General features: G+C 70.7%; 54 protein-coding genes and 2 tRNA genes (1 of these 56 running past the window's edge). 31 read left to right on the top strand and 25 right to left on the bottom strand.

Going from position 1 to position 56000, the window contains the following annotated elements; genetic code table 11:
• On the top strand, nucleotides 1-265 hold the 3' end of the coding sequence (locus HQ603_RS14585; RefSeq protein WP_261773870.1) for a BCCT family transporter. It extends 1403 nt beyond the left edge of the window; only the last 265 of its 1668 coding nucleotides appear in the window; its start codon lies off the left edge, out of view; its stop codon occupies nucleotides 263-265.
• A gap of 10 nt (nucleotides 266-275) precedes the next feature.
• On the opposite strand, the gene HQ603_RS14580 is transcribed toward HQ603_RS14585, so the two are convergent.
• The gene (locus HQ603_RS14580) at nucleotides 276-1730 is read right to left on the bottom strand and encodes a dolichyl-phosphate-mannose--protein mannosyltransferase (RefSeq protein WP_222685340.1); all 1455 of its coding nucleotides are present in this window, start codon (nucleotides 1728-1730) and stop codon (nucleotides 276-278) included.
• Between the two features lie 180 nt (nucleotides 1731-1910).
• Between HQ603_RS14580 and rsmI the strand changes: the two genes are divergently transcribed.
• A complete protein-coding gene (gene rsmI / locus HQ603_RS14575; protein WP_308126545.1) occupies nucleotides 1911-2741 on the top strand; it encodes a 16S rRNA (cytidine(1402)-2'-O)-methyltransferase in 831 nt (276 codons plus the stop codon).
• Nucleotides 2742-2768: 27 nt separating this feature from the next.
• On the opposite strand, the gene HQ603_RS14570 is transcribed toward rsmI, so the two are convergent.
• Both HQ603_RS14570 and HQ603_RS14565 read right to left on the bottom strand, forming a co-directional pair.
• Complete coding sequence (locus tag HQ603_RS14570) at nucleotides 2769-3197, bottom strand: SRPBCC family protein (protein ID WP_222685301.1); 429 nt, start codon at nucleotides 3195-3197, stop codon at nucleotides 2769-2771.
• A 39-nt stretch (nucleotides 3198-3236) separates the two neighbouring features.
• Nucleotides 3237-4325, bottom strand: coding sequence for an alpha/beta hydrolase (locus HQ603_RS14565; RefSeq protein WP_222685337.1), 1089 nt, complete (start codon nucleotides 4323-4325; stop codon nucleotides 3237-3239).
• Nucleotides 4326-4597: 272 nt separating this feature from the next.
• Here HQ603_RS14565 and HQ603_RS14560 point away from each other — a divergent pair, with 272 nt between their 5' ends.
• Nucleotides 4598-5974 (top strand): WS/DGAT/MGAT family O-acyltransferase, encoded by a 1377-nt coding sequence (locus HQ603_RS14560; protein WP_222685299.1) that lies wholly within the window; start codon nucleotides 4598-4600, stop codon nucleotides 5972-5974.
• 28 nt (nucleotides 5975-6002) lie between these two features.
• On the opposite strand, the gene metG is transcribed toward HQ603_RS14560, so the two are convergent.
• Nucleotides 6003-7577 carry a methionine--tRNA ligase gene (gene metG / locus HQ603_RS14555; RefSeq protein ID WP_222685297.1) on the bottom strand — a complete coding sequence of 525 codons (1575 nt, stop codon included), beginning with the start codon at nucleotides 7575-7577 and terminating at the stop codon, nucleotides 6003-6005.
• A gap of 21 nt (nucleotides 7578-7598) precedes the next feature.
• Between metG and HQ603_RS14550 the strand changes: the two genes are divergently transcribed.
• Nucleotides 7599-8429, top strand: a complete 831-nt coding sequence (locus HQ603_RS14550; protein WP_222685295.1) for a TatD family hydrolase — start codon at nucleotides 7599-7601, stop codon at nucleotides 8427-8429.
• A gap of 135 nt (nucleotides 8430-8564) precedes the next feature.
• Nucleotides 8565-9689 carry a hypothetical protein gene (locus HQ603_RS14545; RefSeq protein WP_222685293.1) on the top strand — a complete coding sequence of 375 codons (1125 nt, stop codon included), beginning with the start codon at nucleotides 8565-8567 and terminating at the stop codon, nucleotides 9687-9689.
• Between the two features lie 31 nt (nucleotides 9690-9720).
• On the opposite strand, the gene HQ603_RS14540 is transcribed toward HQ603_RS14545, so the two are convergent.
• The 4 genes from HQ603_RS14540 to HQ603_RS14525 are packed head-to-tail and all read right to left on the bottom strand — an operon-like array spanning nucleotide 9721 to nucleotide 12982.
• On the bottom strand, nucleotides 9721-10395 hold the full coding sequence (locus tag HQ603_RS14540) for an LppP/LprE family lipoprotein (RefSeq protein WP_308126544.1): 675 nt from the start codon (nucleotides 10393-10395) through the stop codon (nucleotides 9721-9723).
• Between the two features lie 47 nt (nucleotides 10396-10442).
• Nucleotides 10443-10706, bottom strand: a complete 264-nt coding sequence (locus HQ603_RS14535; RefSeq protein WP_222685291.1) for a modification methylase HgiDII — start codon at nucleotides 10704-10706, stop codon at nucleotides 10443-10445.
• Nucleotides 10707-10766: 60 nt separating this feature from the next.
• Nucleotides 10767-11525 (bottom strand): amino acid ABC transporter ATP-binding protein, encoded by a 759-nt coding sequence (locus tag HQ603_RS14530; protein WP_308126543.1) that lies wholly within the window; start codon nucleotides 11523-11525, stop codon nucleotides 10767-10769.
• Complete coding sequence (locus tag HQ603_RS14525) at nucleotides 11522-12982, bottom strand: amino acid ABC transporter substrate-binding protein/permease (protein ID WP_371831060.1); 1461 nt, start codon at nucleotides 12980-12982, stop codon at nucleotides 11522-11524. The genes HQ603_RS14530 and HQ603_RS14525 overlap by 4 nt, the downstream gene beginning before the upstream one ends.
• A gap of 221 nt (nucleotides 12983-13203) precedes the next feature.
• Between HQ603_RS14525 and HQ603_RS14520 the strand changes: the two genes are divergently transcribed.
• From HQ603_RS14520 to HQ603_RS14495, 6 genes are all read left to right on the top strand, one after another.
• Nucleotides 13204-14331 carry a resuscitation-promoting factor gene (locus tag HQ603_RS14520; RefSeq protein ID WP_222685288.1) on the top strand — a complete coding sequence of 376 codons (1128 nt, stop codon included), beginning with the start codon at nucleotides 13204-13206 and terminating at the stop codon, nucleotides 14329-14331.
• Nucleotides 14332-14365: 34 nt separating this feature from the next.
• Complete coding sequence (gene rsmA / locus HQ603_RS14515) at nucleotides 14366-15232, top strand: 16S rRNA (adenine(1518)-N(6)/adenine(1519)-N(6))-dimethyltransferase RsmA (protein WP_371831059.1); 867 nt, start codon at nucleotides 14366-14368, stop codon at nucleotides 15230-15232.
• Nucleotides 15233-15264: 32 nt separating this feature from the next.
• Nucleotides 15265-16197, top strand: coding sequence for a 4-(cytidine 5'-diphospho)-2-C-methyl-D-erythritol kinase (locus HQ603_RS14510; RefSeq protein WP_222685284.1), 933 nt, complete (start codon nucleotides 15265-15267; stop codon nucleotides 16195-16197).
• Nucleotides 16197-17984 (top strand): ABC-F family ATP-binding cassette domain-containing protein, encoded by a 1788-nt coding sequence (locus HQ603_RS14505; protein WP_222685283.1) that lies wholly within the window; start codon nucleotides 16197-16199, stop codon nucleotides 17982-17984. Before HQ603_RS14510 ends, HQ603_RS14505 begins: the two co-directional genes overlap by 1 nt.
• Before the next feature lie 84 nt (nucleotides 17985-18068).
• Nucleotides 18069-18746 (top strand): DUF4166 domain-containing protein, encoded by a 678-nt coding sequence (locus HQ603_RS14500; protein WP_222685282.1) that lies wholly within the window; start codon nucleotides 18069-18071, stop codon nucleotides 18744-18746.
• Between the two features lie 201 nt (nucleotides 18747-18947).
• Nucleotides 18948-19631 (top strand): fasciclin domain-containing protein, encoded by a 684-nt coding sequence (locus HQ603_RS14495; RefSeq protein WP_222685280.1) that lies wholly within the window; start codon nucleotides 18948-18950, stop codon nucleotides 19629-19631.
• Nucleotides 19632-19731: 100 nt separating this feature from the next.
• On the opposite strand, the gene HQ603_RS14490 is transcribed toward HQ603_RS14495, so the two are convergent.
• From HQ603_RS14490 to HQ603_RS14470, 5 genes are all read right to left on the bottom strand, one after another.
• On the bottom strand, nucleotides 19732-20196 hold the full coding sequence (locus tag HQ603_RS14490; protein ID WP_222685279.1) for a hypothetical protein: 465 nt from the start codon (nucleotides 20194-20196) through the stop codon (nucleotides 19732-19734).
• Between the two features lie 261 nt (nucleotides 20197-20457).
• Nucleotides 20458-22116: a peptide chain release factor 3 gene (locus tag HQ603_RS14485; RefSeq protein ID WP_222685277.1), complete on the bottom strand. Its 1659-nt coding sequence runs from the start codon at nucleotides 22114-22116 to the stop codon at nucleotides 20458-20460.
• A 26-nt stretch (nucleotides 22117-22142) separates the two neighbouring features.
• Nucleotides 22143-22730 (bottom strand): aminoacyl-tRNA hydrolase, encoded by a 588-nt coding sequence (gene pth, locus HQ603_RS14480; RefSeq protein ID WP_222685275.1) that lies wholly within the window; start codon nucleotides 22728-22730, stop codon nucleotides 22143-22145.
• Between the two features lie 79 nt (nucleotides 22731-22809).
• Nucleotides 22810-23478, bottom strand: a complete 669-nt coding sequence (locus HQ603_RS14475) for a 50S ribosomal protein L25/general stress protein Ctc (protein WP_222685274.1) — start codon at nucleotides 23476-23478, stop codon at nucleotides 22810-22812.
• 159 nt (nucleotides 23479-23637) lie between these two features.
• Nucleotides 23638-24252 carry a TetR/AcrR family transcriptional regulator gene (locus tag HQ603_RS14470; RefSeq protein ID WP_222685272.1) on the bottom strand — a complete coding sequence of 205 codons (615 nt, stop codon included), beginning with the start codon at nucleotides 24250-24252 and terminating at the stop codon, nucleotides 23638-23640.
• A 71-nt stretch (nucleotides 24253-24323) separates the two neighbouring features.
• Between HQ603_RS14470 and HQ603_RS14465 the strand changes: the two genes are divergently transcribed.
• Nucleotides 24324-25259, top strand: coding sequence for a DMT family transporter (locus HQ603_RS14465; RefSeq protein WP_222685270.1), 936 nt, complete (start codon nucleotides 24324-24326; stop codon nucleotides 25257-25259).
• Here HQ603_RS14465 and HQ603_RS14460 read toward each other — a convergent pair.
• Nucleotides 25217-26419 carry an aminotransferase class V-fold PLP-dependent enzyme gene (locus HQ603_RS14460; RefSeq protein ID WP_222685269.1) on the bottom strand — a complete coding sequence of 401 codons (1203 nt, stop codon included), beginning with the start codon at nucleotides 26417-26419 and terminating at the stop codon, nucleotides 25217-25219. The genes HQ603_RS14465 and HQ603_RS14460 overlap by 43 nt on opposite strands.
• Nucleotides 26420-26461: 42 nt before the next feature.
• On the opposite strand from HQ603_RS14460, the gene egtA reads away from it, so the two are divergent.
• From egtA to egtD, 4 genes are all read left to right on the top strand, one after another.
• Nucleotides 26462-27709, top strand: coding sequence for an ergothioneine biosynthesis glutamate--cysteine ligase EgtA (gene egtA / locus HQ603_RS14455; protein ID WP_222685268.1), 1248 nt, complete (start codon nucleotides 26462-26464; stop codon nucleotides 27707-27709).
• 110 nt (nucleotides 27710-27819) lie between these two features.
• On the top strand, nucleotides 27820-29094 hold the full coding sequence (gene egtB / locus HQ603_RS14450; RefSeq protein WP_222685331.1) for an ergothioneine biosynthesis protein EgtB: 1275 nt from the start codon (nucleotides 27820-27822) through the stop codon (nucleotides 29092-29094).
• Nucleotides 29095-29835 carry an ergothioneine biosynthesis protein EgtC gene (egtC, locus tag HQ603_RS14445; protein WP_222685266.1) on the top strand — a complete coding sequence of 247 codons (741 nt, stop codon included), beginning with the start codon at nucleotides 29095-29097 and terminating at the stop codon, nucleotides 29833-29835.
• 58 nt (nucleotides 29836-29893) lie between these two features.
• Entirely contained in the window at nucleotides 29894-30868 is a 975-nt protein-coding gene (gene egtD / locus HQ603_RS14440; protein WP_222685264.1) for an L-histidine N(alpha)-methyltransferase, read from the top strand.
• A 68-nt stretch (nucleotides 30869-30936) separates the two neighbouring features.
• Here the strand turns inward: egtD and HQ603_RS14435 are convergent, their stop codons facing one another.
• The 3 genes from HQ603_RS14435 to HQ603_RS14425 all read right to left on the bottom strand — a co-directional run bounded on the left by HQ603_RS14435 (nucleotide 30937) and on the right by HQ603_RS14425 (nucleotide 33503).
• Nucleotides 30937-31920, bottom strand: a complete 984-nt coding sequence (locus tag HQ603_RS14435; RefSeq protein ID WP_222685262.1) for a ribose-phosphate diphosphokinase — start codon at nucleotides 31918-31920, stop codon at nucleotides 30937-30939.
• A gap of 4 nt (nucleotides 31921-31924) precedes the next feature.
• On the bottom strand, nucleotides 31925-33403 hold the full coding sequence (gene glmU / locus HQ603_RS14430; protein WP_222685260.1) for a bifunctional UDP-N-acetylglucosamine diphosphorylase/glucosamine-1-phosphate N-acetyltransferase GlmU: 1479 nt from the start codon (nucleotides 33401-33403) through the stop codon (nucleotides 31925-31927).
• A 29-nt stretch (nucleotides 33404-33432) separates the two neighbouring features.
• Nucleotides 33433-33503 (bottom strand) — tRNA-Gln (locus tag HQ603_RS14425).
• A gap of 121 nt (nucleotides 33504-33624) precedes the next feature.
• Between HQ603_RS14425 and HQ603_RS14420 the strand changes: the two genes are divergently transcribed.
• The 4 genes from HQ603_RS14420 to HQ603_RS14405 all read left to right on the top strand — a co-directional run bounded on the left by HQ603_RS14420 (nucleotide 33625) and on the right by HQ603_RS14405 (nucleotide 39929).
• Complete coding sequence (locus HQ603_RS14420) at nucleotides 33625-34266, top strand: TetR/AcrR family transcriptional regulator (RefSeq protein WP_261773869.1); 642 nt, start codon at nucleotides 33625-33627, stop codon at nucleotides 34264-34266.
• A 212-nt stretch (nucleotides 34267-34478) separates the two neighbouring features.
• On the top strand, nucleotides 34479-35123 hold the full coding sequence (locus HQ603_RS14415) for a ScbR family autoregulator-binding transcription factor (protein WP_222685258.1): 645 nt from the start codon (nucleotides 34479-34481) through the stop codon (nucleotides 35121-35123).
• 114 nt (nucleotides 35124-35237) lie between these two features.
• On the top strand, nucleotides 35238-38963 hold the full coding sequence (gene mfd / locus HQ603_RS14410) for a transcription-repair coupling factor (RefSeq protein ID WP_222685257.1): 3726 nt from the start codon (nucleotides 35238-35240) through the stop codon (nucleotides 38961-38963).
• A gap of 6 nt (nucleotides 38964-38969) precedes the next feature.
• Nucleotides 38970-39929, top strand: coding sequence for a MazG family protein (locus tag HQ603_RS14405; RefSeq protein WP_222685256.1), 960 nt, complete (start codon nucleotides 38970-38972; stop codon nucleotides 39927-39929).
• On the opposite strand, the gene efeB is transcribed toward HQ603_RS14405, so the two are convergent.
• The 3 genes from efeB to efeU are packed head-to-tail and all read right to left on the bottom strand — an operon-like array spanning nucleotide 39918 to nucleotide 43225.
• Nucleotides 39918-41144 carry an iron uptake transporter deferrochelatase/peroxidase subunit gene (efeB, locus tag HQ603_RS14400; protein ID WP_222685254.1) on the bottom strand — a complete coding sequence of 409 codons (1227 nt, stop codon included), beginning with the start codon at nucleotides 41142-41144 and terminating at the stop codon, nucleotides 39918-39920. The two genes, HQ603_RS14405 and efeB, sit on opposite strands and share 12 nt — an antisense overlap.
• Nucleotides 41137-42282, bottom strand: coding sequence for an iron uptake system protein EfeO (gene efeO, locus HQ603_RS14395; RefSeq protein WP_222685251.1), 1146 nt, complete (start codon nucleotides 42280-42282; stop codon nucleotides 41137-41139). The genes efeB and efeO overlap by 8 nt, the downstream gene beginning before the upstream one ends.
• Nucleotides 42283-42337: 55 nt before the next feature.
• Nucleotides 42338-43225, bottom strand: a complete 888-nt coding sequence (gene efeU / locus HQ603_RS14390) for an iron uptake transporter permease EfeU (protein WP_222685249.1) — start codon at nucleotides 43223-43225, stop codon at nucleotides 42338-42340.
• 211 nt (nucleotides 43226-43436) lie between these two features.
• Between efeU and HQ603_RS14385 the strand changes: the two genes are divergently transcribed.
• The 5 genes from HQ603_RS14385 to HQ603_RS14365 all read left to right on the top strand — a co-directional run bounded on the left by HQ603_RS14385 (nucleotide 43437) and on the right by HQ603_RS14365 (nucleotide 47613).
• Complete coding sequence (locus HQ603_RS14385) at nucleotides 43437-44129, top strand: lytic transglycosylase domain-containing protein (protein WP_222685329.1); 693 nt, start codon at nucleotides 43437-43439, stop codon at nucleotides 44127-44129.
• 106 nt (nucleotides 44130-44235) lie between these two features.
• Nucleotides 44236-45525, top strand: coding sequence for a phosphopyruvate hydratase (gene eno / locus HQ603_RS14380; protein ID WP_222685247.1), 1290 nt, complete (start codon nucleotides 44236-44238; stop codon nucleotides 45523-45525).
• Between the two features lie 4 nt (nucleotides 45526-45529).
• Nucleotides 45530-46108 carry an FtsB family cell division protein gene (locus HQ603_RS19140; RefSeq protein WP_222685246.1) on the top strand — a complete coding sequence of 193 codons (579 nt, stop codon included), beginning with the start codon at nucleotides 45530-45532 and terminating at the stop codon, nucleotides 46106-46108.
• A 42-nt stretch (nucleotides 46109-46150) separates the two neighbouring features.
• Nucleotides 46151-46666, top strand: coding sequence for a DUF501 domain-containing protein (locus tag HQ603_RS14370; protein WP_222685244.1), 516 nt, complete (start codon nucleotides 46151-46153; stop codon nucleotides 46664-46666).
• Complete coding sequence (locus HQ603_RS14365; RefSeq protein WP_222685242.1) at nucleotides 46663-47613, top strand: Ppx/GppA phosphatase family protein; 951 nt, start codon at nucleotides 46663-46665, stop codon at nucleotides 47611-47613. Before HQ603_RS14370 ends, HQ603_RS14365 begins: the two co-directional genes overlap by 4 nt.
• On the opposite strand, the gene HQ603_RS14360 is transcribed toward HQ603_RS14365, so the two are convergent.
• On the bottom strand, nucleotides 47610-47924 hold the full coding sequence (locus HQ603_RS14360; protein WP_222685240.1) for a transcriptional regulator: 315 nt from the start codon (nucleotides 47922-47924) through the stop codon (nucleotides 47610-47612). The genes HQ603_RS14365 and HQ603_RS14360 overlap by 4 nt on opposite strands.
• On the bottom strand, nucleotides 47921-48370 hold the full coding sequence (locus HQ603_RS14355; protein WP_222685239.1) for a hypothetical protein: 450 nt from the start codon (nucleotides 48368-48370) through the stop codon (nucleotides 47921-47923). The genes HQ603_RS14360 and HQ603_RS14355 overlap by 4 nt, the downstream gene beginning before the upstream one ends.
• A gap of 112 nt (nucleotides 48371-48482) precedes the next feature.
• On the opposite strand from HQ603_RS14355, the gene HQ603_RS14350 reads away from it, so the two are divergent.
• Nucleotides 48483-49313 carry a sulfurtransferase gene (locus HQ603_RS14350; RefSeq protein ID WP_222685238.1) on the top strand — a complete coding sequence of 277 codons (831 nt, stop codon included), beginning with the start codon at nucleotides 48483-48485 and terminating at the stop codon, nucleotides 49311-49313.
• Between the two features lie 61 nt (nucleotides 49314-49374).
• Nucleotides 49375-49509, top strand: coding sequence for a hypothetical protein (locus HQ603_RS18980; protein ID WP_256365857.1), 135 nt, complete (start codon nucleotides 49375-49377; stop codon nucleotides 49507-49509).
• Nucleotides 49510-49566: 57 nt separating this feature from the next.
• On the opposite strand, the gene HQ603_RS14345 is transcribed toward HQ603_RS18980, so the two are convergent.
• Both HQ603_RS14345 and HQ603_RS14340 read right to left on the bottom strand, forming a co-directional pair.
• Nucleotides 49567-50925: an LLM class flavin-dependent oxidoreductase gene (locus tag HQ603_RS14345; protein ID WP_222685236.1), complete on the bottom strand. Its 1359-nt coding sequence runs from the start codon at nucleotides 50923-50925 to the stop codon at nucleotides 49567-49569.
• Between the two features lie 89 nt (nucleotides 50926-51014).
• Nucleotides 51015-52400 (bottom strand): cytochrome P450, encoded by a 1386-nt coding sequence (locus HQ603_RS14340; protein WP_222685234.1) that lies wholly within the window; start codon nucleotides 52398-52400, stop codon nucleotides 51015-51017.
• A gap of 135 nt (nucleotides 52401-52535) precedes the next feature.
• On the opposite strand from HQ603_RS14340, the gene HQ603_RS14335 reads away from it, so the two are divergent.
• From HQ603_RS14335 to HQ603_RS14320, 4 genes are all read left to right on the top strand, one after another.
• Entirely contained in the window at nucleotides 52536-53123 is a 588-nt protein-coding gene (locus HQ603_RS14335; RefSeq protein WP_222685232.1) for a TetR/AcrR family transcriptional regulator, read from the top strand.
• A gap of 36 nt (nucleotides 53124-53159) precedes the next feature.
• Nucleotides 53160-53236, top strand: a tRNA-Leu gene (locus tag HQ603_RS14330).
• A gap of 362 nt (nucleotides 53237-53598) precedes the next feature.
• On the top strand, nucleotides 53599-53787 hold the full coding sequence (locus HQ603_RS14325; protein WP_222685231.1) for a hypothetical protein: 189 nt from the start codon (nucleotides 53599-53601) through the stop codon (nucleotides 53785-53787).
• A 158-nt stretch (nucleotides 53788-53945) separates the two neighbouring features.
• Entirely contained in the window at nucleotides 53946-55025 is a 1080-nt protein-coding gene (locus tag HQ603_RS14320) for an alkene reductase (RefSeq protein ID WP_222685230.1), read from the top strand.
• A 3-nt stretch (nucleotides 55026-55028) separates the two neighbouring features.
• Here the strand turns inward: HQ603_RS14320 and HQ603_RS14315 are convergent, their stop codons facing one another.
• Nucleotides 55029-55760 carry an SGNH/GDSL hydrolase family protein gene (locus HQ603_RS14315; RefSeq protein ID WP_222685228.1) on the bottom strand — a complete coding sequence of 244 codons (732 nt, stop codon included), beginning with the start codon at nucleotides 55758-55760 and terminating at the stop codon, nucleotides 55029-55031.
• Between the last annotated feature and the right edge of the window lie 240 nt (nucleotides 55761-56000).

Here is a 56000-nt window from a genome sequence, read left to right as displayed (position 1 = left end):
GCGCGGCACCCTCGAACCCAGCCGCTGGGTGGTCGTCTTCTGGGGCGCCATCACCGGAGCCACCGCCGCGATCATCCTGTGGACGGGTGGTTCGGACGCGCTGAACGGCCTGCAGACCATGACGATCATCGCGGCAGCGCCGTTCGTGGTGGTCATGATCGGCCTGTCGGTCTCGCTCTACCGCGACCTCTCGCACGACCCCGCCGTGCTCACCCACGTGCGCCGTCGACGGCGCAAGGAGAAGAACGGCGTGCTCGAGCTCTGACGGGCGGGTCTCACCGCCAGCTGGGCAGCCACAACTGCTGCTGCCACAGCGTCTCGGTGATCGGCAGGCCGGTGAGAATCGGCCACAGCCACACGAAGTTCGCGATCGCGACGGCGACGTACCCGGCGGCCAGAGCCAGGCCGAGGGTGCGTCGCCGTCCCGTTCGGGCACGACCGATCACGTCGCCGACGACCAGCGTCAGTCCCATGACGAGGAACGGCGAGAGCGCGGTCGCGTAGAAGAAGTACATCTGCCGGTCCAGCGACAGGAACCAGGGCAGGATGCCGGCGCCGTAGCCGACCAGCACGGCCGCGTACCGCCAGTCGCGCCGGGCGACGGTGCTCCACGCCGCCCACGCCAGCATGGGCAACGCGAGCCACCACAGAGCCGGTGTGCCGATGAGCATCACGGCCTTCACACAGCCACCCGCCTCGGCGCAGCCGGTGACGGACTCGCCGTCGGCGTAGTAGTAGAGCATGGGCCGCAGGCCCATCGGCCACGTCCACGGCTTGGATTCCCACGGGTGGCGATTGCCGGCCGAATTGGTCAGCCCCGCATGGAAGTCCAGGACGTTGCCGCTGTAGTACCAGAGCGAGCGCAGCGCGTCGGGAACGAAGGAGAACGTCCCGCCCGAGCCGACGTCCGTCCCGACGGCGTGGCGGTCCACTCCGGTCTCGCTGGCGAACCACCCGGCGTACGTGGCCAGGTAGACCACGACGGGGACGGCCACGAGGGCGTACAGCGCCGGGCCGACGTCGCGCGCCGCCGTGCCCACCCACGGTCGCCGGACGCCGTAGCGTCGCCGCGCAGCCACGTCGAACGCGACGCTCAGCAGACCGAAGAAGGCGACGAAGTACAGACCGGACCACTTGGTGCCGCACGCGAGGCCGAGAAGGACCCCGGCCCCGAAACGCCACCACCGCACGCCGAGTCGCGGCCCGAGTGCGGTGACCTCGATGCGGCCCTGCGCGGCGACGCGCGCCAACCGCTCGCGCACGTCGTCGCGGTCGCGGACGAGCGCGCCGAACGCCGCGACGACGAACAGCGTCATGAAGATGTCGAGCATCCCCACGCGCGAGGAGACGAACGCGACGCCGTCGACGATCAGCAGCAGCCCCGCGATCGCGCCGAGCAGCGTCGAGCGGGTCAGCCGACGGACGATGCGGACCACCAGCAGGACGAGCAGGACCCCGAACACGGCGGACGACAGACGCCAGCCCCACCCCGTGTAGCCGAACACCGCCTCGCCGACGGCGATCAGCTGCTTGCCGACGGGTGGATGCACCACCAGGCCGTAGGCAGGGTTGTCCTCGATGCCGTTCCCGGTGAGGACCTGGTACCCCTGGGGCGCGTAGTGCTTCTCGTCGAAGACGGGCGTGCCGGCGTCGGTGGGGTAGCCCAGCATGACGAAGCGCGTCACCGCGGCGATGGCCGTGACCACGGCGGTGACCACCCATCCGCGCATCCGGTCGGTGGGGCCGAACGTCTCCGTCGGGATCAGGGGGCCGGGCGCGACCGTCTCCGGTGCCGACGGGCGCGGCAGGTCGGTGCGCGCGGTCAGCAGAGTCACCGTTCGATCGTAGGCTAGGGGGATCGAGCGTCGCCGGGTCCGACCGGTCGACCCGGGACGTGAGGAAGGGCGGCCGTGCTGATTCTCGGTGCCACCCCGATGGGCGACCCCGGCGACGCGTCGCCGCGGCTGCGCGACGCACTCGCCACCGCGGACGTCGTCGCCGCCGAGGACACCCGACGGACCAAGGCGCTGGCGTCGGCGTTGGACGTGCAGATCACCGGACGGGTGATCAGCTTCTACGACCAGGTCGAGACCGATCGCATTCCGGGTCTGCTCGACGAGATCCGCGCCGGGCAGCGGGTGCTGCTGGTGACGGACGCCGGGATGCCGTCCGTCAGCGATCCCGGGTACCGCCTGGTGGCGGCCTGCGCGCAGGCCGACCTCCCGGTGACGTGCCTGCCCGGGCCGTCGGCGGTCACCACCGCACTGGCACTGTCCGGTCTGCCCGTCGAGCGGTTCTGCTTCGACGGGTTCCCGCCCCGCAAACGCGGACCGCGCCGGGCGTGGCTGCAGACCCTGGTGCGGGAGTCGCGGGCGATCGCGTTCTTCGAAGCGCCCCACCGGCTGGCCGACACGCTGGCCGACGCCGTGGAGGTGCTCGGTCCGGAGCGCCCCGCCGCCGTCTGCCGCGAACTGACCAAGACGTACGAGGAAGTCCGACGCGGCCCTCTCGGCGACCTGGCCGAGTGGGCCGCGGACGGGGTGCGCGGCGAGATCACCGTGGTGATCGCCGGCGCGGCCCCGGCCGCCGCCGATCCCGAGGACCTCGTCACCGCGGTGGAGGAGTGGGTCCAGGGCGGTCTGGGCCTGAAGGACGCATGTGCGCGCGTGGCCGCCGACTCGGATGCGTCGGTGTCGAAACGCGCTCTCTACGAAGCGGTTCTGACCGCCCGGTCGCAGTAGCCGGCGCGGCCCGGGTTGCGCGTCGGCTCAGCCGACGACCTGCTGGCGCAGTCCGTCCGTCGCGGTCTCGAGCACCGTCTTGGTGCCGCGCTTGACGATGAAGCCGGGCACCGGAATCTTCGGGTCGAGGGTGATCTCGAAGGTGAGGTGGGTGCCGCGGTCGGTCTCGGTGAGGTCGTAGCGCGCGGACTGGGACTTCTGCTGGGTCGACTCGACGACCTCCCACGCCACGGAGGTGTCGGTCCAGGTGAACTCCAGCACCTGCTCGTCCGTGATGCCCATGACGGCCACCGTCATCTCCGCGACGAGGGGACGACCGGCGTCGTCACGCTCACGGACGGAGACCTTCTTGTGGATGGACGACCACGCGGGCAGCCCCTCCAGATCGGCGATCACGGCGAGAACGTCCGCCGGGGGTGCCTCGATGTCGACTTCTCTGCTGCCACTGACTGCCATGGACGTGAATGTTACCGGCGGTGACCGATACCGGGGTGCTTACGCGCCCGGCCGGACGGCGGACACCGGTCGCCGAGACGCGACGTGCTCGTCGACGAAGGCGGCGATCTCCCGGATGGCGCGGCCGCTCTCGGGAACGAAGTCGGCGGCCTGGAACACGTGAACCTGGTTCTCCCACACCTGCAGTCGGCACTCGACGCCGGCTTCGGAGAGGCGCTCGGCCATGAGTTCGGAGTCGGCGTAGACCATCTCGTTGGAGCCGACCTGCAGCAGGACCGGGGGCATGTCGCTCAGGTCCGCGTCCACCGGGCACACGCGCGGTCCGCGTTGTCCCTCGACGACGATGCGGGCCTCGACGCTGTCCGCCAGCGCGGTCAGCGCGGGCACGGCGCCGGCCGGGAACACCGGACACCGGGAGGCGTTGGGGTGCGCCATCTTCCGGCTCGGGTCCAGATCGGTGAGGGGGGAGAGGGCCATGATGCCGGCGGCCTGCGGGAGACCCAGCGAGGTGATCGCCAGCGCGACCATGAAGGACAGGTACCCGCCGGCGGAGTCGCCGGCGATGAAGATCTGCTCGGGCCGATATCCCGCGTCGAGCAGGTAGCGGTACCCGTCGACCCCGTCCTCGACGGCGTGCGAGATGGGGTTGCGCGGCATCATGCGGTAGTCGATCGCGAGGACGTCGGCGCCGGTGGTGTGCGCGATCCGCGAGGTGAGGCGTCGGTGGCTGTTCAGCCCGCAGACGACGAACGCGCCGCCGTGGAGATAGAGCACGACGCGGTCACGGTCCGCGCGCCGACGGGGCGTCTCCGACCGGCCGGACGCGTCGAGGCGCCGGGGCCGATCGCTGTGGATCCACTCGGCACGGCAGTTGTCCAGCCGTACGGGCGTGCACCGCGTGGTGCCGACCGGGGGGAGCAGGCGACCGGCCGCGTCGACCAGGCCGGTGGGCCACGGAAGCGAGTGCGTCCGGGCCCAGACGCCGAGGAACGGGCGGACGGTGGTGCGGAGGTAGGCCGCGAGAGCCTTGCCCTGGACGCTGGTTCCCGCGAAGTCCTGGCGATCGACGGGGGTGGTCCCGTAGCGATGCGACGGCGTCGGCGCACGCAGCGCGCCGCCCCGTCGCATGGACGACGTGGTCATCTCGGCCGAGGCGATGCTCATCTAGCGGCCCTCCGTCTCTCTCTCACCCGGATTCTTCCGACCCGAATCTCTTCACAGTGGGGATCGCACCGGGACGTTGACATGAAACACGGTTCGAGACATCCGTTGTAATCGGGGTCACACCGTGACCGGGCAGTGCCTGATCCGATGCGCGTTCGTTACCTGTGGGTAGCATGGTGAAGAGTGCGGTGAGCCGGGCGAACACGCCCGGCTGCCGGGTGAGAGAGGGTGCGTCGATGCCGTTCATGCCGGTCACCGAATCCATGTTCCTGGTGGCGGAGACGCGCGAGCACCCCATGCACGTGGGTGGTCTGCAACTGTTCGTGCCGCCGGAGGGCGAGGAGGACACCTTCGGTCAGAAGGTCTACGAGACCTTCGAGGCGGCGACGGACGTCTACAAGCTGTTCCGCAAGCGGCCCGCTCCGCCCGTCAACGTCATGGGCACCGTGCGGTGGGTGTACGACGACGATCTCGATTTCGAACACCACGTGCGCCGCATCATGCTGCCACGCCCGGGGCGCGTGCGTGAGCTGCTGCGCTACGTCTCCGCCGAGCACGGCGCACCGCTCGACCGGCACCGCCCCATGTGGGAGCTGCACATCATCGAGGGGCTGGCCGACGGCCGCCTGGCGCTCTACAGCAAGATCCACCACTCGCTGGTCGACGGTGTCTCCGCGCTCAAGCTGTTCGAGAAGACGTTGACCCCGGATCCCGACCGTCGGGACTGCGGGCCCATCTGGGACCCGGCGCTCTTCCGGCGCAGGAAGAGCGCCGAGGTCGCCACCACCGGCAGCGGTGCCCTCTCCCTGCTGTCGACCGGCGTCAAGGCCGCCGGCGAGTTCGCCGGCATGGGTCCCGCCGCGGCGCGGATCGGCTGGAACAAGGTGCGGGGCAACGACATGGTGCTGCCGCTGACCGCGCCGCACACCATGCTCAACGTGCCCATCGGCGGTGCCCGGCGCTTCGCCTCGCAGCAGTGGTCGAAGTCGCGGATGACGGACGTCGCCTCCGGGCTCGGAGTGACCCTGAACGACGTCGTTCTCACCATGTGCGCGGGCGCCCTGCGGTCCTACCTCGTCGACCGCAACGCGCTGCCCGATCAGCCGCTCGTCGCGATGGTCCCCGTGTCCATGCGGGAGGCCGGCGCGGACGCCGACGGCGGCAACGCCGTCACCACCGTGTTGTGCAATCTGGGCACCGACCAGCCGGACCCGGAACGTCGCCTCGCCGCCGTCGTGCGGTCGATGAACGACTCGAAGGCCATGATGCGGGGGCTCTCACCCCTGCAGGCGCTGGGTTACGGAGCGGCGGTCATGGCGCCGCTGCTGCTGACCCCGGTGCCGGGTTTCGTGCGCAACACCCCGCCGCCGTTCAACGTGATCATCTCCAACGTGCCCGGTCCGAAGACCGAGATGTACTGGAACGGAGCACGTCTCGACGGCGTCTACCCGGCCTCGATCGTGCTCGACGGTCAGGCGCTCAACATCACGCTCGCCACCAACGCCGACAACGTGAACTTCGGGCTGGTCGGCGACCGTCGCAGCGTTCCGTCGTTGCAGCGCATGCTCACTCACCTCGACACCGCCCTCGAGGAACTCGAGAAGCTGGTGTGACCGACGGCCCCGGACCGGCTCGCGGAGCTCAGTCGGTCTCGGGCTCGACGTAGCGCGGGAAGACGCCCGTCGGCTTCGGGAGTTCGACGCCCGGCGTGAGACGGGTGGGGAGAGAAGCGAACTCGCGCTCGTCGACACCCAGCAGATCGAGCAGCCGCGCGCACGAGTCGGGCATGAACGGCTGGGTGAGGATCACCGCGACCCGCAGCACCTCGAGCGTCACGTACAGGACGGTGGCCATGCGCTCGGGATCGGTCTTGCGCAGCACCCACGGCTCCTGCGCCGAGAAGTAGCGGTTGGTCTCGCCCAGGACGGACCAGATGGCCTCCAGCGCGAGGTGCAGTTCCTGCCGATCGATGTGCGCCCGAACGGAATCGGCGAGACCGTCGACGTGCCCCAGCATGGCCCGGTCCGCGTCGGTGAACTCGCCCGGCGTCGGGACGCGGGCGTCGCAGTTCTTCGCGACCATCGACAGCGACCGCTGCGCGAGATTGCCCAGCTCGTTGGCCAGGTCGGCGTTGATGCGCGTGACGATGGCCTCGTGGCTGTAACTGCCGTCCTGCCCGAAGGAGACCTCGCGCAGCAGGAAGAAGCGCACCGCGTCCAACCCGTACTCGCCGATCAGGGCGGCGGGATCGACCACGTTGCCCACCGACTTGGACATCTTCTCGCCCTTGTTGGTCAGAAAGCCGTGCACGAACACGCGTTTCGGCAGTTCCACACCGGCGGACATGAGGAACGCGGGCCAGAACACCGCGTGGAATCGCACGATGTCCTTGCCGATCATGTGCACGTCGGCCGGCCAGAACTTCTCGAACGCCTCCCCGTCGACGTCCGGATACCCCACGCCCGTCAGGTAATTGGTGAGCGCGTCGACCCACACGTACATCACGTGGGTCTCGTCGCCGGGCACCGGCACACCCCAGTCGAACGTCGACCGCGAGATGGACAGGTCCTTCAGCCCGCTCGCGACGAAACTCGCCACCTCGTTGCGCCGGGTGGCGGGGAGCACGAAGTCGGGACGCTCTTCGTAGAGGGCGAGCAACTTGTCCTGGTACGCCGAGAGGCGGAAGAAGTACGTCGACTCCTCCGTCCACTCCACCGGTGTGCCGGTCTCGGTCGCGACGCGCGATCCGTCGTCCCGCACCGTGGTCTCGCCCTCGGCGTAGTAGGCCTCGTCGCGTACCGAGTACCAGCCGCTGTAGGTGTCGAGGTAGATGTCCCCGCGGTCGGCCATCCGTTGCCACAGAGCGCGGCTGGCCTCGAGGTGATCGGCGTCGGTGGTGCGGATGAAGCGATCGAAGGTGATCCCCAGCGACTCCTGCATCGCCTGGAAGGCGTCGGAGTTGCGGCGCGCGAGATCGGCGGTGCTCAGGCCCTCCTTCGCGGCGGTCTGGGCCATCTTCAGACCGTGCTCGTCGGTGCCGGTGAGGAAGCGGACGTCGAAGCCGTCGAGCCGCTTGAAGCGCGCCAACACGTCCGTCGCGATGTACTCGTAGGCGTGCCCGATGTGCGGGGTGCCGTTGGGGTACGCGATCGCGGTGGTGACGTAGAACGGCGGGCGGCCGGCGGCGTCCACCGGAGCATCGGGAGTAGCAGTCATGGTGCGCTTACTCTATCTTTCGTGCCGAGAGACCGTCCCGCCCCGGATGCCCCCGCCCCGCTGATCCCCCTCGTCGACGCGCACACCCATCTCGACGCGTGCGGAGCGACCGACGCCGCGGGCGTGGCCGCGGTCCTCGACCGCGCCGAGGCGGTCGGCGTCGCCCGGGTGGTCACGGTGGCCGACGACCTCGCCGCCGCACGCTTCGCCGTCGACGCCGCGCACTGGGACGCGCGGGTGTGGGCCGCCGTCGCCATCCATCCCACGCGCGCGAACGTCCTCACCGACGAGGTGAAGGCGGAGATCGAGGCGCTCGCCCGTGATCGTCGCGTCGTCGCTGTGGGGGAGACGGGACTGGACTACTACTGGCCCGGCAAGCTCGACGGCTGCGCGACCGTGGAGGAGCAGATCGAGGGCTTCCGCTGGCACATCGATCTGGCGAAGCGGCTGAACAAGCCGTTGATGATCCACAACCGCGAGGCCGATCACGACCTGCTGGCGGTCCTGCTCGACGAGGGTGCGCCGGAGACGGTGATCTTCCACTGCTTCAGCTCCGGCCCGGCGATGGCCGAGGCCTGTGTCGAGGCCGGGTACGTGCTGAGCTTCTCCGGCACCGTCAGCTTCCGGAACGCCCGCGAGCTCCGGGAGGCGGCGCAGCTGGTCCCCGATGGGCAGTTCCTCTTCGAGACCGATGCGCCGTTCCTCACCCCGCATCCGTTCCGCGGTGCCCCCAACGAGCCGTACTGCCTGCCGTACACGGCGCGGGCGTTCGCGGCATTCACCGGCCGCGACCCGGAGGCCGCGGCGGCGTCGGCCACGGCGACCGCGGAGCGGGTATACCGACTGTCCTGACGGTCGGAGCGGACGATGACGATCCCGCGCGGTCCGTCGTGACAGAACACCGCGCGGTCTCTAGTAATAGAACACCGCACGGTCTGTCGTGATAGAACACAGCGCGTGATCCCCCTACGACGGCCTCGCCGACCGATGACCGCCACCGTCCTGACGCGCGACGCCCACACCACCGCGGTGCGTCTGGACACCGGGCGCGGGCAGTTCACCGCCGAGACCTCGGCGTCGGTCCCGATCGACACCGGCGCCGCACCGTGGGTCCCCGCCACCTACGCGCTGGCGATGCGCATCGCGTCGTCCCTCGAGATCCGCACGGAGGACGGCGTGCCCGCGAACGTCGACCGCGAGCAGCGGGCCGGCGCGGCGGCCGCGGGCGCGATCTTCGCGTCCTGGTTTCCCGAGGTGGACGCGGTGTCGATGGATGCGGGACTCGCCGGCAACGACGTCGTCCGCGTGCCCGGCGAGGGTCGCGGAGTGGGGTGCTTCTTCAGCCTCGGCGTCGACTCCTTCCACGCGGTGCGCAAGCACCTCGACGAGATCACGCACCTGATCTTCGTGCTGGGCATGGACATCGACGATCACGACGGATCGGCGGCGGACCTGGCGGTGGAGCGGGCGCAGGCCGCCGCGACGGACCTCGGCAAGGAGTTGATCGTCGTGCGCACCACCGTGCGCCGGGTCAGCGATCCGTTGCGCGTGCCGTGGCCGCGGCTGTACTTCGGCCCGGCGTTGGCCCATGTCGCGCTGTGCCTCGCGCCCACGCTGTCCGCGGTGATCGTGCCCAGCAGCCCGCCCGTCACCACGCGCCACGGATCGCACCCCTACGTCGATCCCCACTGGTCGTCGTCGCGGGTGCGCCTGGTGCACGACGACGACGACGCCTGGCGGCCCACCAAGATCGCCGAGATCTCGGACTGGGCTCCCGCGATGCGCTACGTCCGGGTCTGCTTCCAGCAGCACGCGGAGACCTACAACTGCGAGCGATGCTTCAAGTGCGTGAGCACGGCCCTGTGCATCCGCGTCGCGGGCGGGTCCAGCGAGGCCCTCTCGCCCGACGTGGACCCCGACACCATCCGCGCCATGCCGCTCGCTCCGCAGCACCTGCACCGCATGGAGTGGATTCGGGATCGCCTGCGGGAGCAGGACGACGATCCGTCCGTGCTCGCCGCCCTCGACGACGCGATCGCCGGCGCCCACCGGCGCAGCCGATTGCAGGGCATTGCCGACCGGGTCAACGAGGAAATCTACCTGCGGCTCTGACGGGCTACGCAGGCTCGGGCCCACCGGCCCGTCACGGCCTCGGCGGGAACTGCCCGTCGGGCACGATGGTGTTTCCGCCGACCAGGGTGAACGTCACGTACGACTCGTTGGACGGGCAGCAGTTGGCGTCGTCGGGGGAGAGCCACCGGTATCGCACGGTGACCGAGTCGTCGGAGGCCCCGACCACCGAGGTGTAGCTGTACGCATCCGACGTCGCCGTGCCCAGGTAGGACCCGGTGTTCGTGAAGAACAGGACGTGGGACTGCACGGTGCCGTTCTGGATGCCGGTGCCCGTGGCGTGCGCCCATTCCAGTGACGGGCACCCGTCGGAACTGATGCCCATCGTGTGATCGTCGATCACGAAACGCCCGCCCTGCGAATCGGTTCCGAGGTTGGCCACTGCGGCCCGGACGTTCGACGACGACGGGTCCACGCACGGCACCGGACCGGCGGGAGCCGGGGCCGGAACGGTGACCGTCTCGGTGAACGTGGGCCCCGGCGAAGGGACGTCCGACGCCGACGGCGCGGCGGCGGGGGTCGACGAGGGGGCCGGTGCGACGACGGACGTCGTCGAATCGGCCGGGGCCGGTAGGGCGGTTCCGCCCGTCTGGCCGCCGCAGGCCGCGGCGACGGCCGCGCAGGCCGCGAGCACGACGACTCGAACGGCACCGGTGGTGAGAGTCATGACCGATGTGTCGTCGGTCACGGCCCGATCGTTAGCAGTCCGAAGGTCACGATCGGGCCACGAGCGGGCTACTTCGCGTCGTCGCCGTACGTCTCGACGAGCCGGTCGAATTCCGCCCGGTCGATCACCTGTGGTTCGCCGATCGCGAGGGCCTGGGCGTACTTGCCCGCGAGGTGGTAGTCCCGGCCGAGCGGCCCACGCTCGCCGTCCTCGTCGTCCGACTGCGCGCTGGCGCCGGGCGGAACCTCGTTCTGCAGGCCCGACGTCTCCTGTCCGAGACGGGCGTCGATCGTCGCGACGATCTTCTGCATGAGTTCCTGCTCGTCGGTCATGGCGCGCCTTTCGTGGTGGCCGCCGGACGCGGATCGGGTCCGGCGGCACCGGGGTTGTCGTCAGAGAACCTTGTTCAGGAAGTCCCTGGTGCGGTCGTTCTGCGGGTCACCGAACAGCTGCTCCGGTGTGCCCTCCTCGACGATGTACCCGTCGGCCATGAAGATCACACGGTCGGCGACCTCGCGGGCGAAACCCATCTCGTGCGTCACCACGACCATGGTCATGCCGCCCTTCGCGAGATCGCGCAGCACCTGCAGCACCTCGCCGACCATCTCGGGGTCCAGGGCGGACGTGGCCTCGTCGAACAGCATGATGTCGGGGTTCATGGCGAGCGCACGCGCGATCGCGACGCGCTGCTTCTGACCACCCGAGAGCTGCGCCGGCTTGGCGTTCTCCTTGTCGGCCAGGCCGACCTGGTCGAGCAGGCGCACGGCGTTCTCCCGCGCGGCCTTCTTGTCGGCCCGCTTGGTCTCGACGGGCGCGAGCATGACGTTCTCCACCACCGACATGTGGGGGAAGAGATTGAAGTGCTGGAACACCATGCCGATGTGCTGACGGACCTCGTCGAGGTCCACCTTGGGATCGGTCAGGTCGAACCCGTCGACCACCACGGTGCCGCCGGTGATGTCCTCGAGCTTGTTCAGGCACCGCAGGAAGGTGCTCTTGCCCGAGCCCGACGGCCCGATCACGCAGACCACTTCGCCCGAGTGGATGTCGACGTCGAGACCCTTGAGCACCTCGAGGTCGCCGAACGCCTTCTTCAGGCCGGTGGCGCGAACCTTGACCTCGGCCGCCGTCGTCTTCTCGGTGCTGGTCACTTGTTGATCCTCTTCTCGAGACGGTTCGACAGCATCGTCAGCGCCATGATGATGACGAAGTACATGACGGCGATGATCAGCCACATGTTGAAGGACTGGAAGTTGCGGGCGATGATGATCCGCCCGGACTGCGTGAGCTCGGCCAGGCCGATCACGGAGAGGATCGAGGTGTCCTTCAGCGTGATGACGAACTGGTTGATGTACGACGGGATCATGGTCCGGATGGCCTGCGGCATCACGACCTTGCGCATCGACGTCAGGTAGGAGATGCCGAGGCTGCGCGAGGCCTCCATCTGCCCCTTGTCCACGGACAGGATGCCGCCGCGCACGATCTCCGCCATGTACGCGCCGGCGTTGAGCGAGAGGGTGATGATGCCGGCGGTGAAGGCCGTCATGGTGAACCCGAGGGCGGCGGGGATGCCGAAGTAGATGAAGAACGCCTGCACCAGCAGCGGGGTACCGCGGAAGATCGCGACGTACGTGGCACCGATGGCACGCAGCCACGCCTTGGTGCTGACGCGGAAGAGGCCGAAGATCGCGCCGAGGATCAATGCGACGACGATGGAGATCACCGTCAGCACGACGGTGAGCCAGAGACCCTTCAGCAGCTCCTTGTACTCGGTCTTGATCAGACCCGGAATCGAGTTGTCGGTCTCCTCGGCGCCGGCGCCGATGTAGGTGTTCAGGATCTCGTCGTACTGGCCGGAGGAGCGCAGGTTGGCCAGGCCGGTGTCGAACGCCGCGAGCAGATCGGCGTTGGCGCCCTTGTTGACCGCGAAGCCGTAGTTGCTGGGCGATTCCTTCTCGGTGACCGTCTTCAGCCCGTTGCCCTGGGTGATGCCGTACTGCAGCACCGGGTAGTCGTCGAAGACGGCGACGGAGTTCCCGGTGCGGACCTCGTCGTACATGCTCGCCGAGTCGGCGAAGTACCGCGTGGTGAACCCGTACTGCCCCTTGATGGACTCGGCGAAGTCGGCGCCCTCGGTGCCGTTCTTCACCGCCACCTGCTGGCCCGCGAGGTCCTCGTACGACGTGATCGACGAGTTCTCGAGGACCGCCATCTGCACGCCGGACTCGAAGTAGGGCTCGGAGAAGTCGAAGACCGCTTCGCGGGCGGGGGTGATGGTCATGCCGGCGATCACACCGTCGGCCTGCCCGGCCTGGACGGCCTGCAGCGCCGCGTCGAAACCGAGCGGCCGGATGTCGACCGAGAACCCCTGGTCCTCGGCGATCGCGCGGATCAGGTCCATGTCGATGCCGACGAACTGGCCGTCGGCGTTCTGGAACTCGAACGGCGCGAACGTGATGTCGGTGGCGATCGTGAACGTGCGTCCCTCGACGGGATTCGGCGGCGCCGGCTGCGCCTGCGCGGCGGCCGGGCCCAGCACGAGCGCGAGGAGGGCGACGAGGGCGGCGACCAGGGACAGTCGACGCACGGGTGGGATGGTCGAGTTCACGGCTCGGACACTAACCCCCGTGCGGCCCGCGACCGACATTACTGCCGGGTAGGGCGCGGGGAAGGCTACGCGAGGTGCCCGAAGTTGCCGGGGCGACGCACGTCCGTTACCGTATCGTGACCGCAAAACCCCGAATCGCGCCCGTCGTGGCGCCGCGGGGACTCGCTTCACCGGCAAGGACCTCTCGTGCGTGATCTCTCCGTGACCGACTCCGTGAGCGCATGTCTCACGTAGCCCGCCTCAACTCGGCCCGTTCCCGTCTGCTCTACGCCACGGTCGCCGCCCTGCTCCTCACCCTCGTCGTGGGTGCCTCGGTGGCCGTCGTCCGGCACAAGACCGTGACCGTGGACGTCGACGGTCAGCGGATCTCGCTGTCGACGATGAGCACCGATGCCCGGGGCGTGCTCGCCGCAGCCGGGTACGTCCCGGCCGAGCGCGACGTCGTCGAGCCCGCCGTGGACGCGACCGTCGCGGACGGCGACACCGTCACGCTGAAGCGGGCTCGTGAGGTCACGCTGCTGGTCGACGGCGCACCGTCGACGGTGTGGACCACCGCGAGCACGGTCGCCGAGGCCAAGGGCCAGCTCGGCATCGCGCCCGACGTGCACATCGACCAGCCCGAGGACCAGACGATTCCGCTCGAGGGCGGCACCGTCGAGGTCGTCCTGCCGAAGTCGGTCACCCTCGTCGACGGCGCCGCTCAGCCCGCGGCCCTGCGGCTCGCGGCTCCCACCGTCGGCGAGTTCCTCGCCGCCGCGGGCGCACCGCTCGAGCAGCAGGACACGGTCGAGCCCGCCGCCGACACCCCGCTCGGCGACGGCCAGCAGATCACCGTGACCCGTCAGCGGACCGAGACCCGCACGCTGACCGAGGCGATCCCGCCGCCGGACCAGCGGATCGAGGACCCGACGATGAACATGTCGCGGACCGTGCAGGAGTCCGCCGGTACGCCCGGCGAGCAGAACGCGACCTACGAGGTCACGCTGGTCAACGGCGTCGAGACCGGCCGCACCCTCGTCGACGCGGACGTCCTCACCCCGGCCGTGCCCAAGGTCGTCCGGGTCGGCGCCAAGCCCGGCACCGAGGTGCCGCCCGTGGAGAACGGCGCCACCTGGGACGCCCTCGCCCAGTGCGAGGCGACCGGCAACTGGGCCATCAACACCGGCAACGGCTTCTACGGCGGCGTGCAGTTCGACCAGAACACCTGGGAGCGTCAGGGCGGTCTGAAGTACGCACCCCGCGCCGACCTCGCCACCCGCGAGGAGCAGATCGCCATCGCCTCCCGGACGCAGCAGACGCAGGGGTGGGGCGCCTGGCCGTCCTGCACCAGCAAGCTCGGTCTGCGCTGACCCGGTGGTACCGAGCCCAGTAGGCTCGGTACCCGTGTCGTCGAGCGAAGTGCGCCTGCTGGGTCCGGCCGAGGTGCGGACCCTGGCTGCCGAACTCGGCGTGCGTCCGACCAAGACCCTCGGGCAGAACTTCGTGCACGACGCCAACACCGTCCGGCGTATCGTGTCCTCGGCCGGTGTCGGCCCGACCGACACGGTGCTCGAGGTGGGGCCGGGACTGGGGTCGCTCACCCTGGCGTTGATGGACGTCGTCGACCGCGTCGTGGCGGTGGAGATCGACCCCCCGCTGGCCGCCCGGTTGCCCGTCACGGCGGCCGACCGCGCCGGGTCACGCGCCGATCGTCTGACCGTGATCGAGGCGGACGCCCTGCGGGTGCGACCCACCGACATCCCGGGCGAGCCCACGGCGCTCGTGGCCAACCTGCCCTACAACGTGGCGGTCCCGGTGCTCCTGCACCTGCTCTCGACGCTGCCGAGCCTGCGCACCGCCCTGGTGATGGTCCAGGCGGAGGTGGCCGACCGTCTTGCCGCCGACCCCGGGTCGAAGATCTACGGCGTGCCGTCGGTGAAGGCGTCGTACTTCGGCACCGTGCGCCGAGCCGGTGCCGTCGGACGCAGCGTCTTCTGGCCGGTCCCGCAGGTGGAATCCGGACTGGTGCGCGTCGACCGGTACGAGACCCCGCCGTGGCCGCAGGACGAGCAGACCCGACGCGCGGTCTTCGCCGTCGTCGACGCCGCCTTCGCGCAGCGCCGCAAGACGCTGCGGGCCGCGTTGGCCGGCTGGGCCGGCGGTGCCGCGGTGGCCGAGCGACGTCTCGTCGACGCCGGGATCGACCCGTCGGCGCGGGGCGAGACGCTCGACGCCGCCGCCTTCGTGCGGCTCGCGGCCACCGCGTCCTGACCGATGCCGGGGTCGCGATAGAGTCGGACGTCGTGCTCACCGTCGTCACGCGGCCCGTTCGGGTGCGCGCCCCCGCCAAGGTCAATCTGCACCTGGCCGTCGGTGACCTGCGTCCGGACGGGTACCACGATCTGACCACCGTCTTCCACGCTCTGTCGCTGGTGGACGACGTGTCGGTGGTGTCCGCTCCGACCATCTCGGTCACCGTGCGCGGTGAGGACGCCGCCGCCGTGCCGCTCGACGGCAGCAACCTCGCGTGGCGCGCGGCCGTCATGGTCGCCGAGGCGTCGGGTCGCGCGCCCGGCGTCGCCATCACGATCGACAAGGGCATCCCGGTGGCCGGCGGCATGGCCGGGGGGAGCGCCGACGCGGCGGCGACCCTGATCGCGCTCGACGAGCTGTGGGGTCTCGGACTCTCCCGCGCCGAGATCATGAAGTACGCGGCCCGGCTCGGCAGCGACGTCCCGTTCTCGGTCGCGGGCGGCACGGCCGTCGGAACCGGGCGCGGCGAGAAGCTGCTGCCGGTGCTTTCTCGCAACACCTTCCACTGGGTGCTGGCTCTGTCGAAGGAGGGACTCTCGACCCCCGCGGTGTACCGCGAACTGGATCGACTGCGCGAGCGCGGCACGCCGCCGCGGGCCGGCGATCCCGACGAGTTGATGCAGGCTCTCGCCTCCGGCGATCCGACCCGCGTGGGCCCGCTGCTGACCAACGACCTGCAGGCGGCCGCGCTGTCGTTGCGGCCCGACCTGCGCCGCACGCTGCGCGCCGGGCTGGACGCGGGCGCGATCGCCGGCATCGTCTCCGGGTCCGGCCCCACCTGCGCTTTTCTCTGTGCCTCGGCCGACGACGCCGTGGAGGTCGGCGCCGAACTGTCCGGCGCCGGCGTGTGCCGCACCGTGCGGGTCGCGAGCGGCCCCGTACCCGGGGCACGGGTCACCCGCGACGAACGAGGACGCTCCTGATGGCCAATCTCATCAATCTCGAACAGGTCTCGAAGTCCTTCGGGGTCAAGCCGCTGCTCGAGCGGGTCTCACTGGGCGTGCAGGAGAACGAGCGCATCGGAGTCGTCGGCCTCAACGGCGGCGGCAAGACCACCATGCTCGAGGTGCTGGCCGGCATCGAGGAACCGGATTCCGGCCGCGTCAGCCGCGTGGGCGGTCTGCGCATGGCCGTCGTCACCCAGCGTGGCGTCCTGCCACCCGGCTCCACCGTGGGTGACGTGGTGCTCGCCCCGCTCGGCGTCGCCGAGCACGAATGGGCCGGCGACGCCCGCATCCGCAGCGTGCTCGACGGAATCGGCATCACCGGTCTGGGGTTGGACGCGCCGGTCGAGCAGCTGTCCGGCGGTGAGCGTCGGCGCACCGCGCTGGCCGCGGCGCTGGTGCGCGACCTCGACCTGCTGGTGCTCGACGAGCCCACCAACCATCTCGACGTCGAGGGCGTGCAGTGGCTGGCCGAGCACCTGGTGAACCGCCGGTCCTCACTGGTGGTCGTGACGCACGATCGCTGGTTCCTCGACACCGTCGCCACCCGCACCTGGGAGGTCGTGGGCGGTGGCGTCGAGACCTACGAGGGCGGCTACGGGGACTGGATCTTCGCGCGTGCCGAACGGTCCCGGCAGGCCGACGCCGCGGAGGACCGTCGCCGCAACCTCGCCCGCAAGGAACTGGCCTGGCTGCGCCGTGGCCCGCCCGCCCGCACGTCCAAGCCGCGCTACCGCATCGAGGCGGCGGAAGCACTCATCGCCGACGTGCCGGCTCCGCGCGACTCGGTCGCGCTCGCGTCGTTCGCGCGGACGCGGCTCGGTCGCATCGTCGTCGAACTCGAGGACGCCACGTTGACGACGCCCGACGGGCGGGTCCTCGTGAACGATCTGACGTGGCGCCTCGCTCCGGGGGAGCGGGTCGGCCTGGTGGGCGTCAACGGGTCGGGCAAGACGACGCTGCTGCGCACCCTCGCCGGCGAGCTCGAGCCGGCGTCGGGTCGCCGGATCGAGGGCAAGACCGTGCGGATCGGGTGGCTCCGTCAGGAACTCGACGATCTGCCGGTCGACATGCGGGTGCTCGAGGCCGTCCAGGACGTCGCGGAGCGAATCCAGCTGGGCGACAGAGAGATCAGCGCCGGGCAGCTGGCCGAGCGACTCGGGTTCACGCCCGCGCGGCAGCGCACCCCGGTCGGCGACCTCTCGGGTGGCGAGCGCCGCCGCCTGCAGCTCACGCGCGTCCTCATGTCGGAGCCGAACGTACTCCTGCTCGACGAGCCCACCAACGATCTGGACATCGACACCCTCCAGCAGCTCGAGGACCTGCTCGACTCCTGGGCGGGAACGCTGGTGGTCATCAGTCACGACCGGTACCTGGTCGAGCGCATCTGCGACTCCACCTGGGCGCTGTTCGGCGACGGCCGGCTGACCAACCTGCCCGGCGGTATCGAGGAGTACCTGCGCCGCCGGGCCCGGCTCGCCGAGGCGGGTACCGCTCCGTCCGCCGGCGCCGCGCCGGGCGCCGCACCGACCGCGTCCCCCGCGAAGGGCAGTGCCGACGATCGCGCCGCGCGCAAGGAGCTCTCCCGCCTCGAGCGATCCCTGGTCAAGCTCGACGACCGGGAGAAGTCGCTGCACTCGGCGCTCGCGGAGGCGGCCACCGATCCCGAGCGGTTGCAGACGCTCGGCGCCGAGCTGACCGCCGTCGTCTCGGAGAAGAACGCCGTCGAGGAGCGCTGGATGGAACTGGCGGACGAGCTGGGCTGACCGGCGCCGCTGCGTCGTTTCGACGCGGACGGGGTACTCCTGTTCTGCACGCCCGCTCGGGCGTCGCCGAAGAGGGGAGCGGTGATGCCGTCCGTCGTGTCCGCGGTCATGGGACCGGAATTCGCTCGGCTGCACCCGAAAGTGCAGTGGCGCTTCGGGTTCGGATCGGACGACCACGTCGCCCAGTTCGGCACCGGGGTGATGGACCGGATCGAGCACTCCCGGTTGCTGCCGCCACCGGCGCTGTGGCTCGGCGGCGCGCGGCGCATGGTGCCGGCCGACGCGGGGGAGAACGTGCCCTTCACGATCGCCAACTACGCCTACGTCGATCGACTGGGAAGGGAGACACTGGCATTCGTCCGCCGCTTTCAGTTCCCTGGACACGAGGTGTCGCTCGACTCCGTGATGGTGCTCGGCCGTGACGGCGGTGCGCGGGACTACATCGGGGCCGGACCGGACATGGTGGTCTCGACGCGCTGCTCGGCGGACGACGACGGTGGCCTCCGGTTGATCAGTGGCACACCACGTTTCCTCGCGCCTCGTGGATCGATCAAGCCGCCCGCACTGGTCTCGGCCGAGACCTTCGGCCGGGAGTGGTGGGACGAGAAGGAAGGGCGGCACCGGATCGACATCGAGGTGCGTGGCCGCACATTGGGACGGCTGTTCCACTACAGCGGGTGGTTCACCGCGACGCAGGAGGACTGTCCGCCGGATCGGCTCCCGCGGGGCCTCGGCCCGAACCGTACGGATCCCAGGGAATGAGATCGATTGTGGGGGAGGAAATTTGCCCTCACCTGCGGTGACGTATGTCCGGCTCGTCCGATTCGGGTCCCCGCAGAATTTTTCCGACGGATGCACCAATCCCCCCTGTGGGGATGCTCCGAAGAGTAGATGACACAACCGACAGTGACCGAGCACACCGGCCGCTGGGTACTCGGTTCACACCACGAGAAGGGTTTCGCAATGAGCGTCACGAAGAGCAAGAGCGCAATGGCCGTCGGCTTCGCGGCAGTGGCCGTTCTCGGCCTGTCCGCCTGTTCCTCCGACGACGGCGGCAGCACCACCGACGCCGCCACGTCCTCCATGGCGGAGATGACGTCGTCGGCGTCCTCCATGACCTCGAGCGCGATGTCCTCGGGCTCCGCCGATCCCGCCTCCGACCTCGTCGGCCCGGGCTGCGCCGCCTACGCCGAGCAGGTTCCGGACGGTGCCGGCTCCGTGAACGGCATGGCCGCCGACCCGGTCGCCGTGGCCGCGTCGAACAACCCGCTGCTCAAGACCCTCACCCAGGCCGTCTCCGGCCAGCTGAACCCGCAGGTCAACCTGGTGGACACGCTGAACGGCGACGAGTTCACCGTCTTCGCCCCGACCGACGACGCGTTCGCGAAGATCGACCCGGCCACCATCGAGACGCTGAAGACCGACTCGGCGCTGCTCACCAAGATCCTGACCTACCACGTGGTGCCCGGCCAGATCGCTCCGTCCGACATCGACGGCGAGCAGACCACCGTCGAGGGCCAGCCGGTCACCGTCACCGGTGAGACCGACGCCCTGAAGGTCAACGACGCCAACGTCGTCTGCGGTGGCGTCAAGACTGCCAACGCGACCGTCTACCTCATCGACTCGGTGCTCATGCCCCCGGCCTGATCTCCGCAAGCGATGACGGGTAGCGGTCGGACCCGACTCTCGTAGCAGAACGGCCCCCGGTTCCACTGGAACCGGGGGCCGTTCTGCATATCGCGTGCGCTCAGCGAAAACCCTTGGCGGGGTTGGTGAGATCGAGGACGACGGTGGTGCCGTTGGACCGAACGTGGAGCTCGGGGCTCGAGAGTCCACCCGAGGTGAGGTACTCGCCGAGGAGCTGAAGCAGCTCGTCCGGGCCGTTCGAGGAGTCCATCGGCCGGGTATCGCGACTGGTCAGCTCGTTCTGGGTGAGCCGGCCGGCGATGCGGATGGACGCGATGCCCATCGCGGTTCGGCGATCGGGGCTCGGGTGCCGGGACGCGCCGGAGAAGCTGCTCCCGTTGGACCCGCCGTTGGACGCCGAGGAGTTGCTCGGCAGGGCGTGCTCGGAGATCTGGTCACTGGTGGTCACGTCGGCCTCGCTGGTCGTTGTCGGAGTGGCGGTGGAGGTGGGCGTCCTGGTGGACCTGTGGGCGGGGGCCTTGCCGATCTTGACGCCCGTGAGGGGCCCACCTGATCCGTCGTTCATTGCTCGGAGTGCTCCATCGTCTCGAGGTGTGTGGTGCCACGGATCGAGCGAAGTGGGCTCGGACCCGCATGTCGACGCAGGAAACGAACTTCGAGTACGTTCGACAGTCCGAAAAGTACCACGCGAGCGTTACTCGACCGAGACGTGAACGCAGGGTTGGGAAGCTGCACCAACCGTGGCGCCGTGTCGTGGTGACACGGCACCACGAGTTCGCGGGACGGCGGCCCGCCGATCGCCCGTCAGTCGGCCGTCAGTCGGCCGTCAGTCGGCTGCGGCGACCAGCGGTTCCAGCGTGAGGTGCGGCAGTTCCTTCTCGATGTACTGCAGGCGCCACTTGTCGCTGACGAGGGCGAGGAGCACGCCGTCGCTGCGCGTGAAGACCTCGATGCCGCGCTGCCGGTTCAGCTCGTCCGCCGACTCGGCGTCGGTCCGTCGGGCCAGCGAGTACCCGAGCGGCTCCATGCGAGCCTCGACCCCGAACTCGGACTTCATGCGCGCGGCGACCACCTCGAACTGCATCGGCCCCACCGCGGCCAGCACGGGGGACGCGTCGCCGCGCAGGTCGTTGCGGAGGATCTGGACGACGCCCTCGGAATCCATCTGGTCCACCGCGCGTCGGAACTGCTTGTACTTGGCGGCACTCTCCGCCCGCAGGATGGAGAAGTGCTCCGGCGCGAACGACGGGATCGGCGGGAACTCCACCTTTCGTTCGGCGTACAGGGTGTGGCCGGGTGCGAGCGCCGTGGCGTTGACCAGGCCGACGACGTCACCGGGGTAGGCGTTCTCGACGGTGGTGCGCTCCCGCCCGAACACCGTCAGCGCGTACTTGGTGGCGAACGGCTTGCCGGTCTGCGCGTGCGTCACCACCATGCCGCGCTCGAACACGCCGGAGACGACGCGCATGAACGCCAGGCGGTCCCGGTGCGCGGTGTCCATGCCCGCCTGCACCTTGAACACGACGGCGCTGAACGGATCGGTGACGTCGCGTGCGCCGCCGGCGACGTCGGGACGCGGACCCGGCGCGGGTGCGAAGGACACCAGCGCGTCGAGGATCTGGTGGACGCCGAAGTTCAGCATCGCCGACGCGAAGATCACCGGCGACGTCCGACCCGCCAGGAACGCGTCCACGTCGTGATGCTGACCGCTCTCGACCAGCAGCTCGCTCTCCTCGAGAGCCGTGGTCCACTCGTCGCCCTCGCGTGCCGCGGCGGCGTCGGCGTCCAGGTACTCCTCCGGTGCGATCGTCGCGCCGCCGGCGGTCCGGGTGAAGTGGATGTACTCGTGCTTCGCGACGTCGAGCAGCCCGCGGAAGTCGCCGGCGATGCCCACCGGCCAGAACATCGGCGTCGGCGTCAGGCCGATGCGCTCGTCGATCTCGTCGAGCAGTTCCAGCGGGGTGCGGCCCGGACGGTCCCACTTGTTGATCACGGTGATGACCGGGATGCCGCGATGCCGGCACACCTGGAAGAGCTTGAGGGTCTGCGGCTCGAGGCCCTTCGCGGCGTCGATGAGCATCACCGCGGCGTCGACGGCGGTGAGGACGCGGTAGGTGTCCTCGGAGAAGTCCGCGTGACCGGGGGTGTCAACGAGGTTGATGGTGTGGTCGTCGTACTCGAACTGCAGCGCGGTGGAGCTGACGGAGATGCCGCGGGCCTTCTCCATCTCCATCCAGTCCGACACCGTGGACTTGCGTCCGGCCTTGCCGTGGATGGCCCCCGCCTCGGAGATCTTGCGCGCGTGCAGAGCGAGCGCCTCGGTCAGCGTGGACTTGCCCGCGTCGGGATGCGAGATGACGGCGAAGGTCCGGCGCCGATTCACCTCGTGGCGCAGGTTCTTCGGCGCGGCGGGGGTGGTCTCGGCGGACGAGGACAGGTCGGACGGGGTGCTCACGAGGGCCTTTCTGGGGACTGGCGACGGCATCCAGATTACGCGGACGGTCGGTGACGTCAGGGGCGGTGGACGCGGTTCTGCGCGTCCTCGAGCCCCAGCCGCACCACCTGTTCGACGGCGTCGGCCGCGTCCTCGACGCTCACCGCGATCTCGGCGCGCTCCGCGGCGGCGAACGGCTTGAGGACGAACGACGCGGGATCCATCCGCCCCGGCGGACGGCCGATGCCGACGCGCACCCGGATGTAGTCCTTGGTGCCCAACGACTTCGAGATCGACCGCAGCCCGTTGTGACCGCCCTCGCCCCCGCCGCGCTTGAGCCGGACGACGCCGAAGTCCAGATCGAGCTCGTCGTGCACCACGATCACGTCGGTCGGATCCACGGAGTGGAAGCGGGCGAGGTTCACCACCGGCCCGCCGGACTCGTTCATGTAGGACCGGGGTTTGCCGAGCACCACGGGACGGTCGCCCAGCCGCGCGGACAGCACGTCGCAGTTGCTGCGCTTGTGCGTCGAGAACGAGCCGTGCGCACGGGCGGCGAGGGTGTCGAGCACGACGGCGCCGATGTTGTGCCGCGTCGCCGCGTACTGCGGGCCCGGGTTGCCGAGGCCGATCACCACCAGCGGTCCGGCTGCGGAACTGGTCATGGCGTCGCCTCGTCTCGGGTGGGAACGACGCACGGCGCGCTCTCCGTGGGGAGAACGCGCCGTGCGGGTGGGGCTGGAATCAGTTGTCGGAGTCCGCGGCGGCGGCCTCGTCGGCAGCGGAGGAGTCCTCCACGGCCTCTTCCTCCTCGGCGGCGACGTTCGACGCGAGGTCGCCGGCACCCTCGGCCTCCAGCTCGGCCTCGGTCGGCGCCTCGACGACGTTGACCAGCAGGGTCTCGCCGTCGGTGACCAGGGTGGCGCCGTTCGGCAGGTCGAGCTGGGACGCGAGGATCTGCGTGCCGATCTCGGCACCCTCCACCGACACCTCGAACTGCTCGGGGATCTGCGTGGCGTCGACCTCGATCTCGACGGTGTTGGTGTCGATCGTGACCAGCGTGCCGGGGGCCGCGTCGCCGGTGGTGGTGACGGCGATCTCGACGGTGACCTTCTCGCCGCGACGGATCACCAGCAGGTCGGCGTGCTCGATGTAGTTCTTGATCGGGTGCACGACGACGGACTTGGTCAGCGCGAGCTGCTTCTCGCCCTCGATGTCGAGCTCGATGACGGCGTTGACGCCGTCGGCGCGCAGCACGGCCGCGAAGGCGCGGGAATCGATGGCGAGGTGCTTCGGATCGGTCGAGTGGCCGTAGAGCACGGCGGGAACCTGTCCGTCACGGCGCGTGCGGCGGGCCGCACCCTTGCCGAACTCGGTACGCAGCGAAGCAGAGAGAACATTGGTGTCGGCCATGGTGGAACTCCTCGAAAGACGGCGTGTGCGGCGGTACGACTTGTCCGGCGCGGACACGGACGAGGACGGCCGAGAAGGGCCGTGCCTGCGTCGATCACGGTGTCGGTCCCCGGACGGATCCGCGGCCCGGACACCCTCGCCGAGACAACCTGCAGTACCTTACCGGACGGCGTGTGGCGGGTGCGAATCCCCCGCCCGCGCCGTCCGGACGATGTCCCGCGCACACTCCCGCGCCACCGCCACGGCCTCGGTGACGCCGCCGGCGGTCGACGCGACCACGGCGCCCTCGTGCAGGAGGAACAGTCGCGTGCCGACGGTGTCGGGATCGGCGACCCCGGCGTCGCGCGCGGCGTCGACGTACAGCGCCCGCGCCCAGGCCTTCTCGGCGTGCACCACCGCGAGCCCCGGATGGTCGGTGCCGGCGATCTCGGCGTGGGCGTTGACGAACCCGCATCCGCGGGTGGACTCCACCAGCCAGGCGGCGAGTGCGTCGTAGAAGGCCAGGATCGTCGGGAGTCCGGGGGCCTCGGCGGCCAGTCGGTCCAGGACGAAGCGTTGCCACCGCAGGTTCCGTCGGCCCAGATAGAACGCCACCAGACCGTCCTTGGAGCCGAACCGGTCGTAGAGCGTTTTCTTGGTGGTACCGGCCTCGTCCGCGACCAGGTCGACGCCGGTGGCGCGGATGCCGCGTTCGTAGAACAGGCGAGCGGCGACCTCGTGGATCCGCTCGCCCGCGGGGGTCAGGGCGTCGGCGGGGTCGGGAGCGGTGCGCACGGCGGGCCTTCCGTCGTCGGGGGAGAGGGACACTGTGAGTATACAGACCTGTATGGTTACCTCGTGGGGTGATGAACAGAGACACCGCGTTGGCGACCGTCCTCGTCGTGACCTGGAGCTCGGGCTTCGTCGGCGCCGAACTCGGCACGCGCTCCGCGTCGGGTCACGCCGTCCTCGCGTGGCGGTTCGTCGTCGCCGCACTCCTCCTCGGCCTCGTCGTCCTCGTGCGGCGCCGCCGCGCGCCCGGCCCGGCGTTGCGTCGTCAGGCCGCCCTGGGCGTGCTCATGCAGTGCCTGTACCTCGGCGGCATCTACACCGGCGTCGAGTACGGCGTGTCCGCCGGGCTCAGTGCCCTGATCGCGGCGCTGCAGCCGATGGTGGTCGCCGCGCTCGCCGCCGCGTTCCTCGGCCGGCGCATCGGGCCGAGGGCGGTGACCGGTCTGTTGCTCGGCATCGTCGGGGTGGCCGTCGTGGTGGGCGGCGCCCTCGGCGGCGCCGCGCCGTGGTGGGCCTACGCCCTCACCGTCGGCGGCACGGTCTCGCTGTCGGTGGGCACCCTGCTGCAGTCCCGGGTGCCCGACCGCGTGCCGGTGACACTGGGGTTGGCGGTCCAGAGCGCCACGGCGGCGGTCTTCTTCCTCGCGTGGAGCGTCGTCGCGGGCGACGCGATGCCGCCGGCCGACGGGCCCTTCTGGTTCGCCGTCGGTTGGACCGTCCTGCTCTCGACCTTCCTCGCGATCGGCAGCTACCTGGTCGTGATCGCCCGACGCGGCGCGACTGCGGCGAGCGCGCTGCTGTACCTGACGCCCCCGGTCACGATGATCTGGGCGTGGGCGATGTTCGACGACGCGCTCGGTGTCGCGACGGTGATCGGCCTGGTGCTCTGCGCGGTGGCCGTGGCGTTGGTGCTGCGTCCGACGGGTCCGGGTCGGGAGGCCGACTCGGGTGCGGGTGCCGGAACGACCTACCGCAGCCCGGCCACCGCGGACACGGCCGCGTCGAGCTGATCGACGGTGAGGAAGCAGTGCGGCGACGCCCGGACCACGGCGTCGAGCCCCCGCGCCGTCATGTCGAACAGCGTCGACGATCGGGGGCTCACGGTGACGGTTACGTCCTGCTCGGCCAGCCGGGCCTTGACGGCATGGGGGTCGACGCCGTCCACGGTGAACGTGACGATGCCGGACAGCGCCGTGCCGTGCTCGCCGGGGCGAGGGTCGCGGATGGTGACCCGATCGAGTTCGCCGAGCGCCCCGCGCAGATGATCGGCACGCTCGCGCACCGCCGCCTCGACCGCGCGCGGACCGAGCGCGAGTAGTCCGTCCGCGGCGACGCCGAGGCCGAGCCGGGCGGCGACGTCGTGCTCCCAGGTCTCGAATCGTCGTGCGTCGTCGGCGATCTCGTAAGAAGCGGGTCCGGTCCAGGCCGCGCTGTGCAGATCCAGCGAGCGCGGTTCGAGGGTGGCGAGCAGGTGCTCCGCCACGTAGAGCATCCCGGTGCCGCGGGGCCCGCGCAGCCACTTGCGTCCCGTGGCCGAGAGCGCGTCGACCCCCAGCTCGCGGACGTCGAGGTCGATCTGCCCCACCGACTGACAGGCGTCGAGCAGCACGAGCGCACCGACCCCGTGCGCCGCGTCGACCACCTCGCGCACGGGGTTGACCAACCCGCTGTTCGTCGGCGCGTGCACCAGCGACACGAGCTTCACCCGGTCGTCCAGCACACGGTGCAGCGCGGCGACGTCGATCGCGCCGGTGTCGTCCGCCGGCATCCGTTCCACGACGGCGCCCGTCGCCCGGGCTCTCTGCAGGGCGGCGATGGCCCCGGTGGCGTACTCGACGGGGGAGAGCAGGATCCGATCGCCGGGGGCGAGCGGGACGGCGTAGAAGACGTCGCACCACGCGCGCGTCGCGGAGTCGGACAGGGCGACGGTGTGGGCGGGGGCGCCGAGCAGGCGTCCCACCGAGGCCCGGACCGCGGCCAGGTCGTCGGCCCGTTCCGCGGCAGCGGCGTACCCCCCGACCTCCGCCTCGCGGCGGAGGTGGTCCACGACCGTGTCGGTCACCGCGCGGGGCGGCAGCGACGACCCGGCGCTGTCGAGGAACACGCCCCGGGCGGCGCCGGGAGTCTCGGCGCGGGCGGTGCGGAACACGGACGCGAGGTTCTTTTCCATCGCCTCGAAGACTATGTCGGTCCGGCGCGCTAGCGTCGAGGCATGACGTCTCCGAACGCGCTGGGGTCGCGCCCCGCCGCCGAGGCCTACCTCGAGCGGGTGTGTTTCAAGATCGGCCCGCCCGCCCTGGTCGGCGCCGAACTCGAATGGTTCACCCACCTGCCCGACGGGTCTCGCCCGTCCCTCGATCTGCTCGCGACCGCCCTGGGCGATCACGCCCCCGTGTCGCTGAATCCCGCATCCGCGGCCCTGCCCCTGCGTTCCGGAAACGTCGTCTCCGTCGAACCGGGTGGCCAACTCGAACTCTCCTCCGCGCCCGCCGCCTCGGCGGATCTGGTGGTCGACGCCATGGCGCGGGACACCGAGGGTCTGCGCGCGCTCCTCGCGCCCCACGACATCGCGCTCGGCGCCGGCGGCGCCGACACCGAGCGAACGCCGGAACGGTTGCTGACGTTGCCCCGCTACTGCGCGATGGAGTCGCGCTTCGACACCGTGGGGCCGTTCGGTCGCGCGATGATGTGCAACACCGCCGCCGTCCAGATCAGCGTCGACGCCGGCCGGGACCGCGCGGAGATCCGGGATCGGTGGGAGACGCTGCACGCCGTGGGTCCGGCGCTGCTCGCCGCCTTCGCCGCCACCCCCGCGCTGGCCGGGGTCCCGGCCGAGCCGTGGGCGTCGCAACGCATGCGCACGTGGTTCGAGCTCGACCGCACGCGCACCCGGGTGCCCCTCGGGGTCGATCCGGTGGTCGACTACGCCAGGTGGGCGCTGGACGTGCCGCTGCTCTGCATTCGGATGGGGGACCGGCTGCAGGCGCCGCCGCGGGAGACCACCTTCGCGCAGTGGCTGGCCGGTGCGCTCGACGACGTGGCGGGCCGTGGAGAGCACCGCCCCACCACGGCGGATCTCGACTACCACCTCACCACCCTGTTCCCCCTGGTGCGGGCGGGCGGTCATCTCGAGGTGCGCTACCTCGACGGGCAACCGGAGGGCCTGTGGGACGTGCCCGTCCACGCCGTGGCCGCCCTCGTGGGTGCCGCCGGGGTGCGCGCCGTCGCGCGAGATGCGGTGCGCGGCACCGAATCCCGCTGGGAGGACTCCGCCCGGCTCGGCCTGGCCGACGCCGCGCTCGCCGATGCGGCGTCGGCCGTCCTGACCGTCGCGGCCGCGGCGTCCGCCGGCGGCGTCGCCGACCGCCTCCGCGCGGCCGCCGACCGCTGCGCTGCCCAGCTCGCCCCCGGCGAGTCCCGTCCGGCAGCCCGCGCCCACACGAAGGAGACCGCCCGGTGACCGCCCCCGATTCCCTCGCCACCGACACCACCGACACCACCGACACCACCGACAACACCGACACCACAGCCGGCACGGACCCCGGCACCCTGCGACAGCGCTTGCAGGACATGCTCGATCGCAGTCGCGCCCGAACGATGGCCCTCACCGACTGCCTGGACGACGACGGCCTGCGCGAGCAGGTGTCGCCGCTGATGAGTCCCCTCGTGTGGGACCTCGCGCACATCGGCAACCAGGAGGAGTTGTGGTTGGCCCGCGACGTCGGCGGTCACGCCCCGCTGCTCGGGGAGATCGACGATCTGTACGACGCCTTCCGGCACGCCCGGTCCACCCGTCCCGGTCTGCCCCTGCTCACTCCCACCGCGGCGCGGGAGTACGTGGCGCGTGTCCGCGAGCTGTCCCGAGAGGCGTTGCAGAACACCACGTTCGACGAGCGTCGGCTCACCCGGAACGGGTTCGTGTTCGCCATGGTGGCGCAGCACGAGCAGCAGCACGACGAGACCATGCTGGCCACACATCAGCTGCGCACGGGTCCGGCCGTCCTGACGGCGCCGGACGCCCCGCGCGCGGAGGTCCCCTCCGACGGCGACCTCGAGGTGATCGTCCCCGGCGGACCGTTCGAGATGGGCACCGACACCGACCCGTGGGCTCTGGACAACGAGCGACCCGCGCACACCGTGCAGGTGGAGACCGTCGCCATCGACGCCGTCCCGGTGACCAACGGCGACTACCTCCGCTTCGTCGCGGACGGCGGATACGACCGCGAGGAGTTGTGGAGCCACCGCGGGTGGCAGCACCGCACGGAGGCCGGACTCGTCGCTCCCGGTTTCTGGAAGCAGGACCCGGACGGCACCTGGTGGCGGCGGGTGTTCGGTCGCCGCGTGCCGGTCCGGCCGGCGCAGCCGGTGGTGCACGTGTCGTGGTTCGAGGCCGACGCCTACGCGCGCTGGGCGGGCAAGCGTCTGCCCACAGAGGCGGAGTGGGAGAAGGCGGCCCGCCTGGACCCGGCCACCGGGCGTTCGCGTCGCTTCCCCTGGGGCGACGACGACATCGCTGCGCATCACGCCAATCTCGGCCAACGCCACCTCGAGCCCGCCGACGTCGGCGCGTACCCGGAGGGTGCGTCCGCGCTGGGTGTCGAGCAGCTGATGGGCGACGTGTGGGAGTGGACGTCGTCGGACTTCGAGCCGTACCCGGGGTTCGAGATGTTCCCGTATCCGGAGTACTCGCAGGTGTTCTTCGGTGGCGACTTCAAGGTGCTCCGCGGTGGGTCGTTCGGCACGGACCCGACGGCCGTCCGCGCGACGTTCCGCAACTGGGACCATCCGATCCGCCGGCAGATCTTCTCGGGGTTCCGGTGCGCGCGGGACGTGGGAGTCGCCTGAGTGTGCCGACAGCTGGGGTATCTCGGTCCCGCCCGCTCGGTCGGTGACGTTCTCACCGCCGGTACGTCGTCGCTGATGCAGCAGTCCTGGGCGCCGCGGGACATGCGGGGCGGCGGCACCGTCAACGCCGACGGGTTCGGTGCGGCGTGGTGGACCGACGACGGTGTCGGCCTGTACCGGAATCCGATGCCGATCTGGACCGACCCGGCCGTCACCGACACGTTGACGTCGGTGCGGTCCACGGCCGTGCTGGCGGCGATCCGATCGGCGACGGTCGGGATGCCAGTGGACCGATCGGCGTGCGCACCGTTCGTGGCCGGCCGGTGGGCGTTCGGCCACAACGGTGTCGTCACCGGGTGGCCGCACAGTCTCGCCGATCTGGTGGCCGACGTGCCGGCCGTCGACCTGCTGCGGCTCCCGGCGCCCACCGACGCCGCGACGCTGTGGGTCCTGCTGCAGCACAGACTGACTCGACAGGAGCCGGGCGAGGCGGTGGCGGGGCTGGTGCGCGACGTCGACGCCGCGGCGCCCGGGTCACGCCTGAACCTGCTGCTCGGTGACGGCCGCACGCTGTGGGCCACGGCGGTCCATCACGCCCTGTCGGTCCGCGCCGACGGCGAGTCCGTCACCGTCGCGTCCGAGCCCACGGACGACGACGACCCCGCCTGGCGTCCGGTGCCGGATCGGTCGATCGTGACCGCCGCCGTCGGCGTCCTGGACATCACCCCGCTCGACCGCTGAACCACGCCCGACCGTCCCGATCCACCCCGACAGGCCCGACCGACCCGAAGGACCCGCCATGGCAGCGCCGACGCTCGACGTCCACATCACCGATGCCGATCTGCGCGACGCGTTGCGCGCCGACGTTCTCCGCGGTCTGACCGCCACCCCGAAGTGGTTGCCGCCCAAATGGTTCTACGACGCCACGGGCAGCGAGCTGTTCGAGCTCATCACCGAGCTGGACGAGTACTACCCCACGCGCACCGAGCGGGCGCTGCTCGCCGAGCACGCCGACGAGATCGCGACGCTGACCCGCACGAAGGTGCTGGTCGAGCTCGGATCGGGGTCGTCGGACAAGACCAGGCTGTTGCTCTCGGCGGGCACGGCGGAGGGATCGCTGCGGCGCTACGTCCCGCAGGACGTGTCCCCGTCGGCGCTCACCGGCGCGATGGAGGACCTCGTCCGCGACTACCCCGACCTCGAGATCCACGGCGTGGTCAGCGATTTCACCGACACGCTACGGACGTTGCCCGCCGGCGGACGCCGCACGGTGGCGTTCCTGGGCGGCACCCTGGGCAACCTGGTGCCGGAGGAGCGCGCCGAGTTCCTCGCCGAGATCGGACGGACCGTCGACGCCGGGGAGTACCTGCTGCTCGGCGTCGGGCTCGTCATCGATCCCGCGGTGATGGTTCCGGCGTACGACGACGCCGCGGGCGTGACCGCGCGATTCGACCGCAACGTACTGTCGGTGCTGAACGGCACGCTGGACGCGACGTTCGAGCCCGAGGCCTTCGAGCACGTCGCGATCTGGGACGACCGGAACGAGTGGATCGAGATGCGGCTGAGATCGACTCGCGCACAGGATGTTCGGATCGAGGCACTCGATCTGGACGTGCACTTCGACGAGGGTGAGGAGATGCGCACCGAGATCTCCGCCAAGTTCCGGGAGGAGTCCGTCACGGGCGAGCTCGCCGCGGCCGGGTTCGCCGTCGACCGCTTCTGGACCGATGCCGATCGCCGGTTCGCGCTCGTCGCGGCGCGGCGCGAGGGCTGACGCCGCGCCGGGTGAGCCGGCGCCGCGGTCCGGCGCGAGGGGCGACCTCGCACCGAACCGCGGACGGACTACGCGCTGCCGTTGAAGAGGCTGGTGACCGACCCGTTCTCGAAGACCTCGCGGATGGTGCGGGCCAGCAGGGGAGCGATCGACAGCTCGGTGAGGGTGTCGAACCGCTTGTCGTCCGTGATCGGCAGGGTGTTGGTGACCACCACTTCCTTGGCGCCGCAGGCCGCGAGCCGCTCCGCGGCCGGGTTGCTGAGGACGCCGTGGGTGGCGGCGATGACGACGTCGCCGGCGCCCGCCTCCTTCAGCACCTTCACCGCACCGGCGATGGTGCCGCCGGTGTCGATCATGTCGTCGATGAGGATGCAGGTGCGTCCCTCGACCTCACCGACCACGCGGTTGGACTTGACCTGGTTGGGCACCAACGGATCCCGGGTCTTGTGGATGAACGCGAGCGGGGCGCCGCCGAGCGAGTCGGCCCACTTCTCGGCCACGCGCACGCGGCCGGAGTCGGGGGACACCACGGTGATGTGCTCGAGGTCGTAGCCCTCCCGGATGTGCTCCGCGAGCTGGCTGTGGGCGTGCATGTGGTCGACCGGGCCGTCGAAGAAGCCCTGGATCTGATCGGTGTGCAGGTCGACGGTGATGATGCGATCGGCACCGGCGGTCTTGAGCAGGTCCGCCACCAGGCGCGCCGAGATGGGCTCGCGGCCGCGGTGCTTCTTGTCCTGCCGGGCGTAGGGGTAGAAGGGCAGGATCGCGGTGATCCGCTTGGCCGATCCGCGCTTGAGCGCGTCGATCATGATGAGCTGCTCCATGAGCCACTGATTCAGCGGGAACGGGCAGCTCTGGAGGACGAAGGCGTCCGATCCGCGGACCGATTCCTCGAAGCGCACGAAGATCTCGCCGTTGGCGAAGTCGCGGGCGGTCTGCGGGGTGACCTCGATGCCCAGTTCCTTCGCCACCTGCTCGGCGAGCTCGGGATGAGCGCGACCGGAGAAGAGCATCAGGTTCTTCTGGTTGTCGGTCCAGTTGGCTGTGGTCACTGCTCTACTCGCCGTCCTTCGGTTCGTGCTCGTGTGGATCCTCGGTCGACCGGGCACGTGCGGCGGCCTCGGCCGCCGGCGTTCCCGGACGTTTCTTCTGCACCCAGCCCTCGATGATCCGTTGCGGACCACCGGACACGGCCAGCGCACCTGCGGGTACATCATGGCGTAGCACCGTTCCGGCACCGGTGTAGGCCCCGTCGCCCACCCGCACGGGGGCGACGAACATCGTGTCCGACCCGGTGCGGACGTGGGAGCCGATCTCGGTGCGGGATTTGCCGACGCCGTCGTAGTTGACGAAGACGCTCGACGCGCCGATGTTGGAGTGCTCGCCGATGCTCGCGTCGCCCACGTACGTCAGGTGCGGGACCTTCGAGTGCGCTCCGATCACGGCGTTCTTGGTCTCGACGAAGGCGCCGAGCTTGCCGGCGGTGCCGAGCTCGGTGCCCGGTCGCAGGTAAGTGAAGGGGCCGACGACGGCGTCCGGGCCGATGACGGACTCGCTCCCGTGGGTGCGGACCACGGTGGCCCCGGCGCCGACCGCGACGTCGGTCAGCGTGGTGTCGGGTCCGACGACGGCGTCCTCGCCGATCACGGTGGCGCCGTGCAGTTGGGTGCCGGGGTGCAGCACGGCGTCGCGGCCGATGCTCACCTCGATGTCCACCCAGGTCGACCCCGGGTCGACGACGGTGACGCCGGCGCGCATGTGCCGGGCCAGGATGTGCTCGTTCAGGGTGCGGGTGACCTCGGCGAGCTGCACGCGGTCGTTGACGCCGCGCACCAGGTCGGGGTCGGTCAGCTGCGTGCTGAACACCGGCAGGCCGCGGGAGCGGGAGATCTTCAGGACGTCGGTCAGGTAGAGCTCGTGCTGGGCGTTGTTCGTGCCCAGCGAGGCCAGGGCGGTACGCAGGGCGTCCGCGTCGAAGGCGTAGACCCCGGAGTTGACCTCGGTGATCAGCAGCTGCTCGGGGGTGGCGTCGGCATGTTCGACGATCTCGGCGACCCGTCCCTGTACGTCCCGCACGATGCGGCCGTATCCGTTGGCATCGGCGGGGACGAAGGTCAGGACGGACACGGCGACGGTCTCGGCGGACGAGCGGTGATCGTGCAGCAGTGCCTGCAGGGTGTGGGCGTCGAGCAGGGGAACGTCACCGGCGGTGACCAGGACGGTGCCGGAGAAGTCGCGGGGCAGGGAGGCGAGCCCGCACTGGACGGCGTGGCCGGTGCCGTTCTGCTCGTCCTGCACGGCGATGTCGATGGTGCGCCCGAGCGACTCGGCCAGATCGGTGACGGCGGCGGAGACCTTCTCGCGGTCGTGGCCGACCACGGTGACCAGGTGATCGGGGTCGACGCCGTGCGCGGCGTGCAGGGCGTGCGCGAGCATGGAACGACCGGCCAGTCGGTGCAGCACCTTGGGTGTCTTCGATCGCATCCGTGTTCCCGCACCTGCGGCGAGCACGACGACGGCGACCTTCGACGACATGAAACTCCTCGATGTGTTCAGACGGTGAGCTCCGCCGCCAGGACTCGAACCTGAACTATCTGAACCAAAATCAGAGGTGCTGCCATTACACCACGGCGGATCACAGCCTCGGCCGGCGTGCACCGAGCGAGAAGGAGTCTCGCACGAAGTGCCCCGACGGGTAAAACTCCCGACGCGGGACCGCTGCACCGTCGGCAGCGGGGTCGTGTATCAGTGATCACATGACGTCGTCGTCGCCCGCCGGGACACCCGAGCGCGGCCCCCGGGTTCGGATGACCGGCACGCAGCGCCGGGCACAGCTGATCGAGATCGGCCGCACGCTCTTCGCCGAACGCGGTTACGAGGCCACCTCCATCGAGGAGGTCGCGCAGCGCGCGCAGGTCAGCAAGCCGGTGGTCTACGAGCACTTCGGCGGCAAGGAAGGGCTGTACGCCGTGGTGGTCGACCGCGAGATGTCGACGCTCCTGTCGATGATCACGTCGTCGCTGACCGAGAACCGATCGCGGGTGCGCGTCGAACGGGTGGCCCTGGCTCTGCTCACCTACGTCGAGGACCACACCGACGGGTTCCGCATCCTCGTGCGGGATTCGCCCGTGGCGGCGGCGGAGGGCACGTACTCCTCGCTGCTCAACGACGCGGTCGGGCAGGTGGGGCACATCCTCGCGGAGGACTTCTCGCGCCGCGGAATCGATCCCGACAACGCGCCGCTCTACGCCCAGGCGCTCGTGGGCATGGTGTCGATGACGGCGCAGTGGTGGCTCGACGATCGGTCGCCGTCGAAGGAGGCCGTCGCCGCGCACATCGTGAACCTGTGCTGGAACGGGCTGACCAATTTGGAGGCCGATCCGCAGTTGGGCACCTGAACGGGCGCCGCGGCGTAAGAGGCGCAACCGTTCCGAGCGCGGTGCACGATCCGACACGACGGCCGAGACCGACGGACGAGTGCTGGGGTCCGGTACAGGTGCAGTGGTACCGTTTTCTGGCACCGATCACAGTTTCGGTGTGTCGACCGGTGTCGTACGCGGCACCCGATCGGGGCCCACCGTTCGTTGCTCACACTTTCGAGGCGGATCGCATGGTCAGACAGGCACGCGCCGAGATCACCCGGGACACGGTGTTGGCGGGCGCCGCGACGGTGTTCCTCCGCCTCGGATACGCGAACGCGAGCCTCAGCGAGATCATCTCCCAGTCGCAGGTCACCAAGGGCGCGCTCTACTTCCACTTCGGATCCAAGGAAGAACTGGCGCGCGCCGTCATCGACGAGGGAGCGCGTCGCCTCACCGCCGCCTGCGCCACGGTCGACGACGGCCGGGTGCCGGCTCTCGAAGCCGAGATCGGCGTGTCCTACATCACCGTCGACCTGGCCGTGACCGATCCGATGGTGGCGGCCATGTTCCGGCTGAAGTACCAGATCGGCGACTACCGTGGCACCGGGGAGAACATCCTCGAGACGTGGACCGAGTACCACACCGGTCTCGCGCGTCGCGCTCTCGAGGAGGGCGATCTGCTGCCCGACCTCGACGCCGAGACCACCGGGATGCTGTTCCTCGAGGTGATCGTGGGCGCGCACATGGTGGCGGTGGCGACCGACAGCACCGATCGCATGTCCACCCGCATGGAACGGCTGTGGCACTACCTGCTGCCGTCGCTGGTTCCCGAGCGCAAGCTCGACTACTTCCGCGAGTTCGCCGCCCGCCGGGTACTCAAGTACGGCAACTGATCGTCCACCGACAGCCCTGCCGGGCTGTCGGTGGAGGCTCCTAGAATCGTGGTGCCGCCCGACGCAGAACGGCACGCCTCGCGTGCCGGGTGCGCGGCGGGTCGCCACTCGCCGATGTTCGTCAGGAGCTCGTTCGTGTCCTCTTCTCCGTCCTCTGCTGCGCTCACCGCTGCGGACGCCTCGCCGCCCGCGGCCGACGGCCGGCTGTCCGGACTGGTGCGACTCGCGCTGTCCGACGCGTCCTTCCGCCGGGTGACCGAGCTCGCCGGCCGCGCCACCGCGACCGTCGTCGCACCGACGGCGGCGCGCTCGTTCGTCGCGGCGGCGCTCGCGCAGGCCGCACCGGTCCTGGTGGTCACGGCCACCGGCCGTGAGGCGGACGATCTCACGGCGGAGCTCGGGGAGATGCTCGGCGACGCCGTCGCGCAGTTCCCGTCGTGGGAGACCCTGCCGCACGAGCGGCTCTCGCCGGGGGCCGACACGGTCGGCCGCCGCATCGAGGTGCTGCGTCGTCTCGCCCGCCCGGACGATCCGGATTACGGCGTGCCGCTGCGCGTCGTCGTCACCACGGTGCGGTCCGTCCTGCAGCCCATCGCACGCGGTCTCGGCGACATCGAGCCCATCGGCCTGCGCGTCGGCACGGAGATCGATTTCGAGGAGTTGCAGACCCGCCTGGTCGAGTTGGCGTACACCCGCGTCGACATGGTGGGCAAGCGCGGGGAGTTCGCCGTGCGCGGCGGCATCCTCGACCTGTTCTCGCCCACCGCGGATCATCCGGTGCGCGTGGAGTTCTGGGGCGACGAGGTCACCGACGTGCGCGCGTTCTCGGTGGCGGACCAGCGATCCCTGCCGGACGCCCCGGTCGACTCGGTCATCGCCCCGCCGTGCCGGGAGATGATCCTCGACGAGGACGTCCGGCGCCGCGCCGCGCTCCTCGCCGAGAACAACGCGTCCGACGCCGCCCTGGTGGAGATGCTCGACAAGATCTCCGGCGGCATTCCCGTGGAGGGTATGGAGGCGCTGCTGCCCGTGCTGAAGGCGGGCGGACTGGAACTGCTGACCGACGCCCTGCCCGCGGGTGCTCATGTGCTGGTGTGCGACGCGGAGAAGGTCCGCACGCGCGCGACGGACCTGGTGCGCACCGGACGCGAGTTTCTCGAGGCGTCCTGGACCGCGGCGAGCATCGGTGCCGCCGCCCCGCTCGACACCGAGGCCCTCGACACCAGTGGCCTGCACGGTGACCGGGAGGACGTGGCGCAGGGACTCGATCTCAGCGCGTCGGCGTACCGCTCGCTGCGGCAGGTCCGCGAGTCCGTGGAGGCGACGGGACGCCCCTGGTGGACGCTCGGCCCGCTGGCGTCCGGGTCCGACGAGGAGATCGTCCTGCCCGTCGACAGCGCCCCGGACGTGCGCGGCTCGGAGGAAGCCCTGGCCGCGTTGTTCCAGCAGTTCTCGGCCCATCTGGCGACGGGCGGCCGCGTCGCCGTCGTCGTCGCCGGCGCCGGCACGGCGCAGCGCACCGTCGAGCGGCTGCGGGAGGCCGGTGTCCCCGGCACCCACCTCGAGCCCGGGGTCGAGCCGAGCGCGGACACCGTCGGCGTGCTGTGCGGGTCGCTGCAGAGCGGGGTGATCCTGCGCGATGCGGGACTGGTCGTCGTCACCGAGGCCGACCTCACCGGCAATCGCGTCGCCGCGGCGGGCGACGGTCGGCGGCTGCCGGCCAAGCGCCGCAACCAGGTCGATCCGCTCGCGCTCACGGCGGGCGACATGGTCGTCCACGACCAGCACGGCATCGGCCGCTTCGTCGAGATGGTCGAGCGGACCGTCGGCGGCGCCCGGCGCGAGTACCTCGTGGTGGAGTACGCCCCGTCCAAGCGCGGCCACCCGGGCGACCGCCTGTTCGTCCCCATGGAGTCGCTCGACCAGCTCTCCCGCTACGTCGGCGGCGAGATGCCCAGCCTCAGCAAGCTGGGCGGCTCGGACTGGACCAACACCAAACGCAAGGCGCGCAAGGCCGTTCGCGAGATCGCGGGCGAGCTGGTGCAGCTCTACGCCGCCCGCCAGGCGGCGCCCGGTCACGCCTACGGTCCGGACACGCCGTGGCAGCAGGAGATGGAGGACGCGTTCGCGTTCACCGAGACCGTCGATCAGATGACGGTCATCGCCGAGGTCAAGGCGGACATGGAGAAGCCGGTGCCGATGGACCGCGTGGTCATCGGCGACGTCGGGTACGGCAAGACGGAGATCGCGGTGCGCGCGGCGTTCAAGGCGGTGCAGGACGGCAAGCAGGTCGCCGTGCTGGTGCCGACGACGCTGCTCGCGCAGCAGCACCTGCAGACGTTCACCGAGCGGATGGCGAATTTCCCCGTCACGGTGCGGGGCCTGTCCCGCTTCACCGACCCGGCGCAGTCCCGCGAGATCCTCGAGGGGCTGGCGGAGGGCACCGTGGACGTCGTCGTCGGCACGCACCGGTTGCTGCAGACCGGCGTGCGCTGGAAGGACCTCGGCCTGGTGGTGGTGGACGAGGAGCAGCGATTCGGCGTCGAGCACAAGGAGCACATCAAGGCGCTGCGCACACACGTCGACGTGCTCACCATGTCGGCGACGCCCATTCCTCGCACGCTCGAGATGAGCATGGCCGGGATCCGCGAGATGTCGACCATCCTCACCCCGCCCGAGGAGCGTCACCCCGTGCTCACCTACGTCGGGGCGTACCAGGACAAGCAGGTGGCCGCGGCCATCCGCCGCGAACTGCTGCGCGACGGCCAGGTCTTCTACGTCCACAACCGGGTCAGCAGCATCGACAAGGCCGCCGCCCGCATCCGAGAGCTGGTGCCGGAGGCGCGGGTCGTCGTCGCGCACGGCCAGATGAACGAGGACACGCTCGAGCAGACCGTGCAGGGGTTCTGGCAGCGGGAGTACGACATCCTGGTGTGCACCACCATCATCGAGACCGGCCTGGACATCTCCAACGCCAACACGTTGATCGTGGAGCGGGCCGATGCACTCGGTCTGTCGCAGCTGCACCAGCTCCGCGGCCGGGTGGGGCGCAGTCGGGATCGCGGCTACGCCTACTTCCTGTATCCGCCGGAGAAGCCGCTCACCGAGACGGCGTACGACCGGTTGGCCACCATCTCGCAGAACTCCGACCTCGGCGCCGGTATGGCGGTGGCGATGAAGGACCTCGAGATCCGCGGGGCCGGCAACGTGCTCGGCGCCGAGCAGTCCGGGCACGTCGCCGGCGTCGGGTTCGACCTCTACGTGCGTCTGGTGGGGGAGGCGGTCGAGGCGTATCGCGCCGTGGCCGACGGCCGCCCCGTCACCACCGACGAGGCGCCGAAGGAGATGCGCATCGACCTGCCGGTCGACGCGCACATCCCGCCCGACTACGTCACCAGCGATCGGCTGCGCCTCGAGGCGTACCGCAAACTCGCGGCGGCGCAGAACGAGGACGAGATCCGCGCGGTCGTCGACGAGCTCACCGACCGGTACGGCCCGATCCCCGAGGAGGTCGGCCGACTCGTCGCCGTCGCACGCCTGCGCATGCTGTGTCGCGAGTACGGCATCGTCGACGTCTCGGTGGCCGGGACGATGGTCAAGATCGCGCCGATGGACCTGCCCGACTCGAAGCAGTTACGGTTGAAGCGGCTCTACCCCAGCGCGCAGTACCGCGCCACCACCGGCACGGTGCAGATCCCGATTCCGCGGGTCGCCGGCGGTGGAGTCGGTTCGGCCCGTGTGCGCGACGAGGAGTTGCTCCAGTTCGTCGCCGACGCGTTGCTCGCTCTCGACGGGCGACCGGCGGGCTCGGTTCGGGTGGAGCAACCGAGTGGGGTGTGATCGTCGGTGACGGTGCTGCTGCTGGATCCGTTGCGCCCCACCCTCGTGCCCGTGCAGGCCATCGCGCTGCTGACCCAACCCGTCGGGTTCACCGAGGAGGTGCCGGTCTCGGTGCGCTGGCGCCTGGCGTCGCACACCTCCCGGACGCCGGACGACCGGCCCGAGGTGCTCGTCAGCACCAGCCGCGACAACCCCGACGTCCGAGAACGCATCGACCGCGGCGAGGACGTCGTCGAGGCCCGTGATCGGCCCGCCGAGGAGCGCCGGACCGGCGCGCTCGCGGACGCGGTGGACATCATGGACCGGCTGCGCACGCTCGGCGGGTGGGAGGCGACGCAGACGCACGCCTCGCTGCGCACGTACCTGCTCGAGGAGACCTACGAGCTGCTCGACGCGATCGAGTCCGGGGACGCCGTCGCCGTCCGCGAGGAGCTCGGGGACCTGTTGCTGCAGGTGCTCTTCCACGCGCGGATCGCCGCCGACGCCGAGACCGACGCGTTCGACATCGAGGACGTCGCGGCGACGCTGGTGGCCAAGCTGACCCACCGCAGCCCCCACCTGGCCGACACCTCGGGTGCTCCCGTGGACATCGCGGCGCAGGAACGTGCCTGGGAGGAGCGCAAGGCCGCGGAGAAGGTGCGGGGCTCGTGCCTCGACGGCGTCGCGTCCGCGCAGCCGGCCCTCGCGTTGGCGCAGCAGGTCACCACCCGCGCGGTGCGCGCCGGGCTGCCCACCGACCTGATTCCCGACGACGTCCTGGCCGTCCGCATCGACGTCTCACCCGGGCACGGCGGCGACAGCGCCGAGGACGGCCTGCGTCGTCGGGTCACCGCGTTCGCCGCGGACGTGCGGGCGGCGGAACGGGCCGCGGCGATGGACGGGCTCCGGCCGCGGGACCTCGACGGCCCGGCGTGGACCAAGTACTGGCCGGGCGACGTGCCGGCGCACGGGGTGTCAGGCGAGTAGCGAGGCGCCCCAGAAGTCGTCGTCCCGTCCCTCGGCGACGCCCGGCGGACACGCGTAGACACCGGACGCGACGTGCGAGATGTACTCGTTCAAGGCGTCGTGCCGAGCCAGTGCCTGCTGCATCGGCACGAACTGCGCGCCGGGATCGGCGCAGAACGCGACGAAGAACAGCCCGGCGTCGAGGTGTCCGAATCCGTCCGTGCCGTCGGTGAAGTTGTATCCCCGGCGCAGGATGCGAATGCCGCCCAGTGCCTCGGCCGACGCGAGTCGGACGTGGGCGTCGCGGTCGATGGTCGTGGAGGCGAGATCGACGGGGTCGAACTCGTCGGTGGATCCGAGGGGTGCGCCGGTGCCCTTGCTGCGCCCGATCACGCGCTCCTGCTCGCCGAGCACGGACCGGTCCCACGGCTCGATGCGCATGCGGATGCGCCGCGCGACGAGGTAGCTGCCGCCGTCCATCCCGTCGGCCGAGCGCGCCCACACGTGCTGCTCGACGGCGGCGGTGTCCTCCGCCTTGATGTTGTTGGTGCCGTCCTTGAACCCGAACAGGTTTCGCGGTGTGGCCTGGGTGGTCGACGTGGACGACGTCCGGCCGAACCCGAGCTGGGACCACCGCACCGAGGCCGTGCCGAACGCGACCCGCGCGAGGTTGCGGACGGCGTGCACGGCCACCTGCGGGTCGTCGGCGCAGGCCTGGATCACCAGGTCGCCGCCGCTGCGCGCCGGATCCAGCGCGTCGCCGGGAAAGCGCGGAAGCTCCTGCAGCGCAGCCGGTCTGCGGTCCGCGAGACCGAGTTTGTCGAACAGGCTCGGCCCGAACCCGATGGTCAGGGTGAGGTGCGACGGAGTCAGCCCGTGGGCCTCGCCCGTGTCGGACGGCGGCGCGTACGGGCCGTCGCCGACGACACCGCCGGGCTCGGCTTCCGCGCCGAGGGTCAGCCGCTCGGCCATCCGCGTCCAGGTGCGCAGCAGGTCGAGCAGGTCGGCGCGCGAGGTGGTGGTGACGTCGAACGCCGTCATGTGCATGCGGTCCTGCGCGGGGGTGACGATGCCGGCCTGATGCGCTCCGCGGAACGGCACCACGCCGTCGACCGCGGTGGTCCCCGCGGCCGCCGGGTCGGTCGCCGTTCCCCGACCGACCGCGACGCCCGCCCCGACGGCGACCGCGCCCAGCCCGGCGCCGGCGAGGACGGCGCGTCGGGACAGCTCAGGCACCGGCGACGACCCCCTGCACCCGACTCACCGACGCCGACAGCGCGTCGATCTTCTGCGAGAGCTGCTGGCGCTGCGGCTCGGTCACGGTGTCGTACGAGACGAAGGCCTCGCCCGTGCGGTACCGGGCCAGTTCGGCGTCGAGGTCGGCGAAGCGCGCGGCGATGGTGTCGGCGAGGTCGGCGTCCTTCGCGCGCAGGATCGGATCGAGTGCGGCCACCGCGGCCTGCGAGCCGTCGACGTTGGCCTGGAAGTCGTAGAGGTCGGTGTGGGAGTAGACGTCCTCCTCGCCGGTGATCTTGGTCTGGGCGACCTCGTCGAGCAGGCCCTGGGCGCCGCCGGCCACGGTGATCGGGTCGAGCACGAAGTCGGGGGAGTCGACGCCGCGCACCAGTTCGTCGATGTCGGACCGCAGCTGCTCGGCGATCTCCGCGATGTCCGGCTGCAACCCCTGCGCCCAGAGGTCCTTCTCGATGCGGTGGAACCCGGTCCACCGATCGCCGGGCTCGACGTCGGGTTCACGCAGGTCGAGGCGGGGATCGAGGTCGTCGGGGAAGCTCTCGGCGACGGGTTCGATGCGTTCGTAGTACGTCCGCACCAGCGGGTACTGCGTCTTCGCGGCCTCGACGTCACCGGCGACGACGGCGTCGACGAACCCGCTCGCCGTGTCCCGCAGCGCGGTGGTCTGGGCGCGGACGTAGCGCAGGTAGCCGTCCGCGGCCTCGGCGAGCGCACCGTCGTCGTCGGTCGCGACCGCGTCGCCGCTCACGACGAAGTCGCCGCGGATACCGTCGCCGACCATGCCGGGCTTGCAGGCGGTGCGGTAGGTCCCCGGACGGGGGAGCGAGACGACGAGTTGCCGGGACAGTCCGGGGCCGATGTTCTCGACCTCGCCCACGACCCGGTCGCCCTCGCCGTAGACGTAGAACTCGGTCACCGACGATCCGCTGTTGGTGATGCTGAAGGTGGACGGGCCGGTGGTGGCCTCGGTGCGCCCCACGGAGCAGGACGTGTCGGTGGCCTCGACGGCGATGTCGCCGTCGGCGGAGGTGGTCGCGGGTGTCTTGGCGGTGCAACTGGCGATCACGACGGGCAGGGCGAGACAGACCGCGAGTGCGGCCCGTCGACGGGCGACGTGCATGGGAGCCTTTCGAGCGGGCGGGGTGCGTAGCGGGTGGGAGGTACTCGGTGGTGCGTCAGGACGCGGCGGGGGCGGGGGTGGCCGAGCGTGCGGCGGGCGCGCGCGTCGGCCGGAGGAAGAGGGTGAGGACGACGACGAGGTAGGTCGCCCACGCGGCGAGCTGCAGCACCGTCGGATCGGGGCGCAGGTTGAGGACGCCGGCGACGAGGGTGCCGTACCAGCTCCCGGCGTCCCACCAGGAGGTGAGGTCGACGGCGACGGCCCCGCCGCCGGGAATCACGCCGCCGATCTGTAGGGCGCGGATGCCGTAGCCGAGGATGCCGGCGGCGACGGCGATCAGCGCGACGCCGGTCCAGCGGAAGAAGCGGGCGAGGTCGATGCGGATCGCGCCGACGTACAGCGCGACGGTGAGTGCGGCGGCCACGGCGACGCCGACGAGCAGCCCGACCAGCGGCCAGGGACTGCCGGCGGCGTTCTCGGCGTAGCCGACCATGAGCAACGCGGTCTCGATGCCCTCGCGGCCCACGGCGAGGAAGGACAGGGCGACGATCGCGAGGGGACCGACGTCGAGGGCGCGGGTCAGGCCGGTGCGCAGGGACCCGGAGATCGTCGCGGCGGCGCTGCGCATCCAGAGGACCATGGTGGTGACGATGGCGACGGCGACCAGCGACGCGACGCCGGCGACGATCTCGGCCGTCAGGCCCGTCACCGTCGAGGTGCCCCAGTGGATGACGGCGAAGACCGCCACGACCATGACGACGGCGGCCAGCACGCCCGTCCAGACCCACCGGAGGGCGTCGCGGCGGTCGGACTCGACCAGGAACGCCACGAGGATCATGACGACGATGCCGGTCTCGAGTCCCTCCCGCACGCCGATGAGGGCGCTGCCGGCGATCTGGGTGGCGACGCCGGGGGCCGACGCGGCGGCGAGGACGACGGACACGGGCGGCTCCCGGGTGGATCGGAGGGTTGGAGGTTAGGCAAACCTTGTTCGTGCGAGGAAGCTACACGGTCCGGCCCGTCGAAAACAGCCCTGGACCTGGTTTTTTGCTTCTCTTTAGGGTCCTATTACCCTCGCTCGGGATGATGGGACCGTGCCCGCATCCCGCCGCCGAGACCGCACCCGCCGCCGTGTCACGTTCGCCGCGGCGGTGATGGGCGCGCTGCTTCTGGCGGCGTGCGGAACGACCACCGGACCGGCCATCGAGATTCCCGAGGGCGTGCCGCCCGCGCCCGGCGTGCCCGTCCCGGCGATCGACGTCGACGGTCCGGGGCGGACCGCCGACCTCCTGACGGACTGGGCCACACCGATCGCCGAGTCGACGGGCGTCGGGCGGACGGCGATCGAGGCCTACGGTCACGCCGACGCGGTCATGGCCCGCAGTACCCCGGGCTGCGGCGTGGCGTGGACGACGCTCGCGGGCATCGGGTACGTCGAGTCCCGGCACGGCACGTTCCGCGGGTCGAGCGTCGGGCCCGATTCGGTGGTGTCGCCGCCCATTCGCGGTGTCCCACTGGACGGCACCAGCGGGAACGCAGAGATCCGGGACACCGACGGCGGTGAACTCGACGGCGATCCGGTCCTGGATCGGGCGATGGGTCCGATGCAGTTCATCCCGGAGACGTGGCGCAAGTGGGGCGTCGACGCCAACGGCGACGGTCGGGCGGACCCCGACACGCTCGACGACGCGGCCCTGTCGGCGGCCCGGTACCTGTGCGCGTCCGGGGGCGATCTGACGACACCCGAGGGCTGGTCGCGAGCGTTGCTGGCCTACAACAGGTCCGGCGTCTACGCCGCGGACGTGCGCGACGCGGCGGCGGCGTACTCGGTGGGAACGTCGCCCTAGCGGGGTCGCCGGGCCCTGCGCGTCGGTCGTCGGGACGGTGGTCGCTGCGGCTAGTCTGTCTGCGAACCGTGTCAGGTCCGCCCATCGCTTTGCTAGGAGTTCAGTCGTGGCCATCATCGAACAGGTCGGAGCTCGCGAGATTCTCGACTCCCGTGGCAACCCCACGGTCGAGGTCGAGGTCGCGCTCGACGACGGCACGCTCACCCGCGCCGCCGTCCCGTCCGGTGCGTCCACCGGTGAGCACGAGGCCGTCGAGCTGCGTGACGGCGGCGACCGGTACGGCGGCAAGGGTGTGCAGAAGGCCGTGAACGCGGTGCTCGACGACATCGCCCCGGCCGTCATCGGACTCGACGCCATCGAGCAGCGCGCCGTCGACCAGGCTCTCCTCGACCTCGACGGCACTCCCGACAAGTCGCGGCTGGGAGCGAACGCGCTGCTGGGCGTGTCGCTCGCGGTGGCCAAGGGTGCGGCGGAGTCCGCGGGCCTCGAGCTCTTCCGCTACCTCGGGGGACCGAACGCCCACGTGCTGCCGGTGCCGATGATGAACATCATCAACGGCGGCGCGCACGCCGACAGCGGCGTCGACGTTCAGGAGTTCATGATCGCGCCGATCGGCGCACCCACCTTCAAGGAGTCCCTGCGCTGGGGCGCGGAGGTCTACCACGCCCTGAAGTCGGTGCTGAAGAGCAAGGGCCTCTCGACGGGTCTGGGCGACGAGGGCGGCTTCGCTCCCGACCTCGCCGGCACCACCGCCGCGCTGGACCTGATCGCCGAGGCCATCGGCAAGACGGGCCTGTCGCTGGGCTCCGACATCGCGTTGGCGCTCGACGTCGCGGCCACCGAGTTCTACACCGCCGGAACGGGTTACGCCTTCGAGGGCACCACCCGCTCGTCGGAGGAGATGTCCGCGTTCTACGCCGGTCTGCTCGATCAGTACCCGCTGGTGTCCATCGAGGACCCGCTGGACGAGAACGACTGGGACGGCTGGGTCGCCCTCACCGACAGCATCGGCGAGCGCGTGCAGCTGGTCGGCGACGACCTCTTCGTCACCAACCCCGAGCGCCTCGAGGAAGGCATCGTCAAGGGTGCGGCCAACGCGCTGCTGGTCAAGGTCAACCAGATCGGCACGCTGACCGAGACCCTCGACGCCGTCGACCTCGCGCATCGCAGCGGCTACCGCACGATGATGAGCCACCGCAGCGGCGAGACCGAGGACACCACCATCGCCGACCTCGCGGTCGCCGTGGGCAGCGGCCAGATCAAGACCGGCGCCCCGGCCCGCAGCGAGCGCGTCGCCAAGTACAACCAGCTCCTGCGCATCGAGGAGGCCCTCGGCGACGCCGCCCGCTACGCCGGCGACCTGGCGTTCCCGCGTCTCGATTTCGACAAGGACTGACAGGGTGACCTCCGACCGGAACGCGACCCGTCCCGCGGCGCGGCCTTCGGGCCGATCGTCGCGGCGCGGCGAGCGTCCCGGTCGGTCCACCCGTCGCCCCGGGTCGGGGTCGCGCGGTGTCGCCGGGCTGGTCGACGACGTCATCAGCGACGGCGCCGCCCTGGTCGGCCGCCGCGGTCGGCGCGGACGCGGTGACCGCGGCGGTGAACGCACGTTCCTCGGCCTGTCGACCGGCAAGGCCGTGATTCTCGCCGTGGTGGTGTGTGCGCTGGCGTTGACGCTGGCCTACCCGTTGCGCACCTACGTCTCGCAGCGGTCGGACGCGGCCGACGTCGCCGCGGAGCGCGTCGTGCTCGAGGAGCGGGTGGAGCAACTGCAGATCCGGAAGGATCAGACGGAGGATCCCGCGTACATCACCGCCCAGGCGCGGGAGCGGCTCGGTTTCGTGATGCCCGGTGAGACGCCGTACCAGGTGCAGTTGCCCGGCGCGCGAGCACGATCCGACATCGCGAACGATCCGCCTCCGCCTCCCCCCGGCCCCTGGTACAGCGAGTTGTGGTCGACCGCGACCGTGCCTCGCTGAGCCTGCCAATCCCACCGCCCCATCGAAGGAAGTTCTGTCGTCATGACCGACGTGTCGCCCGAGGACCTGGCGGTGGTCGCCGAGCAACTGGGCCGTGAGCCCCGTGGTGTGCTGGCCGTCGCCTACCGCACTCCGGACGGCCGACCGGCCGTCGTGAAGACGGCGCCGACGCTGCCGGACGGCACGCCGTTCCCCACGCTGTACTACTTGACCGACCCGCGGCTGACGGCCGAGGCGTCCCGGCAGGAATCCGCCGGAGTCATGCGGGATATGACCGAGCGGCTCGGCACCGATCCCGAACTCGCCGCCGGGTATCGCCGGGCACACGAGTCGTACCTGGCCGAGCGCGACGCGATCGCCTCGCTCGGCACCACGTTCACCGGCGGCGGGATGCCCGACCGGGTCAAGTGCCTCCACGTGCTCATGGCTCACTCGTTGGCGAAGGGGCCGGGTGTGAACCCGCTCGGCGACGAGTCCGTGGCGCTCGCCGCCGAGGGTCCACTGCGGGGGACCGCGCTGCCGTCGGAGTGGCCCACGATCGAGGACCTCCGCTCGTGAGGGTCGCGGCGATCGACTGCGGCACCAATTCGATCCGTCTGCTGGTGGCCGACGTCGAGGCCGGCGGCACCGGGCTGCGCGACCTGTCGCGGGAGATGCGCGTCGTCCGTCTCGGTCAGGGTGTCGACGCGACGGGTGCGTTCGTCCCCGAGGCGATCGAGCGCACGCGTGTGGCCCTGGCCGAGTACGTCGACGTCATCGGTGGACTCGGCGGGGTCGACGCGGTGCGCATGGTGGCGACGTCCGCCACCCGTGACGCCGCCAATCGAGACCTGTTCTTCGACATGACGTCTCGGCTGCTGGAGCCGGTGGCCGCCGGCGCCGTCGCCGAGGTGGTGACGGGCGACGAGGAAGCGCGCCTGTCCTTCGCCGGTGCCGTGGGTGACCTCGATCCGGCCGACGGGCCGTTCCTGGTGGTCGACCTCGGCGGCGGCTCGACCGAACTCGTCCTCGGGGACGCGTCGGGAGTGAGCGCGGCGCACTCGGCCGACATCGGGTGCGTGCGGTTGACCGAGCGGTGCCTGGCGTCGGACCCACCCACCGCGACCGAGATCGCGGCGGCGCGGGAGTTCGTCGCCGAGCGCCTGGCACCGGCCTTCGCGGCGGTGCCGGTCGCGCAGGCGCGGACCTGGGTGGGCGTGGCCGGCACCATGACCACCATCGCGGCCGTCGCGCAGGATCTCCCGGAGTACGACCCCGAGCGAATCCATCTGTCGCGCATCGGGTTCGACGCGTTGCACGACGTGTGCGGTCGCTTGGTCGGCATGACCCGGGAGCAGCGTGCGGCCGTCGGGTCGATGCATCCGGGTCGGGTCGACGTGATCGGTGGCGGGTCGCTGGTGACCGCTGCGCTGGCGGACCGCATCGGTGCGGAGTCGGGCATCGAGTCGTTGGTGGTCAGCGAGCACGACATTCTCGACGGGATCGCCCTGTCGCTCGCGCGCTAGCCGTTCGGGCCCCGATCGGGTCCGGCTCCGACGATGCGTCGGAGCTCGGCCACGTGCGCGTCGTAGGCGGCTCTGCCCTCCGGTGTCATCGCCGCGCTGGTGCGGACGCGGGAGTTGCTGGTGGCCTTGCGGATTCGAATGTGCCCGGCGTCCTCGAGCGTCTTGAGGTGCTTGCTCAGCACGGATTCGCTGACGTCCAGGTGACCGCGCAGCGTGGCGAACTCCATCGAGGTCACCGGCGCGAGCAGAGCGCAGATCTGGAGCCGGAGCGGCGCGTGGATGACGGGATCGAATGCGGGGGTGACCGTCATGCCGACTCCCGCAGTTCCTGCTCGTAGGCCGCGTCCCAGCGGTAGCCGAGCCAGGTCATGGTCGGCACGGCGACGGCGGCGAGCACCAGGCTCGCGCCGTGCAGGTGCAGTACCCATTCCGCTGCCAGGGACGCCGCGAACCCGCCGCCGCCGATCGCGCCGCCCGTCGCCGAGTAGCGGCGTGCCGGGCGTTCGTCGAGGCCGTTGATCCACATGCCCTTCGCGCGCTTGTACCAGGTCATCAGGCCCCACAGGATCAGGAAGAACGCAACGTAGACCACCGCGACCACCCAGAGGCTGTCCCAGAACGGCGAGGCGATCAGGACGCCGGTCGTCAGCGCCAGGATCAGGTGGTAGCCGCGTGGCGACGCCGACTCCTCGGCCAGCTTGTCGCGCTGGGCCTGCACTGCGGCGAGGGCGTCGGCGGGGGAGAAGTCGTCGCTCATCGTGCCTCCTCGGTCTCGAACCGTGTCTTTCCGATGTGGAAAGTGAACCACCGACTTTCCGACTTGGCAAGTGACTGGGTGCGGACGCCCGGCGCGTCCTAGGCTCGGGGCCATGACCGACATCCTCGTGAGCGTGTCCGAGCTGGCGTCGTCGCTCGAGCGGACTCCGCCCGTTCTCCTCGACGTCCGGTGGGCCCTCGGGCGCACCGACGGCCACGAGCGCTACCTCGACGTCCACATCCCCACCGCGGTCTACGTCGACCTACCCACGGAACTCTCGGGCGCCGGCGTCGCCACGGACGGAAGGCATCCCCTCCCCGACATCACCGAGCTGCAGGCGTCGGCGCGGCGGTGGGGGATCGGCGCGGACACACCCGTCGTGGTCTACGACGCCACCGGCAACCAGGCCGCGGCCCGCGCCTGGTGGCTGCTGCGGTGGGCGGGGCACGACGACGTGCGGATGCTGGACGGCGGACTGACCGCCTGGCGGGACGCGGGCCTGCCCGTCCGGTCCGGCGACGAGACTCCGCGCGCGGCGGGTGACGTGGTGCTCCGGCCGGGGGCGATGCCGACGCTGACGGCCGACGACGCAGCCGATTTTTCCGGCGTGCTGCTCGACGCGCGGGCGGGGGAGCGGTACCGCGGTGAGGTCGAGCCGATGGACCCGCGCGCGGGCCACATTCCGGGCGCAGTCAGCGGCCCGACCGCGGAGAACGTGGGACCGGACGGGCGGTTCCGATCTCGGGCGGAGCTGCGAGACCGGTTCACGAGCCTGGGCATTCGGCCCGGCGACAGCGTCGGGGTGTACTGCGGGTCGGGGGTCACGGCGGCGCACGAGGTGGCCGCGCTCGCCCTCGCCGGGATCGACGCCGCACTCTTCCCCGGCTCCTGGTCGGCGTGGTCGTCGGACCCGAACCGCCCGGTGGCCACAGGACCGGAGTGAGGTTCGGACCGGCCCCGGTGGGGCATGACAGTGCGGTACCCCACCCGATCAGGAGGCTCCGATGACCATGCCCAGTGACGCTGCCGACGCCGTCCCGTCGAGCGGGAGCAACGACGGCCCGCGGGACTCGTCGCACGAGGAGGAGCGCGGCGCCGTCGTCGACGAGCAGAACGTGCCGCATCCCGACGCCGACTGACCGCGTGATCGTGGAATCCGAGCCCCGCGATCCGGGGCTCGGATTCCACGATTCGTCCTAGGCCGGAGCCGCCACCGCCCGGGGCGTGGGGGTCAGGCTCGCGGCGGGAAGCCCGAGGTGCTCACGCAGAGTCGTCCCGGTGTACTCGGTGCGGAAGAGTCCACGTCGCCGCAGCTCCGGCACCACCTGATCGACGAAGTCGTCCAACGTTCCCGGTGCCTGCGCGGCCGAGAGGATGTACCCGTCCGCCTCGCCGCCGTGGAAGCCCTCCTCGATGAGATCGGCTATGTCGGAGGCGGTTCCGACGAACTGCGGCAGCAGCACTCCCTGCGCGTAGAGCTTGCCGACGTCCCGCAGGGTCAGCGAGTCCCGATCGCTCAGACGCCGCGCGAGGTCGAACAGCCCCTGACTGCCGGGCACGGCGACGTCGGTGACCGGGGCGTCGAGGTCGTACTGCGAGAAGTCGTGGTCGGTGTGGACGGACAGGGTGATGAGGCCGGACACAGGGTCGGCCAGCTCGTTGTGGAAAGCCTGCTTCTCGCGGGCGATCGATTCGGTCTCGCCGACGAACGGAACGAACGACGGGAAAATCTTCAGGTGGTCGGGGTTCCGGCCGAGGTTCGACGCGCGGGACTTCACGTCGTCGTAGTACGCCCGTCGTCCCTCGGGAGTCGGGTCGATCTCGAAAATCGCGTCGGCCCAGCGCGCCGCGAAATCCCGCCCGGTCGAGGACGATCCGGCCTGGAAGATCACCGGCCGACTCTGTGGGGAGTGCGGCACCGTCAGCGGTCCGCGACTTCTGTAGAACCGCCCGTCGTGATCGACGGTGCGCACCTTGCTCGGGTCGGCGAAGACGCCGGTGGCTTTGTCCTGCACCAGCGCGTCACGGTCCCAGCTGCCCCACAGGTCGTAGGCGAGCTCGAGGAACTCGTGGGCGCGGTCGTACCGCTGATCGTGCGGGAGGTGGTCGAGCTGCCCGAAGTTCTGTGCTTCGGCCTGGTTCAGGGACGTCACCACGTTCCATCCCGCCCGACCTCGCGACAGGTGGTCGAGCGTCGCGAAGATGCGGGCGACCTCGTAGGGATGGAAGTAGGTGGTGGACTTGGTGATCGCGAGTCCGATGCGCTCGGTCACCGACGCGAGTGTGGCCGCCACCAACGACGGGTCGATGGTCGCCGACGCTTGCGTGCCGCTGCGGAGCGGAACCGCGATGTCGTCGCCGTAGCGGACGGGCGTCGCCAACAGATCGGCGAAGAAGAGGAAGTCGAAGGTTCCGCGCTCGAGCGTGCGGGCGACGCGGGTGTAGTAGTCGGGGCTCAAATAGTCGGTTGCCGACGCCGGGTGGCGCCACGCGGCGTGGGAGTGGGTGACGTGCGAGGCGATGAGGAAGCCGGCGAGATGCAGTTCGCGGGACACGGATGCTCCTGACGGGAGGGGACGGGCTCCCATTCAGACTTCTCGGTGCCGGCCGCGGTGTCAGCGGTTGGAATCGCCGTGAGTCCCACTCACCTCGCGCGCGGCGAGACCTGCACCTCGAAGCCCGTGGGCATCAGCGTGAGGCGTTCCTCGACGCGGAGTCGGTAGTCCGGATCGGGTCGCACGTCCACGTTCTGCAGCACGGTGCCGAGGACGATCATGGCTTCGTGCAGCGCGAACTGGCGGCCGATGCAGGCGCGCTCGCCGGTGCCGAAGGGCTTGTACGCCTGCGCAGGGCGGCTGCGTACCGCGGCGGAGAGGAAGCGGTCCGGATCGAACTCGTCGGTGTTCTCCCCCCACACGGGATCTCGATGCAGACCGGGGATGAGGACCATCGCCCAGTCGCCCGTGCGCATGCGGTACCCGTTCCCGATCTCGGTGTCCGTCAGCGCTTCTCGAGCGTAGCCGGGCGCCGTCGGCCACAGCCGCAGGGCCTCGTCCAGGATGCGGCGGACCAACCGCGCCTTGGCGACGCGCTCGAAGGTCGGCGGCTCGTCGCCCCACACCTCGTCGATCTCCGCGCGAGCCCGCTCCCACAGCTCCGGATCACGGGAGAGGTAGTACAACGCGAACGACAAGGCACCCGAGGTGGTTTCGTGTCCCGCGATGAGGAACGTCAGGATCTGGTGCCGGATGTTGACCTCGTCGAGGGCATTGGGGTCGGCGTCGCGCGCGGCCGTCAACATGATGTCGAGGAGATCGTTCTCCGCGCCGACGCCATGGTCCCGTCGGGTTCGGACGATGTCGTCGATGACCCGGGCGAGGTACGCCTTGTCCTGCTCGTTGCGGCGGTCGCGGTCGCGGAACCACAGGTCGCTGAGCACGGGGACCTTGATGACCGCCCGGCGCTGGTTGTGCGTCAGCGTCCGCACCATGGCTCCGACGAAGGGGTGCCGTTCGGTGCGGGTGAACGAATCGAAGGAGTAGCTGAAGGCCGTTCGTCCGATGGTTTCCAGCGTCAGCTTGGTCATGTCCGCGGAGACGTCCACCCGATCACGAGTTCGCCAGTGCGACAGCAGTTCTCCGGCTACCCGAACCATCGTGTCGTGGTAGGTCCGCATCGCTGCCTGCGTGAAGGCCGGGCGCAGCAGGTCGTGCGCCTTGCGCCAGTTCGGCTCGTCCGAGTAGGCGGTGAACAGGCCGTCGCCGCCGATGGACCGTAGGCCCGCCACTGCCGGCGCGAGGTGCTTGGTGAACCGGGTCTCGTCGTTCAGGTCGGCCACCAGGTCGACGCCGCTGACGACGACGAACCGGTTGCCGAGGACCACGCGCTCGAAGATGGGTCCGAGCTCGCGGGCGAGTCGAATGGAGTCCTGCACGGGCGTCGCGACGTGGACGCCGAGGACGTCGCCGAGCACCGGCAGGCGGCGCGGCGGGTGCGGGAGCGAGACGTCGGGAGCGAGTGTGGTGACCACGGCGCTGACCCCTTCGGTGAGGCTTGTTGAAGTGCGGTTCAACAAGCGACGCTACTCGCCGGGTGCGCACTGTCAAGGGTTGTCGGGAGATGTCGAGGGCCGTCGGGGCGGCCGGCCGAGTATGTTCGGGGAACCATGATCAGCGTGCGGAAGCGATTGACGCCGGCCGAGCGGCGCACGCAGTTGTTGGCCGTCGGGACCAGGCTGTTCGCCACCCGCCCGTACGACGACGTCGGCATCGACGAGGTCGCCGAGCTCGCCGGCGTGTCCCAGGGTCTGATGTACCACTACTTCGCGTCGAAGCGGGACTTCTTCGCGGAGATCATCCGCCGGGAGTCGGCGCGGATGGTCGAGATCACCGCGCCCGACACGTCGTTGCCGGTCGCCCGGCAGGTGGGCGACGGTCTGCGGGCCTACATCCATCACGTGGACACCCACGAGCACGGCATCCGCGCGATCAACCGCGGCGCGATGTCGGCGGACGACGGCATCCAGGCGATCGTCACCGACGAGTTGCGTGTGCAGCAGGAGCGCATTCTCGACGCCCTGGGCTCCGCGGCGCGCGATGATCCTGCCGTGCGCCTGGCGGTGCGCGGCTGGATCGCGTTCGTCCGCGCCACCTGCCTCGACTGGGTCGACGAGCGGTCGGTCGACGCCGAGACCGTGTACGACGTCTGCATGCGCGCACTCGACGGACTGCTGGGTATCGGTCGCCCGACCTGAACTGCCCTCCGGCCGCTAGGGTGGGTGCGCGCGACGGCCCCCATGGCCCAATTGGCAGAGGCAGAGGACTTAAAATCCTTGTGTTGTCGGTTCGAGTCCGACTGGGGGCACCAGCCGACAGTGTGCACGGACGGGGACGACGTCCGGCGGTTGCGGTCGGAGCCAGGACGGTGTTTCACTACTCCGAGGTGACCCTGTGCCCGCCCGGCGTCGACCGGCGGTGTGCCTACTGCGCAGGGAAATACATGATGTCGACAGCACCGTGCTGTGTCTCCGCGCCGACAGCGACGATGGGCGGCCGGCGCCCGCGGTCGTGAACCCGCACCGGCCGCGCAGACCGCGCAAGGACGGCGCGGCTCTCACGTTGCTGGCCGAATGGCGATCGCACGTCGAGAACGCCGAGCGCCGCGTAGCCGGTTCGTCCGCACAGTCCCCGTTCGTCCCGTCGGCACTGGACGGCCCGACCGGGTGTCCGATGTGCGACGGGATTCTGTTCGGCGGCGCGCGGGGGCGGTTGGCCGGGCTGATCCGCAACGGCGGACGACGAACGCACCGTCTCGCTGCCGAAGTCGAGCGGCTGGACCAGCGTTATCGCGACGCCACCGTGGAGGTCCCGGCGCTGTCGACGCAACCGTGGTGGAACCGTCGTCTGCCGTGGTTGTGACGCGCGGGAATGCGACCTCCCCGTGGTCGCGCTCGGACGCTCGACGCCGAACGTGACCCCCGTCTCGTCCGGGAATGGCAGCGCGCGGCGACGGGGTTGGCCTGATTCGGTGCGCTTCGGCGCGCCCGCACCCTGTCGTCGAGGAAAAGAGCCAACCCATGTCGCTGTTCTCCACCGTCACCCTCGGGGACCTCGCCCTGCGTAACCGCCTGGTCATGGCGCCGCTGACGCGAGTGCGGTCCGGTCCCGAGGGCGTCCCCGGTCCGCTCGTGGCCGAGCACTACCGCCAGCGCGCCAGCCTCGGGCTGATCGTCAGCGAGGGCACGTACCCGAGCCACGCCGGTCAGGGCTTCCCCGGCCAGCCCGGCCTGGTGACGGACGAGCAGCTCGCCGGCTGGAAGGCCGTGACCGAGGCCGTGCACGCCGAGGGCGGCCTCATCGTCGCGCAGGTGATGCACGCCGGTCGGGTGACGCACGAGGCGACGACGGGCGGCCACGAGGTGGTCGGGCCCAGCGCCATCGCCATCCAGGGCGAGACCCGGACGTACGACGGCAAGAAGCCGTACCCGGTGCCGCACGCACTGACCACCGACGAGCTGCCGTCCGTGATCGAGGAGTTCGTGCGTGGATCGCGCAACGCGATCGCCGCCGGATTCGACGGCGTCGAGATCCACTCCGCCAACGGTTACCTGCTGCACGAATTCCTCTCGCCCGCGTCCAACCAGCGCGACGACGCCTATGGCGGCTCGCCCGAGAACCGTGCGCGTTTCGTGGCCGAGGTCGTGGAGGCGGTCGCCGACGCGATCGGCGCCGGCCGTGTCGGCATCCGCATCTCGCCCGAGCACAACATCCAGGACGCGCTGGAGACCGATCCCGCCGACGTGCGCGCCACCTACCGCGCGCTGGTCGACCGGATCGCACCTCTGGGCCTGTCGTACCTCAGTGTGCTGCACAAGGATCCGGCGGGCGAGCTCGTTCAGGACCTGCGCTCCGCGTTCGGTGGTCCCTTCCTGGTGAACAGCGGCTTCGGTGAAATCACGACCCGCGACGAGGCACTGGCGATCGTCGACGACAACGTCGGCGACGCCGTGGTGGTCGGACGGCCCGCGATCGCGAACCCGGACCTCGTCTACCGCTGGAAGGAAGACCTGCCGCTGAACACGCCGGACCAGAGCACGTTCTACAGTTCCGGCGCGGAGGGGTACACGGACTACCCGTTCGCGACGGCGGCTCGATAAGACCTACGGGTCGAGGCCGAACAGCGCCGAGAAATCGGTGACGAATCGGTCCGCCACGTACGCGTAACCCGCTGTGGTCAGGTGGGTTCCGTCGCCCGCCGTGTAATCCGCAGCCGTGTCCGCCGTCATCCATTGCTCTGCAACGGGGTTGATGTCGGGCACGCCTGCGGACGCGGCGGCGTCGGCGATGGCCGTGCTGAGCGGCACCGCCCGCTCGGTGAGACCGAACGGGACCGACGACGAGAACACCACGACCTCGATGCCCGGCCACTGCCGTCGGGCCAGTTCGATGGACGACGTCACGGCGGCGCCGACGGCGTCGGGTGTGCTCTGATAGTCGTTCGCACCACCTTGCAGGACGAGGACGTTCGGCACGAACGAGTCGTCCTGCGCCGCACGTGCCAGCCGCTCGCCGTAAGTGTTGTGCCCGCCGGCGCCGTTCGTCCAGCCGGTGCCCCCGGCTGCGTCGATGCGCGTGTCCCAGCCGAGGGTGGCGAGATGATCGGCGGCAAGCCGTGCCCAGTTGTCGGCAGCGGGATCGTCCGCCCCGATGCCTTCGGCGTAGGAGTCGCCGACGACGAGCAGTCGCGGTTCGGCGGGCACGGCGAGCGTGCTGTCGTCGTTCGACCCGGACCCACCCGACACCGCCACGACGGTGATCACCGCTGCCGCGATCAGCACGGCGACCACGCCGATCGCCACGAGCCACGTCCGCCGCTTTCGCCCCCCGGTCATGGCGTCGATCGTAATGACACAGCTCGGCGTGACGCGCGGGGCCGTTCGCACGTCGACGTCCCCCGTGTGAGGGGTCCCCGTCCTAGAACGGGGGTGGTGTGTCCTCCGCCCGCGGTGGGGCGACGCCGTTGAGGGCGTTGCGGAGTCGGTTGCGATTGCGTTCCTGCCGTCGGCGGGCGTGTTTCTGCTCGGTGCGTGGGGCGGGGCGAGTGGGTTCGGGTTCCGGTGGGTGGTTCTTGC

The organism is Rhodococcoides corynebacterioides (assembly GCF_019834675.1).
Lineage (GTDB): Bacteria > Actinomycetota > Actinomycetes > Mycobacteriales > Mycobacteriaceae > Rhodococcoides > Rhodococcoides corynebacterioides_A.
Note: the sequence above shows the minus strand (reverse complement) of the source record. Positions and strands in the feature narration are given on the sequence as shown.

Coding starts and splice junctions, on each gene's coding strand:
- HQ603_RS14320 (WP_222685230.1), top strand. CDS start 53,946: ATGTCGCTGTTCTCCACCGTCACCCTCGGGGACCTCGCCCTGCGTAAC.
- HQ603_RS14415 (WP_222685258.1), top strand. CDS start 34,479: ATGGTCAGACAGGCACGCGCCGAGATCACCCGGGACACGGTGTTGGCG.
- HQ603_RS14560 (WP_222685299.1), top strand. CDS start 4,598: ATGCCGTTCATGCCGGTCACCGAATCCATGTTCCTGGTGGCGGAGACG.
- HQ603_RS14465 (WP_222685270.1), top strand. CDS start 24,324: ATGAACAGAGACACCGCGTTGGCGACCGTCCTCGTCGTGACCTGGAGC.
- HQ603_RS14360 (WP_222685240.1), bottom strand. CDS start 47,924: ATGACGGTCACCCCCGCATTCGATCCCGTCATCCACGCGCCGCTCCGG.
- efeO (WP_222685251.1), bottom strand. CDS start 42,282: ATGCACGTCGCCCGTCGACGGGCCGCACTCGCGGTCTGTCTCGCCCTG.
- metG (WP_222685297.1), bottom strand. CDS start 7,577: ATGACTGCTACTCCCGATGCTCCGGTGGACGCCGCCGGCCGCCCGCCG.
- HQ603_RS14370 (WP_222685244.1), top strand. CDS start 46,151: ATGACCGACGTGTCGCCCGAGGACCTGGCGGTGGTCGCCGAGCAACTG.
- glmU (WP_222685260.1), bottom strand. CDS start 33,403: ATGTCGTCGAAGGTCGCCGTCGTCGTGCTCGCCGCAGGTGCGGGAACA.
- HQ603_RS18980 (WP_256365857.1), top strand. CDS start 49,375: ATGACCATGCCCAGTGACGCTGCCGACGCCGTCCCGTCGAGCGGGAGC.
- HQ603_RS14335 (WP_222685232.1), top strand. CDS start 52,536: ATGATCAGCGTGCGGAAGCGATTGACGCCGGCCGAGCGGCGCACGCAG.
- HQ603_RS14580 (WP_222685340.1), bottom strand. CDS start 1,730: ATGCGCGGATGGGTGGTCACCGCCGTGGTCACGGCCATCGCCGCGGTG.
- HQ603_RS14535 (WP_222685291.1), bottom strand. CDS start 10,706: ATGACCGACGAGCAGGAACTCATGCAGAAGATCGTCGCGACGATCGAC.
- HQ603_RS14545 (WP_222685293.1), top strand. CDS start 8,565: ATGACCGCCACCGTCCTGACGCGCGACGCCCACACCACCGCGGTGCGT.
- egtA (WP_222685268.1), top strand. CDS start 26,462: ATGACGTCTCCGAACGCGCTGGGGTCGCGCCCCGCCGCCGAGGCCTAC.
- mfd (WP_222685257.1), top strand. CDS start 35,238: ATGTTCGTCAGGAGCTCGTTCGTGTCCTCTTCTCCGTCCTCTGCTGCG.
- HQ603_RS14420 (WP_261773869.1), top strand. CDS start 33,625: ATGACGTCGTCGTCGCCCGCCGGGACACCCGAGCGCGGCCCCCGGGTT.
- HQ603_RS14460 (WP_222685269.1), bottom strand. CDS start 26,419: ATGGAAAAGAACCTCGCGTCCGTGTTCCGCACCGCCCGCGCCGAGACT.
- HQ603_RS14485 (WP_222685277.1), bottom strand. CDS start 22,116: ATGCCGTCGCCAGTCCCCAGAAAGGCCCTCGTGAGCACCCCGTCCGAC.
- HQ603_RS14520 (WP_222685288.1), top strand. CDS start 13,204: ATGTCTCACGTAGCCCGCCTCAACTCGGCCCGTTCCCGTCTGCTCTAC.
- HQ603_RS14495 (WP_222685280.1), top strand. CDS start 18,948: ATGAGCGTCACGAAGAGCAAGAGCGCAATGGCCGTCGGCTTCGCGGCA.
- HQ603_RS14490 (WP_222685279.1), bottom strand. CDS start 20,196: ATGAACGACGGATCAGGTGGGCCCCTCACGGGCGTCAAGATCGGCAAG.
- pth (WP_222685275.1), bottom strand. CDS start 22,730: ATGACCAGTTCCGCAGCCGGACCGCTGGTGGTGATCGGCCTCGGCAAC.
- HQ603_RS14325 (WP_222685231.1), top strand. CDS start 53,599: ATGTGCGACGGGATTCTGTTCGGCGGCGCGCGGGGGCGGTTGGCCGGG.
- egtB (WP_222685331.1), top strand. CDS start 27,820: ATGCTCGATCGCAGTCGCGCCCGAACGATGGCCCTCACCGACTGCCTG.
- HQ603_RS14505 (WP_222685283.1), top strand. CDS start 16,197: ATGGCCAATCTCATCAATCTCGAACAGGTCTCGAAGTCCTTCGGGGTC.
- HQ603_RS14565 (WP_222685337.1), bottom strand. CDS start 4,325: ATGCGACGGGGCGGCGCGCTGCGTGCGCCGACGCCGTCGCATCGCTAC.
- HQ603_RS14385 (WP_222685329.1), top strand. CDS start 43,437: ATGGGCGCGCTGCTTCTGGCGGCGTGCGGAACGACCACCGGACCGGCC.
- HQ603_RS14350 (WP_222685238.1), top strand. CDS start 48,483: ATGACCGACATCCTCGTGAGCGTGTCCGAGCTGGCGTCGTCGCTCGAG.
- HQ603_RS14315 (WP_222685228.1), bottom strand. CDS start 55,760: ATGACCGGGGGGCGAAAGCGGCGGACGTGGCTCGTGGCGATCGGCGTG.
- HQ603_RS14500 (WP_222685282.1), top strand. CDS start 18,069: ATGCCGTCCGTCGTGTCCGCGGTCATGGGACCGGAATTCGCTCGGCTG.
- HQ603_RS14570 (WP_222685301.1), bottom strand. CDS start 3,197: ATGGCAGTCAGTGGCAGCAGAGAAGTCGACATCGAGGCACCCCCGGCG.
- HQ603_RS14355 (WP_222685239.1), bottom strand. CDS start 48,370: ATGAGCGACGACTTCTCCCCCGCCGACGCCCTCGCCGCAGTGCAGGCC.
- egtD (WP_222685264.1), top strand. CDS start 29,894: ATGGCAGCGCCGACGCTCGACGTCCACATCACCGATGCCGATCTGCGC.
- HQ603_RS14475 (WP_222685274.1), bottom strand. CDS start 23,478: ATGGCCGACACCAATGTTCTCTCTGCTTCGCTGCGTACCGAGTTCGGC.